Source organism: Xenorhabdus miraniensis, assembly GCF_002632615.1.
Window position 1 is genome coordinate 197,077 of record NZ_NITZ01000004.1, and the last position, 57,671, is coordinate 254,747.

Annotated in this window: 55 protein-coding genes, 2 tRNA genes, 1 other RNA gene and 1 pseudogene (1 of these 59 running past the window's edge); 32 read left to right on the forward strand and 27 right to left on the reverse strand. The window is 42.2% G+C overall.

Features of this window, described 5'->3' with window-relative positions; genetic code table 11:
* Positions 1 to 84: 84 nt before the first annotated feature.
* The gene (locus Xmir_RS05960; protein WP_099113483.1) at positions 85 to 735 is read right to left on the reverse strand and encodes a GNAT family N-acetyltransferase; all 651 of its coding nucleotides are present in this window, start codon (positions 733 to 735) and stop codon (positions 85 to 87) included.
* Positions 736 to 1,234: 499 nt separating this feature from the next.
* Here Xmir_RS05960 and acnB point away from each other — a divergent pair, with 499 nt between their 5' ends.
* From acnB to Xmir_RS05985, 5 genes are all read left to right on the forward strand, one after another.
* Complete coding sequence (gene acnB, locus Xmir_RS05965) at positions 1,235 to 3,832, forward strand: bifunctional aconitate hydratase 2/2-methylisocitrate dehydratase (RefSeq protein WP_099113484.1); 2,598 nt, start codon at positions 1,235 to 1,237, stop codon at positions 3,830 to 3,832.
* A gap of 221 nt (positions 3,833 to 4,053) precedes the next feature.
* Positions 4,054 to 4,425, forward strand: a complete 372-nt coding sequence (locus Xmir_RS05970) for a YacL family protein (RefSeq protein WP_099113485.1) — start codon at positions 4,054 to 4,056, stop codon at positions 4,423 to 4,425.
* Positions 4,426 to 4,631: 206 nt separating this feature from the next.
* Positions 4,632 to 5,504: a small-conductance mechanosensitive channel MscS gene (gene mscS, locus Xmir_RS05975; RefSeq protein WP_099113486.1), complete on the forward strand. Its 873-nt coding sequence runs from the start codon at positions 4,632 to 4,634 to the stop codon at positions 5,502 to 5,504.
* A gap of 166 nt (positions 5,505 to 5,670) precedes the next feature.
* Positions 5,671 to 6,294, forward strand: a complete 624-nt coding sequence (gene argO, locus Xmir_RS05980; protein WP_099113487.1) for an arginine exporter ArgO — start codon at positions 5,671 to 5,673, stop codon at positions 6,292 to 6,294.
* Between the two features lie 164 nt (positions 6,295 to 6,458).
* On the forward strand, positions 6,459 to 7,193 hold the full coding sequence (locus tag Xmir_RS05985; RefSeq protein WP_099113488.1) for an oxidative stress defense protein: 735 nt from the start codon (positions 6,459 to 6,461) through the stop codon (positions 7,191 to 7,193).
* On the opposite strand, the gene Xmir_RS05990 is transcribed toward Xmir_RS05985, so the two are convergent.
* Positions 7,190 to 8,095 carry a LysR family transcriptional regulator ArgP gene (locus Xmir_RS05990; protein WP_099113489.1) on the reverse strand — a complete coding sequence of 302 codons (906 nt, stop codon included), beginning with the start codon at positions 8,093 to 8,095 and terminating at the stop codon, positions 7,190 to 7,192. The two genes, Xmir_RS05985 and Xmir_RS05990, sit on opposite strands and share 4 nt — an antisense overlap.
* Before the next feature lie 283 nt (positions 8,096 to 8,378).
* Between Xmir_RS05990 and rpiA the strand changes: the two genes are divergently transcribed.
* Positions 8,379 to 9,035: a ribose-5-phosphate isomerase RpiA gene (gene rpiA / locus Xmir_RS05995; RefSeq protein WP_099113490.1), complete on the forward strand. Its 657-nt coding sequence runs from the start codon at positions 8,379 to 8,381 to the stop codon at positions 9,033 to 9,035.
* A 272-nt stretch (positions 9,036 to 9,307) separates the two neighbouring features.
* Complete coding sequence (serA, locus tag Xmir_RS06005; RefSeq protein WP_099113491.1) at positions 9,308 to 10,549, forward strand: phosphoglycerate dehydrogenase; 1,242 nt, start codon at positions 9,308 to 9,310, stop codon at positions 10,547 to 10,549.
* Positions 10,550 to 10,609: 60 nt separating this feature from the next.
* Here serA and Xmir_RS06010 read toward each other — a convergent pair whose 3' ends face one another.
* The 3 genes from Xmir_RS06010 to zapA form a co-directional block, all read right to left on the reverse strand.
* Positions 10,610 to 11,206, reverse strand: coding sequence for a 5-formyltetrahydrofolate cyclo-ligase (locus Xmir_RS06010; RefSeq protein ID WP_099113492.1), 597 nt, complete (start codon positions 11,204 to 11,206; stop codon positions 10,610 to 10,612).
* Positions 11,207 to 11,256: 50 nt separating this feature from the next.
* Positions 11,257 to 11,441: non-coding RNA, 6S RNA (ssrS, locus tag Xmir_RS06015), on the reverse strand.
* A 149-nt stretch (positions 11,442 to 11,590) separates the two neighbouring features.
* Positions 11,591 to 11,896 carry a cell division protein ZapA gene (zapA, locus tag Xmir_RS06020; protein WP_047963623.1) on the reverse strand — a complete coding sequence of 102 codons (306 nt, stop codon included), beginning with the start codon at positions 11,894 to 11,896 and terminating at the stop codon, positions 11,591 to 11,593.
* A gap of 266 nt (positions 11,897 to 12,162) precedes the next feature.
* On the opposite strand from zapA, the gene Xmir_RS06025 reads away from it, so the two are divergent.
* The 7 genes from Xmir_RS06025 (at position 12,163) to gcvP (ending at position 21,579) form a co-directional block, all read left to right on the forward strand.
* Complete coding sequence (locus Xmir_RS06025; RefSeq protein ID WP_099113493.1) at positions 12,163 to 12,738, forward strand: YecA/YgfB family protein; 576 nt, start codon at positions 12,163 to 12,165, stop codon at positions 12,736 to 12,738.
* 169 nt (positions 12,739 to 12,907) lie between these two features.
* Positions 12,908 to 14,224 (forward strand): Xaa-Pro aminopeptidase, encoded by a 1,317-nt coding sequence (pepP, locus tag Xmir_RS06030; RefSeq protein ID WP_099113494.1) that lies wholly within the window; start codon positions 12,908 to 12,910, stop codon positions 14,222 to 14,224.
* Between the two features lie 24 nt (positions 14,225 to 14,248).
* The gene (gene ubiH, locus Xmir_RS06035; protein WP_099113495.1) at positions 14,249 to 15,430 is read left to right on the forward strand and encodes a 2-octaprenyl-6-methoxyphenyl hydroxylase; all 1,182 of its coding nucleotides are present in this window, start codon (positions 14,249 to 14,251) and stop codon (positions 15,428 to 15,430) included.
* Between the two features lie 23 nt (positions 15,431 to 15,453).
* A complete protein-coding gene (ubiI, locus tag Xmir_RS06040; RefSeq protein ID WP_099113496.1) occupies positions 15,454 to 16,686 on the forward strand; it encodes an FAD-dependent 2-octaprenylphenol hydroxylase in 1,233 nt (410 codons plus the stop codon).
* Positions 16,687 to 17,058: 372 nt separating this feature from the next.
* Entirely contained in the window at positions 17,059 to 18,156 is a 1,098-nt protein-coding gene (gcvT, locus tag Xmir_RS06045; RefSeq protein ID WP_099113497.1) for a glycine cleavage system aminomethyltransferase GcvT, read from the forward strand.
* Positions 18,157 to 18,225: 69 nt separating this feature from the next.
* Positions 18,226 to 18,618 carry a glycine cleavage system protein GcvH gene (gcvH, locus tag Xmir_RS06050; RefSeq protein ID WP_099113498.1) on the forward strand — a complete coding sequence of 131 codons (393 nt, stop codon included), beginning with the start codon at positions 18,226 to 18,228 and terminating at the stop codon, positions 18,616 to 18,618.
* An 84-nt stretch (positions 18,619 to 18,702) separates the two neighbouring features.
* A complete protein-coding gene (gene gcvP, locus Xmir_RS06055) occupies positions 18,703 to 21,579 on the forward strand; it encodes an aminomethyl-transferring glycine dehydrogenase (RefSeq protein ID WP_099113499.1) in 2,877 nt (958 codons plus the stop codon).
* 179 nt (positions 21,580 to 21,758) lie between these two features.
* Here gcvP and Xmir_RS06060 read toward each other — a convergent pair whose 3' ends face one another.
* Complete coding sequence (locus Xmir_RS06060; protein ID WP_099113500.1) at positions 21,759 to 22,364, reverse strand: HD domain-containing protein; 606 nt, start codon at positions 22,362 to 22,364, stop codon at positions 21,759 to 21,761.
* A gap of 16 nt (positions 22,365 to 22,380) precedes the next feature.
* Positions 22,381 to 23,382, reverse strand: a complete 1,002-nt coding sequence (gene ygfZ, locus Xmir_RS06065) for a tRNA-modifying protein YgfZ (RefSeq protein WP_099113501.1) — start codon at positions 23,380 to 23,382, stop codon at positions 22,381 to 22,383.
* Positions 23,383 to 23,617: 235 nt separating this feature from the next.
* Here ygfZ and sdhE point away from each other — a divergent pair, with 235 nt between their 5' ends.
* Together sdhE and Xmir_RS06075 are read left to right on the forward strand one after the other, a co-directional pair.
* Positions 23,618 to 23,884 (forward strand): FAD assembly factor SdhE, encoded by a 267-nt coding sequence (gene sdhE, locus Xmir_RS06070; protein ID WP_099113502.1) that lies wholly within the window; start codon positions 23,618 to 23,620, stop codon positions 23,882 to 23,884.
* Positions 23,865 to 24,293: a protein YgfX gene (locus tag Xmir_RS06075; protein ID WP_099113503.1), complete on the forward strand. Its 429-nt coding sequence runs from the start codon at positions 23,865 to 23,867 to the stop codon at positions 24,291 to 24,293. Before sdhE ends, Xmir_RS06075 begins: the two co-directional genes overlap by 20 nt.
* A 21-nt stretch (positions 24,294 to 24,314) precedes the next feature.
* On the opposite strand, the gene fldB is transcribed toward Xmir_RS06075, so the two are convergent.
* Entirely contained in the window at positions 24,315 to 24,833 is a 519-nt protein-coding gene (gene fldB, locus Xmir_RS06080) for a flavodoxin FldB (RefSeq protein WP_099113504.1), read from the reverse strand.
* A gap of 214 nt (positions 24,834 to 25,047) precedes the next feature.
* On the opposite strand from fldB, the gene xerD reads away from it, so the two are divergent.
* From xerD to Xmir_RS06110, 6 genes are all read left to right on the forward strand, one after another.
* Complete coding sequence (gene xerD, locus Xmir_RS06085) at positions 25,048 to 25,926, forward strand: site-specific tyrosine recombinase XerD (RefSeq protein WP_244170872.1); 879 nt, start codon at positions 25,048 to 25,050, stop codon at positions 25,924 to 25,926.
* Positions 25,927 to 25,958: 32 nt separating this feature from the next.
* Positions 25,959 to 26,660, forward strand: a complete 702-nt coding sequence (dsbC, locus tag Xmir_RS06090) for a bifunctional protein-disulfide isomerase/oxidoreductase DsbC (RefSeq protein ID WP_099113506.1) — start codon at positions 25,959 to 25,961, stop codon at positions 26,658 to 26,660.
* A 6-nt stretch (positions 26,661 to 26,666) separates the two neighbouring features.
* Positions 26,667 to 28,400, forward strand: a complete 1,734-nt coding sequence (gene recJ, locus Xmir_RS06095; protein WP_099113507.1) for a single-stranded-DNA-specific exonuclease RecJ — start codon at positions 26,667 to 26,669, stop codon at positions 28,398 to 28,400.
* A 135-nt stretch (positions 28,401 to 28,535) separates the two neighbouring features.
* Positions 28,536 to 29,634, forward strand: a protein-coding gene (prfB, locus tag Xmir_RS06100) for a peptide chain release factor 2 (protein ID WP_099113508.1) whose coding sequence is annotated in 2 segments (ribosomal slippage) — positions 28,536 to 28,610 and positions 28,612 to 29,634 — 1,098 coding nt in all. Because the reading frame shifts where the segments join, the coding sequence is not laid out codon by codon here.
* A 9-nt stretch (positions 29,635 to 29,643) separates the two neighbouring features.
* Positions 29,644 to 31,158: a lysine--tRNA ligase gene (lysS, locus tag Xmir_RS06105; RefSeq protein ID WP_099113509.1), complete on the forward strand. Its 1,515-nt coding sequence runs from the start codon at positions 29,644 to 29,646 to the stop codon at positions 31,156 to 31,158.
* 170 nt (positions 31,159 to 31,328) lie between these two features.
* Positions 31,329 to 31,402, forward strand: a tRNA-Gly gene (locus Xmir_RS06110).
* 319 nt (positions 31,403 to 31,721) lie between these two features.
* Here Xmir_RS06110 and Xmir_RS06115 read toward each other — a convergent pair.
* Both Xmir_RS06115 and Xmir_RS06120 read right to left on the reverse strand, forming a co-directional pair.
* Positions 31,722 to 32,108 (reverse strand): LecA/PA-IL family lectin, encoded by a 387-nt coding sequence (locus tag Xmir_RS06115; protein WP_099113510.1) that lies wholly within the window; start codon positions 32,106 to 32,108, stop codon positions 31,722 to 31,724.
* A 976-nt stretch (positions 32,109 to 33,084) separates the two neighbouring features.
* A complete protein-coding gene (locus tag Xmir_RS06120; protein ID WP_244170868.1) occupies positions 33,085 to 33,306 on the reverse strand; it encodes a hypothetical protein in 222 nt (73 codons plus the stop codon).
* A 175-nt stretch (positions 33,307 to 33,481) separates the two neighbouring features.
* Here Xmir_RS06120 and Xmir_RS06125 point away from each other — a divergent pair, with 175 nt between their 5' ends.
* A complete protein-coding gene (locus tag Xmir_RS06125; RefSeq protein ID WP_099113511.1) occupies positions 33,482 to 34,246 on the forward strand; it encodes a hypothetical protein in 765 nt (254 codons plus the stop codon).
* Positions 34,247 to 34,444: 198 nt separating this feature from the next.
* Here the strand turns inward: Xmir_RS06125 and Xmir_RS06130 are convergent.
* From Xmir_RS06130 to Xmir_RS06140, 3 genes and pseudogenes are all read right to left on the reverse strand, one after another.
* Positions 34,445 to 34,795, reverse strand: a pseudogene (locus tag Xmir_RS06130) (transposase); the annotation flags it as partial.
* Positions 34,796 to 35,025: 230 nt separating this feature from the next.
* Entirely contained in the window at positions 35,026 to 36,216 is a 1,191-nt protein-coding gene (locus Xmir_RS06135) for a multidrug effflux MFS transporter (RefSeq protein WP_099113512.1), read from the reverse strand.
* Between the two features lie 21 nt (positions 36,217 to 36,237).
* A complete protein-coding gene (locus Xmir_RS06140; RefSeq protein ID WP_279627203.1) occupies positions 36,238 to 36,681 on the reverse strand; it encodes an integrase core domain-containing protein in 444 nt (147 codons plus the stop codon).
* Between the two features lie 376 nt (positions 36,682 to 37,057).
* Between Xmir_RS06140 and Xmir_RS06145 the strand changes: the two genes are divergently transcribed.
* Entirely contained in the window at positions 37,058 to 37,393 is a 336-nt protein-coding gene (locus Xmir_RS06145) for a hypothetical protein (RefSeq protein ID WP_099113514.1), read from the forward strand.
* Between the two features lie 51 nt (positions 37,394 to 37,444).
* Here the strand turns inward: Xmir_RS06145 and Xmir_RS06150 are convergent, their stop codons facing one another.
* A complete protein-coding gene (locus Xmir_RS06150) occupies positions 37,445 to 38,665 on the reverse strand; it encodes a benzoate/H(+) symporter BenE family transporter (RefSeq protein ID WP_099113515.1) in 1,221 nt (406 codons plus the stop codon).
* Positions 38,666 to 38,763: 98 nt separating this feature from the next.
* On the opposite strand from Xmir_RS06150, the gene Xmir_RS06155 reads away from it, so the two are divergent.
* Complete coding sequence (locus Xmir_RS06155; protein ID WP_099113516.1) at positions 38,764 to 39,327, forward strand: helix-turn-helix domain-containing protein; 564 nt, start codon at positions 38,764 to 38,766, stop codon at positions 39,325 to 39,327.
* A gap of 282 nt (positions 39,328 to 39,609) precedes the next feature.
* Here Xmir_RS06155 and Xmir_RS06160 read toward each other — a convergent pair whose 3' ends face one another.
* The 11 genes from Xmir_RS06160 to gloB all read right to left on the reverse strand — a co-directional run bounded on the left by Xmir_RS06160 (position 39,610) and on the right by gloB (position 49,871).
* Complete coding sequence (locus Xmir_RS06160; RefSeq protein WP_099113517.1) at positions 39,610 to 40,641, reverse strand: lectin MOA-related protein; 1,032 nt, start codon at positions 40,639 to 40,641, stop codon at positions 39,610 to 39,612.
* 274 nt (positions 40,642 to 40,915) lie between these two features.
* Positions 40,916 to 41,911 (reverse strand): MBL fold metallo-hydrolase, encoded by a 996-nt coding sequence (locus Xmir_RS06165; protein WP_099113518.1) that lies wholly within the window; start codon positions 41,909 to 41,911, stop codon positions 40,916 to 40,918.
* A gap of 321 nt (positions 41,912 to 42,232) precedes the next feature.
* Complete coding sequence (locus Xmir_RS06175; RefSeq protein WP_099113520.1) at positions 42,233 to 42,883, reverse strand: GIN domain-containing protein; 651 nt, start codon at positions 42,881 to 42,883, stop codon at positions 42,233 to 42,235.
* A 142-nt stretch (positions 42,884 to 43,025) separates the two neighbouring features.
* Entirely contained in the window at positions 43,026 to 43,487 is a 462-nt protein-coding gene (gene soxR / locus Xmir_RS06180) for a redox-sensitive transcriptional activator SoxR (protein WP_099113521.1), read from the reverse strand.
* 84 nt (positions 43,488 to 43,571) lie between these two features.
* Positions 43,572 to 44,111, reverse strand: a complete 540-nt coding sequence (locus tag Xmir_RS06185; RefSeq protein ID WP_208620394.1) for a MepB family protein — start codon at positions 44,109 to 44,111, stop codon at positions 43,572 to 43,574.
* A 160-nt stretch (positions 44,112 to 44,271) separates the two neighbouring features.
* Entirely contained in the window at positions 44,272 to 45,162 is an 891-nt protein-coding gene (locus Xmir_RS06190) for a DMT family transporter (RefSeq protein WP_099113522.1), read from the reverse strand.
* Positions 45,159 to 46,037 carry a DUF6024 family protein gene (locus Xmir_RS06195; protein ID WP_099113523.1) on the reverse strand — a complete coding sequence of 293 codons (879 nt, stop codon included), beginning with the start codon at positions 46,035 to 46,037 and terminating at the stop codon, positions 45,159 to 45,161. Before Xmir_RS06195 ends, Xmir_RS06190 begins: the two co-directional genes overlap by 4 nt.
* Positions 46,037 to 46,426 carry an NUDIX hydrolase gene (locus Xmir_RS06200; RefSeq protein ID WP_099113524.1) on the reverse strand — a complete coding sequence of 130 codons (390 nt, stop codon included), beginning with the start codon at positions 46,424 to 46,426 and terminating at the stop codon, positions 46,037 to 46,039. The genes Xmir_RS06195 and Xmir_RS06200 overlap by 1 nt, the downstream gene beginning before the upstream one ends.
* A gap of 27 nt (positions 46,427 to 46,453) precedes the next feature.
* Positions 46,454 to 47,137, reverse strand: coding sequence for a hypothetical protein (locus Xmir_RS06205; RefSeq protein WP_244170869.1), 684 nt, complete (start codon positions 47,135 to 47,137; stop codon positions 46,454 to 46,456).
* Between the two features lie 574 nt (positions 47,138 to 47,711).
* The gene (gene mltD / locus Xmir_RS06210; protein ID WP_099113525.1) at positions 47,712 to 49,043 is read right to left on the reverse strand and encodes a murein transglycosylase D; all 1,332 of its coding nucleotides are present in this window, start codon (positions 49,041 to 49,043) and stop codon (positions 47,712 to 47,714) included.
* A 72-nt stretch (positions 49,044 to 49,115) separates the two neighbouring features.
* Positions 49,116 to 49,871, reverse strand: coding sequence for a hydroxyacylglutathione hydrolase (gene gloB / locus Xmir_RS06215; protein ID WP_099113526.1), 756 nt, complete (start codon positions 49,869 to 49,871; stop codon positions 49,116 to 49,118).
* 51 nt (positions 49,872 to 49,922) lie between these two features.
* On the opposite strand from gloB, the gene Xmir_RS06220 reads away from it, so the two are divergent.
* Positions 49,923 to 50,642 carry a methyltransferase domain-containing protein gene (locus tag Xmir_RS06220; RefSeq protein WP_099113527.1) on the forward strand — a complete coding sequence of 240 codons (720 nt, stop codon included), beginning with the start codon at positions 49,923 to 49,925 and terminating at the stop codon, positions 50,640 to 50,642.
* A 4-nt stretch (positions 50,643 to 50,646) separates the two neighbouring features.
* Here Xmir_RS06220 and rnhA read toward each other — a convergent pair whose 3' ends face one another.
* A complete protein-coding gene (gene rnhA / locus Xmir_RS06225; protein ID WP_099113528.1) occupies positions 50,647 to 51,117 on the reverse strand; it encodes a ribonuclease HI in 471 nt (156 codons plus the stop codon).
* A gap of 63 nt (positions 51,118 to 51,180) precedes the next feature.
* On the opposite strand from rnhA, the gene dnaQ reads away from it, so the two are divergent.
* The 4 genes from dnaQ to Xmir_RS06245 all read left to right on the forward strand — a co-directional run bounded on the left by dnaQ (position 51,181) and on the right by Xmir_RS06245 (position 52,914).
* The gene (gene dnaQ, locus Xmir_RS06230; RefSeq protein WP_099113529.1) at positions 51,181 to 51,930 is read left to right on the forward strand and encodes a DNA polymerase III subunit epsilon; all 750 of its coding nucleotides are present in this window, start codon (positions 51,181 to 51,183) and stop codon (positions 51,928 to 51,930) included.
* Positions 51,931 to 52,067: 137 nt separating this feature from the next.
* A tRNA-Asp gene (locus Xmir_RS06235) sits at positions 52,068 to 52,144 on the forward strand.
* 261 nt (positions 52,145 to 52,405) lie between these two features.
* On the forward strand, positions 52,406 to 52,660 hold the full coding sequence (gene yefM, locus Xmir_RS06240; protein ID WP_047961408.1) for a YoeB-YefM toxin-antitoxin system antitoxin YefM: 255 nt from the start codon (positions 52,406 to 52,408) through the stop codon (positions 52,658 to 52,660).
* The gene (locus Xmir_RS06245) at positions 52,660 to 52,914 is read left to right on the forward strand and encodes a Txe/YoeB family addiction module toxin (protein WP_099113530.1); all 255 of its coding nucleotides are present in this window, start codon (positions 52,660 to 52,662) and stop codon (positions 52,912 to 52,914) included. Before yefM ends, Xmir_RS06245 begins: the two co-directional genes overlap by 1 nt.
* 64 nt (positions 52,915 to 52,978) lie before the next feature.
* Here Xmir_RS06245 and Xmir_RS06250 read toward each other — a convergent pair whose 3' ends face one another.
* Positions 52,979 to 53,524 (reverse strand): GNAT family N-acetyltransferase, encoded by a 546-nt coding sequence (locus Xmir_RS06250; protein WP_099113531.1) that lies wholly within the window; start codon positions 53,522 to 53,524, stop codon positions 52,979 to 52,981.
* A 1,090-nt stretch (positions 53,525 to 54,614) separates the two neighbouring features.
* Here Xmir_RS06250 and tkt point away from each other — a divergent pair.
* Together tkt and epd are read left to right on the forward strand one after the other, a co-directional pair.
* Entirely contained in the window at positions 54,615 to 56,609 is a 1,995-nt protein-coding gene (gene tkt / locus Xmir_RS06255; protein WP_099113532.1) for a transketolase, read from the forward strand.
* A gap of 311 nt (positions 56,610 to 56,920) precedes the next feature.
* On the forward strand, positions 56,921 to 57,671 hold the 5' portion of the coding sequence (gene epd / locus Xmir_RS06260) for an erythrose-4-phosphate dehydrogenase (RefSeq protein ID WP_099113533.1). 269 nt of this gene lie beyond the right edge of the window; the window shows 751 of its 1,020 coding nt (coding positions 1-751); it begins with the start codon at positions 56,921 to 56,923; the stop codon falls past the right edge of the window.

Below are 57,671 nucleotides of genomic sequence, written 5' to 3' on the forward strand. Positions count from 1 at the left end.
CAGAGCCTGTAATTGTTTTTCGTTCATAAATCAACCTTATTTTGATAATAAATTAAACATATCAAGTTAAGGCAAATACACAATTTAATTTACAGGCTCCTGATATTCTCCATTGGCGTTATGCCATTTATGGCTATTGGCAGGATTTAACTCCATATATTTTAAATTAAAAAAATTAAAATCAGGAGAATTAATAGGTACAAAGCCTAATTTTTTATAAAAAATCTCAGCATCCTGTTCTGAATAAACTCTTAATATTCCTTGATGGCCTAAGGCGAAAGATATATTAACCACATGTTGAACAAGCAAGCCACCATAACCATAACCGTTAGGGTAGGTTAATAAGAATGCCATTTGGTCAATGTTATTATCAGATATATTGGGTTTGGCAAGCATTAATATGATAATTCCAACCGTTTTATTTGTAACTGAACAGACAAAATGGCGATAATTATTTAGGCTTCCTGTAACATATGCAGGGTTGAAAGTATTTCTTATGGAACCACATGTACTGATAAATGTATTATGATGCCCACTTCCAAATATTGTTTCCCTTATAGATTCATACCAGTAACTGGATTCATTTCGCTGGATTTCATTAAGTGCAGATAGCATATCATTTTGATTAACTTCTTTAATTTTAGCTTGATATTCAGGGTAATATTTCTCCTCCATAATAATTGCAGAATGATGACCTGCACCTACTGTAGCGTCATGTTCTTCTCTATTAAGCATAATGATATCCTTTCAAACGGTATTGGCATTAGTTTTGTAATGGCGTCTGGTTTTTGGGATAAAATGTGAAGTATTACTTATTTGTTGATATTGAAAGACTTTTAAATTGTGTACTGTGATCAGAAATGCTGTTAAGAAAAAGATGAGTATGGAAAGTCAACGTGTTCGGTAAAAATTCAGAGGGAAATTAAAGTATTTTCGAGTCTCAATAGAAAAAAATAGCATATCCATCTATAAATACTCCTTTTAATGATATTTATCTAGAATTTTATCACTGTGTAATGTTGATTTTATGTGAATGAATTAACATGTCATTCAAATTTTGGTATGCTAAATGCCCGAAGCTGAGCATAATTATGATGTTATGCGAGCAAAATCCTCTGACCTGGCACCCTTGATGATTGTTTTAGAAGGTTATTTTAGATGATTGTTTTGGATGATCGTTACCGGGTGCAGACAGCCGGGTATATAAAATGACAATGAGAGCGAGGAGAAAGTCGTGCTAGAAGAATACCGCAAGCACGTAGCCGAGCGTGCAGCTCAAGGCATCGTCCCTAAGCCGTTAGACGCAGCTCAAGCAGCAGCGCTGGTCGAATTACTGAAGAACCCACCTAAAGATGAAGAAGATTTCCTGCTAGATCTACTGACCAACCGTGTTCCCCCTGGTGTAGACGAGGCCGCTTATGTTAAAGCGGGTTTCCTTGCTGCTATTGCAAAGGGTGAAACAACTTCCCCACTTGTTACAGCAGAAAAAGCCATTGAATTACTGGGAACCATGCAAGGTGGGTATAACATCCACGCTTTAATTGATGCCCTTGATGATGAAAAATTGGCACCTATTGCGGCGAAAGCGCTTTCTCATACTTTGCTGATGTTTGACAGCTTCTATGATGTGGAAGAAAAAGCAAAAGCGGGTAATGTTCATGCCAAACAGATTATTCAGTCATGGGCTGATGCTGACTGGTTCCTTGAACGCCCCGAATTGGCGGAAAAAATCACAGTGACTGTATTCAAGGTCACGGGTGAAACGAACACCGATGATCTCTCTCCTGCGCCTGATGCCTGGTCACGCCCTGATATTCCTCTGCATGCTCTGGCAATGCTTAAGAATGCCCGTGAAGGTATTGAACCCGATCAAGCCGGAGTCGTGGGCCCGATTAAGCAAATCGAAGCACTGGCTAAAAAAGGTTACCCGTTGGCTTACGTTGGTGATGTTGTCGGTACAGGCTCTTCCCGTAAATCAGCAACTAACTCCGTATTGTGGTTTATGGGAGAAGATATTCCCTTTGTACCAAATAAACGTGGTGCAGGTGTGGTATTGGGTGGAAAAATTGCCCCCATCTTCTTCAATACCATGGAAGATGCGGGGGCGTTACCAATCGAATTTGATGTTTCTAAACTCAATATGGGTGATTTGATTGATATCTATCCCTATAAAGGTGAAATCCGTCAGCACGAAACCAATGAATTATTGTCTACTTTTGAACTGAAAACGGATGTATTGATCGATGAAGTGCGTGCCGGTGGTCGTATTCCACTGATTATCGGTCGTGGTTTGACTGGAAAAGCGCGTGAATCATTAGGCTTGCCACACAGTGATGTATTCCGTCAGGCAAAAGCGGTTGCGAAAAGCGATCGCGGTTTCTCATTGGCACAGAAAATGGTTGGCCGTGCTTGCGGTACAGTGGGTATCCGTCCGGGAGAATATTGTGAGCCTAAGATGACATCTGTGGGTTCTCAGGACACCACAGGACCAATGACACGGGACGAATTGAAAGATCTGGCGTGTCTGGGCTTTTCTGCGGATTTGGTCATGCAGTCATTCTGTCATACCGCCGCTTATCCAAAACCTGTTGATGTGACCACACATCATACTCTGCCTGATTTCATCATGAACCGTGGCGGGGTATCACTGCGTCCGGGAGATGGCATTATCCACTCATGGCTGAACCGTATGTTGCTGCCGGATACCGTGGGTACAGGGGGAGATTCTCATACTCGTTTTCCAATTGGTATTTCTTTCCCGGCTGGTTCTGGTCTGGTGGCATTCGCTGCGGCAACAGGCGTTATGCCGTTGGATATGCCTGAATCAGTATTGGTTCGTTTTAAAGGAAAAATGCAACCCGGCATTACCCTGCGTGATCTGGTGCATGCAATTCCTTACTATGCGATTCAACAAGGTTTGCTGACTGTTGAGAAGAAGGGTAAGAAAAATATCTTCTCTGGTCGCATTCTTGAGATTGAAGGTCTGCCAGAACTTAAAGTTGAACAGGCATTCGAATTGGCTGACGCATCAGCAGAACGCTCTGCGGCTGGCTGTACCATTAAGCTGGATAAAGCGCCAATCATTGAATATCTGCAATCAAATATCATATTGCTGAAATGGATGATTGCGGAAGGTTATGGCGATCGCCGGACACTGGAACGCCGTATTATAGGTATGGAAAACTGGCTGAAAGATCCTCAATTACTGGAAGCAGATGCAGATGCTGAATATGCTACGGTGATTGAAATCGATCTGGCTGAGATTAAAGAACCGATTTTGTGTGCGCCGAATGATCCAGATGATGCACGATTGTTATCAGAAGTTGCTAACAGCAAAATTGACGAGGTCTTTATCGGTTCTTGCATGACCAATATCGGCCATTTCCGGGCAGCAGGCAAATTGCTGGATCAGCATAAAGGTCAATTACCGACTCGTTTGTGGGTTGCACCGCCAACCAAGATGGATGCCGCTCAATTAACGGAGGAAGGCTATTACAGCGTCTTTGGTAAGAGTGGGGCACGTATTGAGATCCCTGGCTGTTCATTGTGTATGGGTAATCAGGCGCGAGTGGCAGATGGTGCAACTGTGGTATCAACTTCTACCCGTAACTTCCCGAACCGTCTTGGTACTGGTGCAAATGTTTATCTGGCTTCTGCAGAGCTGGCGGCGGTGGCGTCATTGTTGGGTCGTTTGCCAACATCAGCAGAGTATTTGCAGTTCATGGATAAAGTCGATGAAACAGCAGCAGATACTTATCGTTACCTCAATTTTGATCAATTGAATCAGTACACAGAAAAAGCGGATGGTGTGATCTTCCAAACCGCTGTGTAAATAAAGTATATTGCAATCAATGGGAGGCAAAGGCCTCCCTTTTTTTTGTAAATTTTTGTGTCAGTTTGTGGACTACTTCAGAGGTGGGCTAATCAGAAGTGTTTAAAATCCAATCGTGTTAGTCACAGGCAAAAAGTTACTCATAGGCAAAAAGTGAGTTATAAGCAAAAGATAGTTATAAGCAAAAGATAGTTATCAGCAAAAGATAGTGGAGGTGTGTAATGGAATATGAATTTATGCAGGATATTACTGGTCAAGTGACAACATCTTTTTCAATGGATCATGAAGCTGTAGGCCATTGGTTAAATGAAGAAGTAAAAGGTGATTTGAGCATACTGGATAAAATCACGGTGGCCTTGAAGGGTATTAAAGGCAGCGAACGTCAGTGGCAGTTAGCAGGCCATGAGTATACTTTATTGATGAGCGAGGATGAAATCATGATCCGGGCTAATCAACTTCAGTTTGACACTGAGATGATAGAAGAAGGAATGAGTTACTATGATAACGAAAGTCTGGCTTTTTGTGGCACAGACGATTTTATCGTTATGTTAGCCGATTACAGAGAGTTTATTTTGCAAAGAAATCAAACATAAGTATTAGTGTTCAACCTATGATAGCTTTCTGCCATAATCGATATTCCATCACATATGTGTATTGTGTATTGTGTATCGTGTGATAGTGGCTTTTCTATTTTTTGAATAGGAGCCTATGCGTTTCGGTAGTGCTTATGGCCATTATCAGTGCCGAATATTAACAATGCCGAATGGAGATAGGTTCCAACAATAACGGTGGGCTTTGTATGGAAGAGATCAATCTGTCAAATGAGATTGATAAAGCAGCGGGCTGGTTTACTCACAATCAGGATCTATTGATTCAGTATGCGGTGAATGTTGTATCTGCCATCTTGATTCTGATCATTGGCTTATTTATCGCTAAGGTAGTCAGTAAAGCAGTCAGGCGTGTTATGTCATTGCGTGGTGTTGATGCCACTATTTCTGACTTTTTATCCGCAATTATTCGTTACGCTGTCATTGCATTTACGATTATTGCCGTTCTTGGCAAGTTAGGTATTCAGACCGCATCTGTGATTGCAGTCATCGGTGCGGCAGGTTTGGCAGTCGGTCTGGCATTACAAGGATCGTTGTCTAATTTCGCTGCCGGTGTTTTGCTGGTGCTGTTCCGTCCACTCCGTACTGGTGAATATGTCATGATCGGTGCTGTGGAAGGAACCGTTGTGCAGGTGCAGATTTTCTCTACGACATTGCGCACGGCAGATGATCGTATCATCGTGATCCCCAATGGTAAGATTATTGCGGACAATATCATCAATACCAGCCGTGAACCTAACCGCCGTACCCAGATTATGGTGGGGGTTGCGTATAATGCAGATATTGATGAAGTGAAAAAAGTGTTGGGTGATGTGATTCAAGCGGATGAACGCATTCAACATGAAAGAGGCGTTACTATACGCCTGCACGAAATGGCTTCTTCGTCATTGAATTTTGTTGTGCGAGTATGGACGACCAACGGTGACGCGTGGAACGTGTACTGGGATTTGATGGAAAACTTTAAGCGTACTTTAGATAAACACAATATCGGTATTCCATTCCCACAAATGGATGTTTACTTGCATCAGCAACAAACCGCCTTACAGAAAAAGACGGAAGAATAATTAAAAGATCTTGGTGTGAGCGTTTCCATGCCTCACACCAAATTCGAATACAATTCCCATTATTTTTTCTAATGATGGATAAGAATCATTCATTTTCCCTAATAATTATTATTGGCTAATATGCGTTGATACCATAACTAATTGATTAATTATTAGGAATTTTTGCATGTTTTCGATATTTATACAGGGCTTTTTTCTCAGTGCCGCGATGATCCTTCCCCTTGGACCACAAAATGTATTTGTGATGCAGCAAGGGAGCAAAAAACAGTTCCATTTAATGAGTGCCGCGTTATGTTCCATTAGTGATGCGATCCTCATTGCGGCGGGAATATTTGGCGGAAGTGCTTTACTTGGGCAATCGACATTTTTGCTGCAAGCCGTGACATGGGGGGGCATCGCATTTTTACTATGGTATGGTTGGGGGGCTTTTCGGACAGCACTATCGGCGGAAGTTAAACTCTCCTCTGCTGAAAATATCATCCAAAGCCGTTGGCGGGTTATAGTCGCTCTCTTTGCGGTGACCTGGTTGAATCCTCATGTTTATCTGGACACGTTCGTCGTGTTGGGAAGCATAGGCGGGCAACTATCAAGCGAGTTTAGGCCGTGGTTTACCCTCGGTGCGGTCATGGCATCAATCAGTTGGTTTTTTGCATTGTCATTTTTGGCTGCGTGGTTTTCACCTGTACTGAATCAACCGCGGTCACAACGTATCATCAATGTTTTTGTTGGTTGTGTGATGTGGTATATCGCTTGGGGCTTAATTAAGCAAGGATTACAGATTTTTTACTGATTTCAATACTTCTTCATAGATAATGTGTTTATAGATATTGTGTTCATAGATAATGTGTTTATAGATATTGTGTTCATGGATAGATAGTGTGTTCATAGATAGTGTGCTAATGTTTCTGAAGAGCACCTTACTCATGTAAATTTGTTGTATTTGAAGGAGGTTTTGTGAAACGTAAATCATTGGTACTGGCTGCGATGATAGCTCTGGGAAGCCTCTCTGGCATGGCTGCTTCTGCCTCTGAATTGCCATCTGTCCCACATATTTCTACTTCTGGTAATGCGGTAATCAAAGCGACGCCAGATATGGCCACGCTGATAATCCATGTCAGTGAAACTCAAAAAAGTGCGGCAGATGCAAAGAAAAAAGTGGACGAGCGTGTCGCGAAATATTTTGTTTTTCTGAAAAATAATAGCATTGAAAAGAAAGATATTGATGCTGCCAATTTGCGTACGCAACCAGAATATCAATATGAACAAAAGACGGGTAAATCAACAATCACAGGTTATAGAGCTTCGCGTTCGGTTGAAGTAAAAGTTCACAAGCTGGATCAACTGAATACATTACTGGATGGTGCTCTGAAAGCTGGACTGAATGAAATTAACTCGGTGCAGTTCAGTGTTGAGAATCCACAACGCTATCGTGATGAAGCCAGACAAAAAGCCATTGAGAATGCTATTGCACAAGCGACTGCATTGGCAAAAGGGTTCAACGGTAAGCTAGGCCCGGTATATAGCATCAATTACCGTGCTCCTGAAGCCGTGCCAGCACCAATGAGCCGCCTGAAATACCAGACAGCCCTGATGGCAGCACCAGCAGCAGATTCAGCCAGTGAAACTTATGAACCACAGAGCATTGAATTCTCTGATCACGTCGATGCGGTTTTTGAATTACAGCGTTAATTAATTTCATCTTCCTGACGTAACATCTGACGTCCTAGTTTGAGCAGGGCGTCAGTGACTTTTCTCATCGCCCCGCTTTCTGGGGTAAAACGATGCCAATAAAGCATGCGGCGTTGGCATAGTCCGGGCGTTAAATCAACTAACTCACCCGCTCGCAGCTCCTTGTCGATTTGCAAGTGTGGGATCATACAGCAAGTTGAACCTTGTTTTGCCAATTGCACAAATGCTTCGGAAGAATTTACGATATGGCAGGGGACACTACCCGGTGATAAGTCAAAATTCTGTTGTAAGAATGCCTGGTGCATATCATCCAGATGGTCGAATGCCACGGCAGGGGCTTTCAGTAATGCTGAACGCGTAACGCCATTAGGAAAAAAGCGCTCTGCGAACTTTGGAGAGGCAACAAACAGATAATCGAGAGCACCTAACTTATCAACCAGACAGCTTGGCAGGGGCTGAGCTTGAATACTAATCGCTCCAACAACTTCGCCACGCCGCAAACGTTCCTGAGTCCGGGTTTCATCTTCCACCTGAATATTTAGACGAATGGGTAAATCGGATAAGACAGGATGGAGAGCGGGTAAAAGCCAGGTTGCCAGACTATCCGCATTAACCGCGAGGGAGAGTAACAGCGGTATCTCATTGTCATTTTCGTCACCGAGCCATTGTGCTTCCAGTAATTCAACCTGATGTAATAGCGCGAGCAGCTTTTGCCCTTGCTCTGTAGGGCGAGGTGGAACGGTGCGCACCAATAGTGGCTGACCAAACAGATTTTCTAATTGTTTGATTCTCTGGGATACCGCGGATTGGGTGATACAAAGTTTTTGTGCCGCCCGCTCGAAACCACGTTCTCGGATCACTGCATCCAATGCTTGCAGTGACCTGTAATCAGGACGTTTCATTGAAAATAAAGTTCTCCGTTTTTACTCTTTTTGTGGGATATAGGACGATTTTTTTAGGCTAAGTAGCTCTGTGGTTTGAGTAGCATCGCATGACTTAAGCAATACTCTTGCTGTTCAAATATTCTTGCTATTCAAATATTCTTGCGATCCAAATACCATTGCGATCTAAACAGCATTATGTGGCCTAAGTAGCACTATGCCATATTTTTTCATGGAGCGAGGTAATATTGTTTATACTAGCCGTCAGATTTTTCCTTGTAACTGTTTATAGGCTGTGATTGATATGACTCAGGACGAACTGAAAAAAGCAGTAGGTTGGGCGGCATTGGAATACGTTAAACCAGGCACAATTGTTGGTGTTGGTACGGGTTCAACGGCAGCGCATTTTATTGATGCGTTAGGAACTATCAAAGACAAAATTGAAGGTGCGGTGTCTAGTTCAGAAGCATCAACTGCAAAGCTGAAAAGTCTCGGTATTCCCGTATTTGACTGTAATGATGTTGACAGTTTGGATATTTATGTTGATGGCGCTGATGAAATTAACGGTCAGATGCAAATGATCAAAGGTGGTGGTGCGGCATTAACCCGGGAAAAAATCATCGCTGCTGTTGCAAAGAAATTTATCTGTATCATTGATTCCTCTAAGCAAGTGGAGGTTCTGGGCAAATTTCCACTGCCGGTTGAAGTTATCCCAATGGCACGCGCTTATGTTACCCGTGAACTGGAGAAGTTAGGAGGAACCCCGGTTTATCGTGAAAATGTGGTGACTGATAATGGTAATGACATTCTGGATGTTCACAACCTTTCCATTGTTGAGCCGGCTGAATTGGAAGACAAAATCAATGGCATCGCTGGTGTAGTAACCGTTGGCCTTTTTGCCAACAGAGGTGCCAACGTAGTGCTGGTGGGTGCAGCTGACGGGGTCATGGCGATCAAATAATAATCGTTTATTGGGGGCGGAATATTCTGTCCCCAAAATATTTTTATATTTATTAAAAAAAGAAAATTTGGTGATATCTATCACTTTACCGCCTAAAAAAAACTCAAAACCCTGCCTTTGGCTTATAACGAATTATTTTACTTCGTATAACAACTTATTTACTGTTTCTTATCCTGTTATATAAGCAATCGATTGTATTGCCGTTGTCGTTTTTTTTGTTATTTTGGTGACATCTATAGGCGTTATGAAGTTAGTACAACTAGGGCGGGCAAATGGTTAAGGTATCTTTAGAAAAGGATAAAATTAAATTTCTGCTATTGGAAGGCGTTCATCAAAGCACAGTAGAAAAATTGAAAGCGGCTGGATACAGCAATATTGAATATCATAAAGGGGCATTGGAACCAGAAGAACTGAAAGAAGCAATTCGTGATGCTCGGTTTGTGGGGATCCGTTCCCGTACCCAGTTGACGGAAGAAATTTTTTCCGCAGCGGAAAAATTGGTTGCTGTGGGCTGTTTCTGTATTGGTACCAATCAAGTTGATTTGAAAGCCGCAGCAAAACGCGGTATTCCTGTATTTAATGCACCGTTCTCCAATACCCGATCAGTCGCTGAAATGGTATTGGGTGAGTTGCTGTTATTATTGCGCCGCATTCCTGAGGCGAATGCAAAAGCACATAACGGTGTATGGGATAAGCAGGCAAAAGGTTGTTATGAGGCTCGCGGAAAGAAACTAGGCATTATTGGTTACGGTCATATCGGTACACAGCTTGGTATTTTGGCTGAAAGTATTGGTCTGAATGTTTATTTCTATGATATTGAAAATAAATTGCCATTAGGTAATGCACAGCAAGTCCATCATCTATCTGAACTATTGAATATGAGTGATGTTGTGAGCCTGCACGTACCTGAAACAGCTTCAACCAAAAATATGATTGGTGCAACAGAGCTGGAACTGATGAAACCAGGTTCAATTTTGATAAATGCTTCACGCGGCACCGTAATAGACATTCCCGCATTAAGTGACGCGTTGGAAATCGGGCATATTTCTGGTGCGGCGATTGATGTATTCCCAGAAGAGCCGGCAACAAACAGCGATCCTTTCATCTCGTTATTAACAAAGTTTGATAACGTATTACTGACACCGCATATTGGTGGATCGACTCAGGAAGCCCAAGAAAATATTGGTGCTGAAGTCGGAGGTAAGTTGGTGAAATACTCTGACAACGGTTCTACGCTGTCTGCGGTTAATTTCCCTGAAGTTTCACTGCCTGTTCATGCCAAAGATACTAACCGTTTGCTGCATATCCATGAAAACCGTCCCGGTATCTTAACCAGCATCAACCAAGTGTTCACTGCTCAAGAAATCAATATTGAAGCACAATATCTGCGAACAGAAGGCGATATTGGTTATGTGGTTATTGATATTACAGCGCAGAGCACTGCTGAAGCCGAATTGGTATTGCAACAACTGAAAGCCTTGCCTGGCACAATTCGTTCCCGGTTGCTTTACTAATTTACCAAGAGTGAAAGAAGGGCTGTTGAATATTCAACAACCCTTATATCAGTTAAAGATTCACGCCCATTGCCATACTTTTTCTGGTGTAATAATTTCCGGTAAAGGAATATCCCAACTTGCACTGGGTAATGTTTCCACTAGCTGGAAATTGTGTGCTAATCCTATCGGGTAAAAGTTCTGTTGTTGCCATTTTGCGAGAGTCCTATCGTAGAAGCCGCCTCCCATACCCAAACGTTGCCCTGTACAATCAAAAGCAACGAGTGGTATGAACATGACATCAAGTTCAGAAACAGGCAAAACCTGCCGGATATCCAGCGCAGGTTCTTCTATATTGAATTGATTCCGAATCAGGGGAGTATCAGCACGGTAACGCAGGAAAAGTAAGTGATTCCGGCTGAAAGGATGCAATACTGGCAAATAGACTTGCTTGTTTTGTTGCCAAAGTTGTTGGATTAATGGGCGTGTATCCAATTCCCCATCGAAAGAGAGATACAGGGCAATTTTGTTAGCTTGCAGAACCTTCGGATGAGCCATGACTTGTTTGGCTGCTTGCAGGGCAAATTGCGCTTGTTGCTCGGGGGGTAAACTTTGACGTAGTTGTCGAATTTTTTTTCGAATGGATTTTCGGAGAGAAAAAAAAGAATCTGATTGCATGATACCTGCCTGTTTAATGCAGAAAAGGATACAAAACAGATAAAAAATTAGGGTTCTCCAAGATGCCGTTGCAGGTGGTAACCCTTGAACCCTTGGTTCAAGGTGAACGTAGAGTCGTTTCTATTAGGCTTCTTGGTCTGAGCCAAGCATGCTCACAAGAAACAGAGCACTACATTCTATAGGTATGAAATATCGGCTCAGGGGACTTCCCCGCTCACGCACACCTCAGAGAAATTTTTTGTTGCTTAAAACGCTAAATAGGCTCTAAACAACGCTATGAAGCCTATTGTATGGAACTAAACGAAGAAAGCAACTGCTTATATTCATCTATAGTGACTACTGCCTGATTTATCAACAAGAATGCGTTTATTGACAGGTAGAACATCAGGTAATTTTACCTTGTTCTAACAATGCGTTTTCAATAGTCTGCTGGAGCATTTTTATTTTTTGTTCCATATTGTAGGCATAATCACGGGTTTTCATTTTTTCTTGTGCTAACTCGTGACAAACATTCAGCGCCACAATAAAAACCAGCTGCTCAGTGTTAGTTACTCTGGTGCGTTCTTTGAGGTTTTGCAAACGTTGATCAAGCTCCTCAGCAGCAGCTTGCAATGCCTCTATCTGCTCTGGTGGACAATTGACACGTAATGACCGCCCAAAAATCTGAATATCTACTGGTTGTGCAGACATGACACCTTCCTGATTTATTACTGTGCCGATACCTTGATTTTGACATATAGCCCTTATCCTTCAAATTGTAGCTTTATTGGCTGAGTGACAACTTGAAATCTATTGGGCATAAAGTAAATTTTGGTATAAAAACAAGGTCGACACCAATCATTACCGTACAATACCAAAAGCTCCCCCTCCTTATATCGGTGTATGCTGTCTGGTATAGCGACTCCCCTTGATGGTAGCATAGCATGAACTTATATCGCCAACGATGATCAATATACATGTCTATACAAAACTCATTACCTAATTATCAGTCATTTGATGAAATTTTGCATCAACAGTCCGTTGCACTGACAGCAGCAGAAATGCACGGCTTAATCAGTGGATTACTATGTGGTGGAAATCATGATAGTAGTTGGCAGACATTGGTGCATGATCTCGCTAATGATGGTCTGGCATTTTCTCAGGTTTTATCCGTACCCCTCCGGGAATTGCACGAAACAACCTTTGAATTGCTTGATGACAGTAATTTTGCATTTAAGCTACTGCTTCCTGATGAAGAAGCCGGTGTTTTTGAATGTGCGGATGCGTTGGCGGGATGGGTGAACCATTTTCTATTGGGATTAGGTGTCGCAAATCCAAAATTGACAGAAAAACCAGAAATTAAAGAAATTGTCACCGATTTACGTAATATCGGCATGCTGGGGTATGACGAGGACGAAGATCAAGAAGAGCTGTCCCAGGCTCTTGAAGAAGTCCTGGAATATGTTCGTGTTGCAGTTCAGCTCTGCTATATCGCTTTAGCAACACCGAAAACTTCAGGTAATGCAAAAAATGAAAAACCAACGTTGCATTGATTGGTGATATATACCTAATAAATTTCAAGTTGTAGCACAATGGCAAATGAACGAATCCCGAAAGCATAACTGACTGTGCGATTGGGTGCAGGTAAACGCGTCTGACAAAGCAGCAGCTTGAAAGATAAAGGGTATCCTAACTAATAATAATGAAATCGCAGGAGAGGGTATGACTAAACAAGAATATTTATCCCGTCGTCAGGCACTATTGTCAAAAATGGCACCGGCCAGTGCGGCCATTATTTTTTCTGCCCCGCCTGCGACACGTAATTCAGATAGCGAGTATCCTTATCGCCAGCACAGTGATTTTCTTTATCTGACAGGTTTCAATGAACCGGAAGCGGTTTTGATACTGATCAAAAGTGATGAAACTCACAATCATAGCGTACTGTTTAACCGCGTCCGTGATTTGAATGCGGAAATTTGGTCTGGCCGTCGTCTTGGGCAAGAAGCCGCATTGGAAAAACTGGGCGTGGATCGTGCTCTGCCATACGATGATCTCAACGAACAGCTCTATTTACTACTGAATGGCTTGGAAGTGGTTTATCACGCGCAGGGAGAGTTTGAATACGCTGACAATATCGTATTTAGTGCCTTGGATAAATTGCGCAAAAATAATCGCCGTAATCTCAGTGCTCCGTCTGCTATGGTGGATTGGCGTCCGTGGCTGCATGAAATGCGCCTGTTCAAGTCGGAAGCTGAATTGGAAATCATGCGCAAGGCCGGGAAAATCAGTGCGCAGGCGCATACCAGAGCCATGCAGGTTTGTCGTCCTGACATGTTTGAATATCAGCTTGAGGCTGAGATCCATCATGAATTTACCTATCAAGGTGCACGTTATCCTGCCTATAACACCATCATTGGTGCGGGAGAAAACGCTTGCATTCTGCATTATTCAGAAAATGAACGTCGAATGAAAGACGGTGATTTAGTTTTAATCGATGCAGGATGTGAGTATGAAGGGTATGCGGGCGATATTACGCGGACATTCCCGGTCAATGGCAAATTTACTCGTCCACAACGTGAAATTTATGACATTGTGCTGGAAGCCATCAATGTTTCTCTGGAGTTATATAAACCCGGCGCCAACATCCGCGGAGTCACTGAGCAGGTTGTGCGTATTATGGTCAATGGATTGGTAAAATTGGGAATTATGCACGGTGAAGTCGAACAATTGATCGAGACCAATGCTTATCGCCAATTTTTCATGCATGGTTTAAGTCACTGGTTGGGACTGGATGTACACGATGTGGGCAATTACGGTGTTGAGCGTGATCGCATACTGGAACCTGGCATGGTGCTGACAGTGGAGCCGGGGCTTTACATTGCACCGGATGCGGATGTTCCGTTGGAATACCGCGGCATTGGTATCCGTATTGAAGATGACATCGTGATAACGGAAACCGGAAATGAAAATCTGACTGAGCATGTCGTAAAAGATCCTGATGAGATAGAAGCGCTGATGGCACAGGCGAAACAGGGTTAAGGTTAAAATAATCAGGAAGTGATAATGAACGTGATTATCGTGGGTGGAGGAATGGCGGGAGCGACACTGGCACTGGCTATTTCTTCGCTGAGCCGGGGGCGGTTGCAGGTCTCCTTAATTGAAGCCGCAGAACCCACTCAGGAACATCCGGGTTTTGATGCGAGAGCCATTGCCTTGGCTTATGGTACATGTCAGCGCTTGGATCAGATCGATATTTGGTCTGCACTGAAACATTGTGTGACACCAATCACTCACGTTCATGTTAGCGACCGTGGCCATAATGGTTTCGTCAATATACGCGCTGATGATCATGATATTCCGGCATTGGGTAATGTGATTGAGTTGCATGATGCCGGTATCCATCTGTTTGATTTACTGAAACAATCACCGAATATCAAACTTTACTGTCCGGCTACAGTGAATTCCGTCGAGCGTCTGGAAAATTCTGTCACTGTTACGCTGAATAATGGTGAAAAACTGACAGGGGAATTGCTGGTGGCTGCCGACGGTAGCCATTCTGCGATAGCTCAGGCGTGCAATATTCCATACCAGCGACAATCTTACGATCAGGTAGCGATTATCGCCAATGTCCTGACTTCTGAGCACCCCCAAGGAAGAGCGTTTGAACGCTTTACTGAACATGGCCCGTTGGCGCTCTTGCCTATGTCTGAAGGGCGCAGCTCTTTGGTGTGGTGTCACCCACTGGACAAACAGTCAGAAATCAATGGTTGGAGTCAGGCCGAGTTCATCCAACATCTGCAACAAGCATTTGGCTGGCGTTTAGGGAAAATATTGGAAACCGGTCAGCGGTACAGTTATCCATTGGCTTTATCGACAGCAAATCAGCAAATTAGCCATCGTCTGGCACTGGTAGGCAATGCCTCCCAAACTTTGCACCCGATTGCCGGGCAAGGTTTTAACTTAGGTATGCGTGATGTTATGGCATTGGCGCAGAGCATTTCAGAAGCGGCTATTGTAGGGCAAGATATTGGAGCCTATAAAATACTGGCTCAATATCAGCAACAGCGTGAGGCAGATCGTGAAACGACAATTGGTATCACGGATGGATTGGTCAGATTATTCGCCAATGACTACTTGCCGTTAAGAATCGGGCGAAATCTGGGTCTGATGACGATGGAAACATTACCACCGATACGGGATCTATTTGCCCGCCAGACATTGGGTTGGGTTACCCGGTCAGCTTAGGCAGATTAAGAGGAAAGAAAAACATGCAATCATTTGATGTGGTGATCGCAGGGGGCGGTATGGTTGGCCTTGCGCTGGCCTGTGGTTTGCAAGGTAGCGGTTTGCGCATCGCGATTGTAGAAGAACATCCACCGACAAAGCAATTTGATGCCAATGAGGAACATGCGTTGCGTGTATCGGCCATCAATGCAGCAAGTGAACGTTTACTGACTCATCTTGGTGTTTGGCAGAATATTCTTGCGATGAGAGCGAGTCCTTATCAGGGCATGGAAGTTTGGGATCAGGATAGTTTCGGCCGCATTCAGTTTAATGCGGCCGAAAATGGCCTGGCACATCTTGGGCATATCATTGAGAATCATGTAATCCGGCAAGCGCTTTGGCAACGTGCGGAAAATTTGTCAGATGTGACGATTCTTACCCCATCCACCCTCCAGAACGTTGCCTGGGGAGAAAATGAAGCCTTCATCACTTTATCTGATGGGAGCATGCTAACTTCGCGTTTAGTGGTTGGTGCAGACGGTGCACACTCTTGGTTACGTCAACATGCCGATATTCCACTGACTTTCTGGGATTATGAGCATCATGCGTTGGTAGCAACTATTCGCACTGAAGAACCTCATCAGGGCGTTGCACGTCAGGTTTTTCATGGTGATGGAATATTAGCTTTTTTGCCGTTGTCTGATCCTCATTTATGTTCAATTGTTTGGTCACTGCCGGCTGAATCGGCACAACAACGCAAAACCATGGAACCTGAATTGTTCAATCGGCAGTTGGGTGTGACATTTGACATGCGGCTGGGCCTATGTGAATTAATCAGTGATCGACGAGCTATTCCATTGATGGGGCGTTATGCCCGCAACTTTGCCGCGCACCGCTTGGCACTATTGGGGGATGCGGCACATACCATTCATCCTTTGGCTGGTCAGGGTGTCAATCTGGGTTTTATGGATGTGGCAGAGCTGATTAGTGAATTGAACCGGCTGAATTGCGAGGGAAAAGACATTGGTCAGTATCTTTATTTAGGACGTTATGAACGTCGTCGTAAACACAGTGCTGCGGTTATGTTGGCAGGCATGCAGGGATTCCGTCAGTTATTTGATGGTAATAATCCGGCTAAAAAGTTATTGCGAGGGGTTGGATTAGCATTGGCTGATCACTTACCGGGAATAAAACCGCAATTGCTTCGCCAGGCAATGGGTCTCAATGATCTCCCTGATTGGCTAACTTCCCCAACCACTTCGGTTGAAAAATTCTAATTTATCCCTCCGTTTAGGATTAGTTTTTTTTATATTAGACTAAGGTGTGTTCAGTTGATTTGCTTCACACTTTAGTCATTTTCTAATCGAAAAAGATTGATTCCTGCTATTTATTGCAAATATTGAGCGCTTTGGCGCAATAAATTAGACAAAAATTCTGCATGATAGTAAGCGTTTTTTCAGGTTATCACACCAATGCTGCTAATTTATTTTATGGTTCATTTCCAGTTTCAGTGATAACTTCTGATCCTAAGGTATCGTTTGCGTGATTAACCGCTTCTTTGCTTCATGATCCAACATCTGCCGGTTAATGCGCCGTATGTTTTTTCAGGTCACGAATGTTTTCATGTCAAGAATGGAAAGAGGGAAATAATGTCAAAACACACCCCACTATATGATCAACATCTGGCATGCGGGGCACGCATGGTAGATTTTCATGGCTGGATGATGCCTCTGCATTATGGTTCACAAATCGACGAGCATCATATCGTGCGTACTGATGCTGGTATGTTCGACGTTTCCCACATGACTATTGTGGATCTGCACGGCCTAGGTTGCCGTGACTTTCTCCGTTACCTTCTGGCAAATGACATCGCCAAACTGACCGAGCAGGGCAAAGCGCTTTATACCGGAATGCTGAATGCTTCTGGTGGCGTGATTGATGACCTGATTGTCTACTTCTTCACTGATAACTTCTACCGTATGGTTGTTAATTCAGCAACGCGTGAGAAAGATTTAGCATGGATTAACCAACATGCGGAGAAATATGACGTCGAGATTACAGTGCGTGATGATTTGGCTCTGATCGCTGTTCAGGGGCCAAATGCACAGGCTAAAGTTCAATCACTATTAAGCGATGAACAAAAGCAGGCTGTAATCGGTATGAAGCCTTTTTTTGGCGTCCAGTCCGGCGATCTTTTCATTGCGACGACGGGTTACACCGGTGAAGCGGGTTATGAAATTGCGTTACCAAAAGAACACGCAGCAGATTTCTGGCAGCAGTTATTAACCGTAGGTGTAAAACCTGCCGGCTTGGGAGCACGTGACACATTACGTCTCGAAGCGGGCATGAATCTTTATGGTCAGGAGATGGATGAAACCATTTCACCACTGGCCGCCAACATGGGCTGGACAATTGCTTGGAAACCGGAAGATCGCCAATTCATTGGCCGTGAAGCGCTGGAAAGGCAGCGTGAAGCAGGTACAGAGCAATTGGTAGGTTTAATCATGCGTGAAAAAGGAGTGCTGCGCGGTGGCTTAACCGTCAGTTTCACCGATAATTCAGACGGAATTCGTTCTGGTGTGATTACCAGCGGGACATTCTCTCCAACTCTGGGATTTAGTATCGCCCTTGCACGTGTACCACGCGGTATTGGTGAACAAGCGATTGTTCAGATCCGTAATCGTGAAATGCCTGTTCAGGTTGTGAAACCGGGTTTTGTGCGGATGGGTAAACCACTCGTAGACTGATTTTTGGTTGTAATATTTTGATTGTTTTAATGTTTTTATTAATCAATAAGAAACAAGGAGATGGCAACGATGAGTCATGTACCAGTAGAATTGAAATATACAGAATCACACGAATGGGTTCGTTCGGAAGGAAATGGTGAATACACAATAGGTATTACCGAACATGCTCAACAATTATTGGGTGATATGGTATTCGTTGACTTGCCTGACGTCGGCACAGAGGTAAACAGTGGTGATGATTGCGCAGTTGTAGAATCAGTTAAAGCTGCTTCTGATATCTACGCGCCATTGAGTGGTAAAGTCATTGCTGTTAACCCTGAGTTGGAAGGCACACCCGAATTAGTGAATAGTGAGCCGTATAACGAAGGTTGGTTGTTCCGTATCAAAATTACTGATGAGAGTGAACTGACTAACCTGCTTGATGCTGAAGGCTATCAGTCACTTTTAGAAGAAGACGAGTAATTGTATTGACCGCCCCATATCACGTTGTGAATGGGGCTTTTTTTATGTGTGCCGTTTTTAGCTAGTTTCAGGAAATTATCATCAATGACTCAGACATTAATCCAACTTGAAAATCAAGGTGAATTCATTCGTCGCCACATTGGTTCTTCTGCTGAACAGCAAACAGAAATGTTGGCGATGGTTGGTGCAAATTCTCTTGACGATCTGACAAATAAAATCGTTCCCCGCAATATCGCATTGTCAGAACCGCCAGCAATCGGTGAAAGTGCAACAGAACAACAGGCACTGGCTGAATTAAAGGCAATGGCGGGCCAGAACCAGCGCTATCAATCTTATATTGGCATGGGATACGCACCATCGATACTTCCGCCTGTTATCTTGCGTAATTTGTTGGAAAATCCAGGCTGGTATACTGCCTATACTCCTTACCAACCGGAAGTTTCTCAAGGGCGGCTGGAAGCTCTGCTCAATTTCCAGCAAGTTACGATTGACCTGACGGGTTTGGATCTTGCGTCTGCTTCTCTGCTGGATGAAGCAACCGCAGCGGCAGAAGCCATGGCAATGGCAAAACGGATCAGCAAGTTAAAGAATGCTGAGCGTTTTTTTGTGGCCGATGACATTCATCCACAGACATTAGATGTTGTGCGTACCCGTGCTGAAACATTTGGATTTGAAGTCATTGTTGATAAAGCAGAAAAAGCACTGGAGCTAGAAGGTGTCTTTGGTGTCCTGTTGCAACAAATTGGCACAACGGGCGAAGTTCACGATTACAGTGATCTCATCGTGAAACTGAAAGAACGTAAAATCATTGTCAGCGTCGCGGCAGACTTCATGGCACTAGTCATGCTGACGGCACCGGGTAAACAAGGGGCTGACATTGTATTTGGTTCTGCGCAGCGCTTTGGTGTGCCGATGGGATACGGTGGCCCTCACGCCGCCTTCTTTGCCTGCCGTGATGAATTTAAACGTTCCATGCCTGGGCGTATTATTGGTGTTTCCCGTGATGCAGCGGGTAACAGGGCATTGCGTATGGCAATGCAAACACGTGAGCAACATATTCGCCGTGAAAAAGCGAATTCTAATATCTGTACCTCCCAAGTCTTGCTGGCAAATATTGCGGGCATGTATGCGGTTTACCACGGCGAGGAAGGCTTAAAGCGCATCGCTAGCCGTATTCATCGGCTGACTGATATTTTGGCTGCCGGTTTGCAACAAGCGGGTATCTCACTGCGCCATAAAACATGGTTTGATACGTTGACGGTTGAAGTGGCGGATAAAGCTCAGGTCTTGGCAAGAGCGGAGAAATCGCAGATTAACCTGCGTACCGATATTTTTGGTGCTGTTGGTGTGTCATTGAGTGAAAAAACCAGCCGCGATGACCTGATAACCTTATTTCAGGTTCTGACGGGATCTGATGCTGTATTGGATATCGAAACGCTCGATAGCACAATAGCGAATGACAACCAATCTATCCCTGCCAGCATGTTGCGTCATGATGAGATTCTGACGCACGATAACTTCCGCCGTTATCACAGTGAAACTGACATGATGCGTTATATGCACAGTCTGGAGCGTAAAGATTTGGCGTTGAATCAGGCAATGATCCCGTTGGGATCGTGCACCATGAAACTGAATGCGGTCGCAGAAATCACACCGATAACATGGCCTGAATTTACCGACATACATCCTTTCTGCCCGACAGAGCAGGCACAAGGTTATCATCAGTTAATCGGCCAGCTTTCCCATTGGTTGGTGTTATTGACTGGATATGACGCATTTTGTATGCAGCCAAATTCGGGGGCGCAAGGGGAATATGCTGGTCTATTGGCGATTCGTCGCTATTACGCCAGCCGTGGTGAGCAGCATCGTCATATTTGCTTAATACCAAGTTCAGCGCATGGTACAAACCCTGCCTCGGCACATATGGCAGGCATGACAGTTGTGGTTGTGAACTGTGACAAAGAAGGCAACATTGATCTGACCGATTTGCGTGAAAAAGCAGAAAAGCATCGTGACGATCTGGCTTGCATCATGGTGACTTACCCATCGACTCACGGTGTGTATGAAGAAACCATCCGTGAGGTTTGCGACATTATCCATCAAAATGGTGGTCAGGTTTACCTTGATGGCGCGAACATGAATGCCCAAGTGGGGATCACGACACCGGGTTTCATCGGCGCAGATGTTTCACACCTGAATCTGCATAAAACCTTCTGCATTCCACATGGCGGTGGCGGCCCGGGTATGGGGCCGATTGGTGTGAAAAAACACCTTGCGCCATTTGTGCCCGGTCACTCAGTGGTGGAAATGGATGGCGTTACGACACTGGGGGCGGTATCCGCAGCGCCATTTGGAAGTGCTTCCATTTTGCCGATTAGCTGGATGTATATTCGCATGATGGGTGCCAAAGGACTGAAGCAAGCCAGCCAGGTTGCTATCCTGAATGCAAACTACATCGCTGCTCGCCTGAAAGGGGCTTATGAAATCCTTTATACCGGACGTGATGGTTATGTTGCCCATGAATGTATTCTGGACATTCGCCCATTGAAAGAAGAGTTTGGTATCAGCGAAATGGATATCGCTAAGCGTCTGATTGACTATGGTTTCCATGCACCAACCATGTCATTCCCTGTTGCGGGTACTTTGATGGTTGAGCCAACGGAATCAGAAAGCAAAGTTGAGATTGATCGCTTTATTGACGCAATGCTGGCAATCCGTGAAGAAATCCGCAAAGTGGCAAAAGGGGAATGGACTTTGGAAGATAACCCACTGGTTAACGCGCCACACATTCAGACTGAACTTGTTTCTGAATGGAATCACGCATACAGCCGTGAAGTTGCCGTTTTCCCAACGGCGGAAACAAAGGCTAACAAATATTGGCCAACGGTTAAACGTCTGGACGATGTTTACGGTGACCGCAATTTACATTGCTCTTGTGCACCGATTGACGATTATCGTTAATGACGGTTTAGATTGATTTATTGTCAACCCCCGTCTGGTAAGACGGGGGAAACAGAGAGCGCAATACAGTAGGTTAAGTTCTGGTAATTGTACTCTCGTTATCATCAGTCGAAAAAACAAATGATAGAGATACACCAATTAATATCGATGTTGCACTTGTATCATAGTAATTATGGAAATTATTTCAGCCAGCCTTTTTCCTTCGCTGCTTCTAATTGCGGTAGAAGGTATTGCCACAGTTCAGGATAACTTTCGGAAACAAAATGGAGCAGGTTGTAAACCTGTTCAAAACGAATGTCATTTTCGATCCAGCTCTGGCCTTGATTATGCAGGTTCATAAATACCGGCATGACTCTGTCGAGTGTTTTGGCAAAACGCGCTTCAGGGGTGAGGGCATCTTCGTACTCGTGCCACAGTTCCAGAAAATATTCTCCCTGCGCTTCCGGCAGTAAACCGAAAATACGGTTAGCTGCTTTAACTTCCTGTTCTTGAATGGCTTCACGGGCAGCCAGATCGAATGCAATCACATCACCGGCATCGATTTCAACAATGTCATGAATGAGAGCCATTTGCACGACGCGACTGATATCCACATCGCCGGCATAAGGAGCAAAGCCGAGAACGGCAATAGCGAAGTGCCAGCTATGTTCAGCGGAGTTTTCGTGTCGGGTATTGTTCAGTAATTTCGTTTTGCGATGGACATACTTCAATTTATCCAGTTCCATGATAAACGCGATAACATCAGTAAAAGGGCCGAAATTAACAGGGGGTACAGCTAATGACATATAGAAACCTCAATAATTATTTTTCTTCGTCTAATGAGTAAGGTAATGCTTGGATGGTAAGGACATGACCTTCATCTTCACGGACACGGAAAACACTCTCTGTTTCCATATCGTTGTTCATGACAACTTGCACCCAGACTAAATCGTCAGTCAATTTAACCGCAGCCAGCACTGAACCTGTCCGGCGCCATTTATCACCCAATTGCCATTCCAAATCATCGCCAGCGGCAGGCAAAGAAGAAGCACTACCCGCCAACCAGTACATAGCTCGCTTATTTGCACCGCGGTACTTGGCACGTGCCACCATCTCCTGACCGGTATAACAACCTTTTTTAAAGTTGATACTATTTTTGATTGCCTGAAGATTTGTCGCTTGTGGAATAAGCTGTGCGCTGTTGGCTGCATCAATCACAGGAAATCCCGCTTCAATTTCCAGCGCCAGCCATTGTTGGCTGTCATTCAATTGTGATTGCAACTTCTCGGCAAATGTTTCGGTTAATTGGGCAGCCGTTGTACTGTCTGTAACTAAAAGAAAACGTTCAGTAGGAAGTGATAGATGGAGAAGTGTTGTTGCTTCATGTTGGATAACAGGAGATTCAGCATCGGGCAGAACAGGGAAGAAAGTTGCCAGTGCTTCTCGGCTTCCTGTTCCCGCAACACCTAGCAGGACACTTTCGTCATCTTTGGCAAAAGTCACTTTGGAAAACACAGCATACTTTTTCAATTCAGTTAATTGCGTGTCCAATACTGAACGACGTTCAATATAGGCAAAACCTTCGCCACGTCGAAACAGACGTAGATTACTCCACATTTTTCCTTTGGCATCACAATGTGCAGTTAACACATGTTGGTTTTTATCCAAGGAAGCCATATCTGCTGTCACTTGGCCTTGCAGATATTTCTCCGCGTCAGTGCCAATGGCTGTCACCATTCCCCAATCATCAAGGGAAATTAAAGTCAGTGGGAGTGTTGCCGAAGGGAGGGGAGATTGTGCAGAAAACGGAATTTGGTAAGCCATAACAACTCCTGCCAGTAAGCTATCTGAGAAATAACACTAATGGTAAAAGAGAAGTGGCTTCATGCAAAGGGGTTATTCCCGTTATTTACCTTTCAAACATTCGTTGTTGGGTTGTTGCGATACGCTTCTCAAGTTGTCGATATATCCAGACATTCAGCCGTAGCAGATGATGAAAAACAGGTTAGAATCGTTGATAATCCCGCTTGATAAAAAATGATAAAGAGGCTTTTTAAACATGGATATTGGTAATAAAGCGCGTATTCACTGGGCATGTCGTCGTGGAATGCGTGAATTGGATATTTCTATCATGCCGTTTTTTGAGTATGAATATGATTCATTGAATGATGACGACAAACGGATTTTCGTTCGCTTGCTGGAGTGTCCGGACCCTGATCTTTTCAACTGGCTTATGAAGCATGGGCGTCCTGAAGATGACGAGCTTTTCCATATGGTGCAATTGATCCAGAGCAGAAACCAAGCCCGTGGTCCTGTGGAACAATAAAGTAAGCCTCTCCCGCCAGACTTACCTGTTTTCTATCGGTGCACATGGCGGCATCGCTGTGGCGGCCTTATTGGCGCCGTGGCCGGCAAACGGTATTTTTTTCTGGCTCCCATTGCTTGCGATTATCATGATTAGTTGGATATGGAGCCAGAAAAATATTCGCCAGTGTCAGGGGCGACTGATGCTGTTTAAGGGCAATAAAGTGCACTGGCAAAAAGCAGCGTGGAGTATCGCTCAACCACCGTGGTTTAGCCGCTATGGAATGGTCGTTATACTCCATGCTTTTGTGCAGGCAGAAAATGTACGCCATCAACCACCGGTCAGATTGTGGGTGGCATCAGATAGTCTGTCACCAGAAGCATGGCGCCATCTAAACCAGCTTATGCGCCAATATTCTGTTAAAAAATAGCTAAAAAGATCGTTGGGATCGTTAGAATAGTGCTTCCATTTCAGCCAATATCTGCATACACCATTCACTTAAACGTTCATCGGTTTGTTCGAACTGGTTTACATCATCCAGAGCTAGCCCGACAAACTGCTTACCATCGTCAGATAGCGGTTTTGGACTGGTAAACTCATAACCTTCTGTTGGCCAGAAACCAATAAACTGTACACCTGTTGGTCGCAGGTAATGATACAGCATGCCTAACGCATCCAAAAACCATTCACCGTAATCGATCTGATCTCCCATGCCATACATGGCAACGATTTTTCCTGCCAGATTCAATGACGGAAGCTGGTCCCAAATAGCCAGCCAATCTTCTTGCAGTTCTCCGAAATCCCAGGTTGGGATACCGAGGATCAAGACAGAATACTCTTCCATCAATTGCGGATCGCAATCCTTGACATTATGCAGATCAATGAGATCTTCACCGAGTATATCGCGTATTTTTTCTGCTACCATTTCTGTATAGCATGTACTGGAGCCGTAAAAGAGACCAATTTTCATCATTATTTATCAGGAAATGTCGAATATCAGGGGTGGCATTGTAACAGAATAATCGCTTTTTCAGGCATAATAGCCGATTGGAAGGCGCATATAGAAAGGAGGGCTTGTGCCAAGAAAACACAACCTATCAGAAAGCCATTTATCAGAAAAAAGTTCATCAGAAAACAATTCTCAGAAACAACATCCAACGGAACCGCATCCAGCGGCTAATCCCCTGATAGAACAATTTCTCGATACCATCTGGTTGGAAAAAGATTTGGCTGAGAATACGCTGGTTTCTTATCGGCTTGATTTACAAGCTCTGAACAATTGGCTGGTGCATTATGACCATAATTTACTTTCTGTACAGTCTATAGAGCTACAATCATTTTTGGCTGAACGGGTAGATGGCGGTTATAAAGCGAGTAGTTCAGCCCGCTTGCTAAGTGCAATGCGACGGTTGTTTCAGTATCTTTATCGTGAAAGAATGCGGGAAGATGATCCAACTGCGTTATTATCTGCGCCTAAATTGCCTAAACGTCTGCCCAAAGATTTAAGCGAAAAACAAGTTGAGAATTTGCTCAACGCGCCCGTGACTGACCAGCCGATTGAACTGCGGGATAAAGCTATGCTTGAAGTGCTTTATGCGTGTGGATTACGAGTCTCGGAATTGGTTGGTCTGACGCTATCGGATGTGAGTTTACGTCAAGGTGTGGTCAGGATAATCGGTAAGGGAAATAAGGAAAGATTAGTCCCTTTAGGGGAAGAAGCAGTTTACTGGCTGGAAAATTATCTTGAGCATGGGCGTCCTTGGTTATTGAATGGTGCGGTATCTGATGTATTTTTCCCCAGTAAGCGGGGAACGAAGATGACACGCCAAACTTTTTGGCATCGGATCAAACACTATGCCGTATTGGCCGAAATTGATGCCGAACGCTTGTCACCCCATGTTTTGCGCCATGCTTTTGCAACACACTTACTTAATCATGGCGCTGACTTACGCGTTGTGCAGATGTTACTGGGCCATAGTGATCTCTCTACAACTCAGATTTACACTCATGTAGCAACCGAACGCCTTAAGGTGCTACATCAACAACATCATCCTCGCGGATAACTGCGGAGAAAGATGCCAATAAGGAACAAACAATGAAGAAAATTGCGTTTTGCCTTTCTTTAATACTGACTGCTTTTGCCAGCAATGCGTTCGCTGATGAAAGTCCTATCAATAAGTCACTGTCTAAAATGGGAATCAAGGCAGAAAAGATTACCCCATCACAGCTTTCTGGCGTGAGTGCAGTTTTAACTGATCACGGCATTATTTATATGTCTAATGATGGTAAATATTTGTTACAGGGACCACTGTATGAAATTAGTGGCAAAACACCCAAGAATGTCAGTAATCAAGTTTTGGTTAAAAAACTGGATGCTTTGAAAAATCAAATGATTATTTACAAAGCACCGAAAGAAAAACACGTTGTTACTGTCTTTACTGACATCACTTGTGGTTATTGTCGTAAGCTGCATGAAAGCATGCAGGAGTATAACGATCTGGGGATTACTGTTCGTTATCTGGCATTTCCTCGTCATGGCCTGCAACATGAATCAGCCAAAGAGATGCAGTCTATTTGGTGCAGCGCGACACCGAACAAATCTCTCAATGCGGTTTTCAAAGGTGATAAGGTTTCTCCAATTAAAGAATGCAAAACTGATGTCGCAAAACAATATCAGCTAGGCTTGCAATTTGGCGTTCAGGGTACACCAGCGATTATCCTTGAAGATGGTAGTGTGATTGGGGGTTATTTGTCGCCGAAAGATTTATTAGCTATGTTGGATCAGCGTGGTGAATAACTGATAATGTCTCAAGAAACACAACTCCGCCGCCGACCGGAGGCGGATTTCAGCCATCTTCCCAACAATATTCATCCGTTATTGCGCCGCTTATATGCCATGCGTGGTATACGTCAGGCGGATGAACTGGAGCGCGGAGCAAAGGGATTGCTTAATTACCAATCCCTTAACGGCATTGAACAGGCAGTTGCTTTGCTTATCACCGCATTGCGTGAACATTGGCGTATTGTGATCGTCGGAGATTTCGATGCAGATGGGGCAACCAGCACCGCATTGTGCATTCGTGCGTTGCGTGCAATGGGATATCGTAGTCTTGATTATCTTGTCCCCAACCGTTTTGAAGATGGTTATGGCCTGAGCGTTCAGGTTGTTGATGAAGTCGTCAAAAAAGGCGCAGAGCTGATTATCACAGTGGATAATGGGATCTCATCCCATGATGGTGTCGCTGTGGCACATCAACACGGTATTAAAGTTATTGTCACCGATCACCATTTGCCGGGTGAAATATTGCCCGCCGCAGATGCCATTATCAATCCCAATTTGGCTGATTGTGCCTTTCCTTCCAAAGCACTGGCGGGTGTTGGCGTTGCATTTTATCTGATGTCCGCACTCAGGGCGGAATTACGCCAATTGTCATGGTTTGAGCAGCAAGGCATACCATTACCTAATCTGGCGGAATTACTGGATTTAGTGGCATTAGGCACAGTAGCAGATGTGGTTCCCCTTGATACCAATAATCGTATTTTAGTATATCAAGGACTAAATCGCATTCGGGCAGGGCGATGCTGTGCGGGAATACGGGCACTGCTTGAAGTTTCCAAACGAGAATCCACAAAACTGGCTGCCAGTGATTTGGGTTTTGCATTAGGGCCACGATTAAATGCTGCCGGACGTCTGGATGATATGTCTGTTGGGGTGGCGTTACTGCTGACAGATGACATGATGCAAGCGCGCCAGATTGCTTGTGAGTTGGATGGCTTGAACCAGACTCGTCGGGAAATTGAACAAGGCATGCAGCAAGAAGCCTTGCAGATTTGCGATAAAATCGAACGTACCCATACCCAATTACCCTATGGTCTGGCGATTTACCATCCTGAATGGCATCAGGGCGTAGTGGGTATTTTGGCCTCGCGTATTAAAGAACGTTTTCACCGTCCGGTTATCGCTTTTGCCCCTGCTGGTGATGGTACGCTAAAAGGATCAGGCCGCTCTGTACATGGCTTACATATGCGTGATGCGCTTGAACGCCTTGATACCCTGCATCCGGGATTGATGTTGAAATTTGGTGGTCATGCGATGGCAGCGGGATTGTCGATTGAACAAGACAAATTTGACCTATTTCAGCGCCATTTTTCTGCATTAGTGGCAGATTGGCTGGATATCGCCCAACTTGAAGGTGTGGTCTGGAGTGATGGGGAACTGGCATTGGATGAGTTGACGCTGGAGGTTGCAGAAATCCTGCGTGATGGTGGCCCGTGGGGACAGGCATTTGCAGAGCCAGTATTTGACGGCAAATTCAAGTTGCTACAACAGCGAATTGTTGGTGAAAACCATCTGAAAGTGATGCTTGAACCATTAAATGGTGGACCAATGCTGGATGGCATCGCATTTAATATCGATGTTAATCGCTGGCCGGATAACAGCGTCAAAACGGCAGAACTGGCTTATAAATTGGATATTAACGAATTTCGTGGTAATCGGGATGTACAGCTTTTGATCCAACATATTTGGCCTTACTGAACTGCTTGAATCTGATGATGTGGTAAATCTCTGGAAATGCTATAAACCCAGTGATAGATCCGTTAGAATACGCGGTTCGAAAATATCCATGCGACCATCATTTATTCATAATACACAACGTATAAGACACGAAATATGTTTGAAATTAATCCGGTAAAAAACCACATTCAGGACCTGTCTGAGCGGACAGCAGTTCTGAGGGGGTATCTTTGACTATGATGCCAAGAAAGAACGCTTAGAAGAAGTTAATGCTGAACTGGAACAGCCTGATGTCTGGAATGAACCGGAACGGGCACAGGCGTTGGGTAAAGAGCGTTCATCACTGGAAAGCATCGTAGAAACCATCGATCAACTTGATCAGGGATTGGAAGATGTAAACGGTCTGCTGGAATTGGCCGTTGAGGCTGATGACGAAGAGACCTTCAATGAAGCAGTCGCTGAATTGGAACAGTTAGAAGAAAAACTGGGCCAGCTTGAATTCCGTCGTATGTTCTCCGGCGAATATGACAACGCAAACTGTTATCTGGATCTTCAGGCAGGTTCTGGCGGTACAGAAGCGCAGGATTGGGCCAGCATGTTGATGCGTATGTACCTGCGTTGGGCTGAATCCAAGGGCTTTAAGACAGAAATCATTGAAGAATCTGATGGTGACGTTGCAGGTTTGAAATCCGCCACTATCAAGATCATGGGTGAATATGCTTACGGCTGGCTGCGTACAGAAACAGGCGTTCATCGCTTGGTACGTAAGAGCCCGTTTGACTCAGGTGGCCGCCGTCACACATCATTCAGTTCTGCCTTCATCTACCCAGAAGTAGATGATGATATTGATATTGAAATCAATCCGGCTGATTTACGTATTGATGTATACCGCGCCTCTGGTGCTGGTGGTCAGCACGTCAACAAAACTGAATCGGCTGTACGTATCACCCACGTACCGACTGGCACCGTCACTCAATGTCAGACAGATCGTTCTCAGCATAAAAACAAAGACCAGGCGATGAAACAGTTGAAAGCGAAACTGTACGAACTGGAAATGCTGAAGAAGAATGCTGATAAACAAGCAATGGAAGAAAACAAATCGGATATTGGTTGGGGCAGTCAGATCCGCTCTTACGTTTTGGATGATTCCCGCATTAAAGACTTGCGCACCGGTGTAGAAACCCGTAATACGCAATCTGTGCTGGATGGAGATTTGGACAAATTCATTGAAGCAAGCTTAAAAGCTGGCCTATGAGGAACTAAAATGTCACAACAACAGCAGGGAGCTGAACACGCTCCTGACTTAAATAATGAACTGAAAACACGCCGTGAGAAACTGGCTGTACTGCGCAGCAACGGCATTGCTTTCCCAAATGATTTTCGTCGCGAAAACATTTCCGAAGATCTGCACGCAAAATACGATGATAAGACGAAGGAAGAGTTGGAAGAGCTGGATATCGAAGTGACCGTTGCTGGTCGCATGATGACTCGTCGTATCATGGGTAAGGCATCTTTTGCAACCTTGCAGGACAAGGGCGGCCGCATTCAGATCTACGTTTCCCGTGATGACTTGCCGGAAGGTATTTACAATACTCAGTTCAAAAAATGGGATTTAGGTGACATTTTAGGTGCACGCGGTAAGTTGTTCAAAACTCAAACGGGTGAACTTTCCATTCACTGTACCGAACTGCGTCTGCTGACTAAAGCATTACGTCCACTGCCGGATAAATTCCACGGTTTGGCGGATCAGGAAACCCGTTATCGCCAGCGTTATTTGGATCTGATCTCGAACGATGAATCACGTAAGGCATTCCAGATTCGTTCTCGCGTGATGTCTGCATTACGTAACTTCATGACCCAGAAAGACTTCATGGAAGTTGAAACGCCAATGATGCAGGCGATTCCGGGGGGGGCAAGTGCGCGTCCATTCATTACGCACCACAATGCGCTGGATATCGACATGTACCTGCGTATTGCGCCAGAATTGTATCTGAAGCGTCTGGTTGTCGGTGGTTTTGAACGCGTTTTCGAAATCAACCGTAACTTCCGTAACGAAGGCGTTTCTCCGCGTCACAACCCTGAGTTCACCATGATGGAACTCTACATGGCTTACGCGGATTACCAAGATCTGATTGTACTGACCGAAGAACTGTTCCGTACTCTGACTCAAGAAGTGTTGGGTACAACGCTGGTGCAATATGGTGAACAAGAGTTCGATTTCGGCAAACCTTTCGTCAAAATGACCATGAAAGAAGCGATCTGCAAATATCGTCCAGAAACCAATATGGCGGACTTGGATGATATGGATAAAGCCGTTGCTATCGCGAAATCCTTGGGCATTGACATTGAAAAAGGTTGGGGCTTGGGTCGTGTTCAGTGTGAAATCTTTGAAGAAACCGCAGAAAGTCACTTGATTCAGCCGACTTTCATTACAGAATATCCGGCAGAAGTTTCTCCGTTGGCACGTCGTAACGATGAAAACCCATTCATTACTGACCGTTTTGAGTTCTTCATCGGTGGTCGTGAAATCGGTAACGGCTTCTCGGAGCTGAATGACGCGGAAGATCAGGCAGAGCGTTTCGCAGAGCAAGTTCGCCAGAAAGACGAAGGTGATGACGAAGCGATGTTCTATGATGAAGACTACATCACTGCACTGGAACATGGCTTGCCACCAACAGCGGGTTTGGGGATCGGTATCGACCGTATGGTGATGTTGTTCACTAACAGCCATACTATCCGTGATGTCATCCTGTTCCCGGCAATGCGTCCGAATAAATAATCATTTTTTGATTAAAATCCGCCAAACACCCTGCCAGATTAACTGACAGGGTGTTTTTTATACATATAAGAAAGGATGAAGCAACCGGCTGAAATATAGATAAATATTATCGATAATCACTTGCTGAGAGCAGGTAACAGGTATATATTTGTCAACGCTACTTCATTGATGCGAGTGTAGTTCAATGGTAGAACGAGAGCTTCCCAAGCTCTATACGAGGGTTCGATTCCCTTCACTCGCTCCAAATAAACATCTTCCACAGTCAATAAAAGTCTACCAATCCCTGTAAAATAAAAGAAAAACCCAAAATTACGCTCTATTATTGTCTACTGATATCTATTGCAATATACCCCAATCAGGGGGTATGTATGGGGGTGTATTTTTGCACCCCTAAAAAAGTACCCCCACAGTTGCGAGGATGCTAGACATATGAAACTAACAGCCCGGCAGATTCGGTGTGGAATGTGAGGCAGGGGGAGGTGGGTGATGGTGGGTTGGGTGAACAGACGGAATAAAGCCGAGAAATAATTAACCCGCAGGAAGTTGCGGGTTAAATAATTTCGCTATCTATTTATTTCTTCAAGGGAACTTAAAGTCGCGGAAGACTCCACTATGATATCAACTGAAAATTCACCTGAATTATCACCGTATGTGCCCGGAGAGTCATCAAATAAAAGTATCAACTCGCCATCTATAGGGACTCTTCTGCGTAGTACGCCATTTCCTATTTTGTAGGTTTTGTTGGCAATTTTAGCAATTAAAGATAGGCTGGGTTTTGCAGGTTGGTAAACTGGCATGGTACCTTCAGGTGCTGCCCAGTTAGTATCACCGTTGCCGTATTTTACCCAGCCTTTGGCGACAACAGATATCACATCTCCTGCTTTAAGCAAAAGCCCTGTAGGTTGACCTTGTTCAAGGTTAGCAGAAATAGTTCCAGACCAATCATACATAGCATTACCTCCAATCATTATATTAAAGTGACTTTAACAGAGTTTATGTGGCAGGTAGGGGCGTATCCCATTAGCAAATATTAATAAAATCAATTCATCAATATTAGGGAGGATTCTTGGATTAAGATGACACAGAATAGCGGATTGGACACTAATAAAATCTATTTCCTCTATAGTTGATGATGGTTGTTATGATAAAGCGGGGTTTCCCGTCTTATAACCCCTTGATTCCCTTAATCTCTGGCACAGTGACAGAATTGCGTAAAATCAATCAGTTAGCTAAAGAAGAAATTATCCTATTTTAACTCTTTGATTTAATTGAATTCCCGTCCTGAGCGGTAATTAAGTAAAAGCAATCGGTTATGTAAAGGTGAGATTTATCACTTTTAGCTCTCAGTCTTCTTCTTGATGCAGGACTCTTTGAAATTAAGGAGTCACCAGTTTCGGAGGCTCCTCTTTTTTACTGAACATGACAACTACGAGACTTATTTGGGAAATTCCAAAAAAGGCCGTCTGCGAGCCGAGAACTATTGTTAAATGGGATTTGAAAGCCTATTAAGGTGGTAACACATTAATAGGTGTGCACAGTTAACACCTTGAAATACAGTGAATTTATTGCGTTTATCCAGCACATAAATCAACTATTGGGATTTCCGCAATGATTATGCCAAAGTGACAGCCTCGGATAAATCAATGAGTTATAAACGACATGGAAGGCTTGAGTTGAAGCTGTCATGATGGTTGAAATTCTAACCATCTTTTGACTGCTCAGCTGAATTTCCCGATTTTAAATTGGATAAATTTTCGTCCTATAAACCCGCTAAAAGTTGCAGGTTAATATCCATCCAATATTGTAATGGCTCAAATCTGCGGCAATCAGGGTGGAAATCACCCTAGTTGGATAACTCGTTGATAACCTCGGAATCCGCCACTGGAGGGCGGGTTTTCCACCTTTAGATTAGTGATTCGCCAACCATCACATATTAGGCCACTGACTGCTGGCTTTAAACAGCATACCAATACCGGCGGTAGGGTAAGTACTGCCGGGACCCTCGGTCTCGAGAACAACTTTAATGATGGGCGTTGTATTGGCGCGGATGACTATCGGTAGTGTAAACAATGTACCAGAAATACATTGCGGGCCTCTGTCAGAGGGTTCCATTCTAAAGCCTTGTCTGGTTACCGGGACATTATCCACATAGACCAAAACCTCCGCCCGCCCGATCCCACCTTACCGAAAGTTACCTGTTGTTGATTTTGGTTATCTTTCGATATCTGTCCCAAATATGTCCCACCTTTTTAACCTGTTGAGGTTTCATATTGCCTTTTGTTATCCTTGGATTATTATAAATTGGGCTAATGTGAGGTATTAAATGAAAAAGTTGATTATTTTGTTAGCAGGGACTGCTTTACTGTCTGGGTGTTCTATTGTGGCCGATATAATGAAACTTAAAGAAGAAAAACGAAGTGCCACCACCATTTCTCAGAAGTTCAATTTTTTGATACATGTGTCAGAAGAAATAAATCATAAACCTAATGGCGTAAGAAACCCAGAGCCTTTTAAAAGCATTAGAAATCAATACATAAAAGAAGTTTCTTTAACCAAAGAATCCGATGACTTCAAAGAAGAACTCGTCAAAAACTGCTTTTGGAACGATGACACTTTTGGTGAAGCGTCTAAATGTACATATGAATTTTATAGAAATAAAATAAATATAGAACAAGCCGCTAGCAAAGCCACTAGAGAGGTAAAGAATCGAGCGACTAGACTACACCAAATCAGAATGGAAGATGCCCATAATATAGCCAAAACCGTCATCGAAGAAGGTGGTGCAGAATTCACAGAAGTAAATATAGGTAGATTCTGTCGTGCATCATCCAGAGTGGTTGCAACTGCTTATGCAAGCGTTGTAAATACTTATCATATTTATGATCTCGAAGCCGATAAAATTATGCTTCTTGGTCTTACAGATAAAGCTTTTGTACGCCTTAAGAAAAAAGTGACCTCAGATAAGCGAGGTATTGCTATGGTGCGCAACAATTATCGAGATCAAGAAATAGTTTATGAGGCATACGATGTGCTTTGTCACGCAAACCCCAAAGCATATATTCTTAACTATAAGAAGATATTTCGTTGATTATACAAGCCCTCACCTGAACTGCAACCTAATAACTGTAACATTAACTTGCTGATTTTTATAATGACGCAAATCTGCGTCATCTCAAAGTGGGATATTCCATCTTGGGTGTCACCATTTCGATGATACCTTTAGCGCTTACAAGGTTACTTAATGTAATTGAGTGACTAGGAGTTGTTGACGTTTTATGTTCATCATTTATTCCACCCACATTGGCAGCCAGACAATGATAAACGCCAGTGCTAACATACTGACGTAATTTCGTTCTAATTTATCGTATCTTGTTGCTATTGCACGAAAATGTTTAATTCTGGCAAACGCATTTTCCACTAAATGACGATAACGGTATAAACAGTTATCAATCTTCTTATCCAATTTTCGACTGTTTTTCCGGTAGGGAATGATCGGTGTCGCGCCTTATTGTTTGACGACTTCCCTGAATGTTTCGCTATCGTAACCCTTATCTGCAATCACAAAATCTGAGGCTGGAGATTGTGTGACGAGACTTTCAGCATGGACGATGTCATGCGTTTGACCGCCTGACAACTTCCCTAAAGATGTTGATAACATGGTTCTTGGCATGATGGGCTGGGGTAACAGTTTTTTCGCGAAGACAATGATACCAGCTCATCATGCTGTTCAAATTCCCCTCACAAAACGTCAACACTCCCTAGGTAATTGTCGTACCGCTACTTTCAGCTCTTTGAGCGTTAATAACAACGTTCTTGTTTCCATTACCATTAGTATAATTGACGATAATCGTTTCAATTTCGGCTGTACTATGAATGTTGGTTTTTTGTTTTGGGCGTCCTGTACTGGGTAAAGGCGATTAAAACAAGGCAAATCAGAGCAAGGACGAAAAGTCCCCACATTAAACCTGTCGCAGTTGTTGTATGCCCGCTGGTGAAAAACCATAATACGATAGCTGCTCCGGCCATTTTGAGTGTCCCTTGTAAAGCACTGCCTGTTCCGGATAGTTCTGGATGCCGATGTAAACTGATCCCCAGTAATAACGGAGAAGAAAGCCCACATCCCAGCCCCACCGTAAAACTATAAATCATGATAAATGCAATGGATAATATCTGTGTAAAATGCACTGAAATGAGGGCTGCTGCTGTAAATAACAATAATAACGGAAGCGAAACCCTAAGAATCTTTTCGGGGGCTGAGTGTGACAACCATTTTTTTGTTAGCAATGAGCCTATAACAATGCCAGCAGAATAAACCATAAATAGATATCCATTCTGTGACGAAGATAAATTAAACTGTGTCTGAAATATAAAAGGACTGGCAGTAAAATAGCCAATGGTAATGGCAAATAAAACAGCAGATACAACACTGTATATAACAAAATTAACGTCAGATAACAGAATTTGAAAACCTGTTATTTTTCCATTGCTTGTTGATTTCATCGGGGAGGTTTCCGGCAGCGTCATTTTTACAAAAAAAGCACCTACCAGCATCATTATGGCGAGGGCGATAAAATTAAATTTCCATGGCAGATATTGTGTGATATATCCACCTATAACAGGAGCAAAAGCAGGTGAAACCTGTGATGCCATCGAAAAAATAGCCAGCGACTTGGATAATTCCGTTTTATCCCGGAAAGTATCACTGAGTATAGCCCTGCTAATAACGGGACATCCACCTGCACCAATACCGGTCAGAAGCCGGAATAGCGACAATGTGTGAAATGATTCGGCCATAGAGGTCAGATAATTACCAACAGCGGAAAATAATAAGGAAAACAAAATTACAGGTATACGTCCGTGTTTATCAGAAAGTGGGCCATAAAAAAGCTGAGACACGGCAAAGCCAAATAGATAATAAACGACAAGGCTTTGTGCCTGATTATTAGTAATTGCCAGTGCAGATTTTATTGCAGGTAACGCTGGATTATAGAGGTCTATGGAAAATAATCCCAACACCAGGATAACACACGAATTAATAATGATTAATTTTGATTTCATGTCTTTATACTCTTCATAAGATCATAAAAGCGGGAAACCTTTTATGCGTTTGTTGTATTCCTTGTTTGGGGTAGCGTGCTGGTTATCACATTTAATCTCAATCAAAAACGGGCTGTCCTGATACAGGATTTCGGCAATACATTCCTGTAATTCTCTGGGAGAATATACGTACAGGACGTTAATTCCTAATCCTCTGGCCAGTTGTAGGGGGCAAGAAATATCGGACACTGTTTTAGCCTTTTCCCACCGTCGTTCATATTCAACCGGAGAGAGTCCTCCGTTAAAGCGGTGAGGACGATGATAGTTGTAATAAGTTCCCAGATATTGTGTGATGTCTCTCGTCACATCATGGGGATCCGTATACCCATCAAGAGGAACCCATTCACTTTTTAGACTGCGAAACACGCGTTCCATGGGGGAGTTATCATAGCAGTTACCCCCGGCTGGCGACTCGGTAAACCACACTCCTGCATCAAACGGCGGGCTAACCAGCGAGCCACATCAACAATCCGTTGCTGATAGAACCACTTGCTGAATAGCTTCAAGTTTAAATTCAGTGGAATATTACCGTCTGGATGATTTCAGTTTCATACTGATACCTCATTTTCACGTTAATAAAATATTAGCAGGCTTGTGAGGTGTTTGTAATGACTATACCGCTACACCGTCTAGGCGGTCACTGAATTCAATACAGGCTCTTTTATATTAGCATCAGGCCATATCCTCATTTAGCTTTTGCCTCCTCATGTATGTCAGTCATTGACGGAGCAATTTAGTCACTCTGTATTTTCCTTTCATTTACAGGTATACTGCCGCTCCGTTTTTATAGATTGATCTTTAAATGATAAGAAAACTACTATTATTGTCAGTACTTGTTATGGCAGGTTGCTCTACTGGCAGAATACCGACAGATAATCTTTCGTCACTCACCAATAATGAATTGTGTCGTACCCTTGGTGAAAATTATATTAATAGCACAGAATTATTTAAGGTTATGAATGAAGTTTTCGATCGCGTTGGTTCAATAGATATTCAGGAATGCAAAGCCATTGCTAATGAGGTTAAGCTCACTGAAATTTCTCTTAGAAATATGCAATGGCAGAATAATATAAATAGCATGAATACTAAGTTCATGGAAGATGCAATGAAAATAATGAAATCACAGAATGGGTTCTAATATTTATGCGCTCTTTATTGAGCGCGAATATAATTAACTGATTCAATCATATTATGATTTATTGCTGGCTCTTTTGTTTATTTTCCTGTTCCATCGATAGAAGAGGGTGTTTTTTAATATAGCGTGAGCCATGATTCCACCGATCAATCCCCAAAATGCGGAACTGATACCCAATAAATTTGCCCCTGATGCTGTGATCAGAAAGCAGATAATGGCAGCATCTCTTGTATATTGATCCTTGATTGCTTGATGCAAACTATTTGTGAAAGTACCAAGGAGAGCTAATCCAGCTAAAATTCTTATTAATGGAATTGGAAAAGCGTCGAACAAATAGAAAATGGCTCCGCCAAAAATGCCTGCCAGCAGATAGAAAAAACCAGCACTGACTGCGGCAACATATCGTTTACTTGGATCTGGATGGACATCTTTTCCCATACAAATGGCTGCCGTAATAGCGGCAATACAAATACTGAATCCACCAAAAGGTGCCATAATTATTGTCATCAACGATGTCCAAATAAGTAATTTGGATGCACGAGGAGGATATCCCGCCGCCTGTAAGGTGGCGATTCCCGGTGCATTTTGTGATGCCATCGTGACGATAAAAAATGGAATGCCTACGCCAATGAGTGTGGTTGCGCTAAAGTGCGGCATAATAAATTCAGGTATGGAAAATGTGATGTTTCCACTCACCAAATTTAAATCGCCGCTGAGAATACAGATAATCAAGCCAACCGCCAGCGTCGAGATGATGGCGTATAACGGAAAATAGCGGCGGAAAATTAAGTAAACAAGTAGCATGGCACTACAAAGCCAAAAGTTGACTTGTAGCATTTCAAATGCCTCCAAACCAAAGCGGAGTAATATCCCGGCAAGCATTGCCGCCGCTATGGTATGTGGAATGTAGTTCATTAATTTAGCAAATAGTCCGGTGATACCGCATATCAACATTAATGCCGAAGCAAAGATAAAAATACCGATGGCTTCATTAACGGAGGTATCTGGAAAATTTGTCGCCAATAATGCAATTCCTGGTGTTGACCAAGCCGTTAAAATGGGAGTGCGGTAATAGAGTGACAACCCAATTGTCGTGACACCCATTCCTATACCGAGCATAACTAGCCAAGCACCTATTTGTGCTGGTTCGACACCGATTGCCGTCACGGCTTGGAGAATTATCGCAACTGAACTAGCATAGCCAACTAATACCGCAACAAACCCTGTGATGAGTGTTACTGGTGAGAAATCCCTAAAAAATGATAGCTTAGGCATATGACATTACCTATCGGACGTTATAACGGACGATGGTGAGAATATCATCGTCCGTTATAACGTTCAATCATGAATTTATTTCTTTTGAGAAAGCATCAATGAGTGATATCACATCGAAAATTGCTGAAAAATTTAAAATATTAAGAGCTTCCCGAGGGTTAAGCCTCAGTCAGGCGGCGAAATTGACGGGAGTCAGTAAGGCGATGCTTGGGCAAATTGAACGTGGTCAATCAAGCCCGACGATTTCGACACTGTGGAAAATCGCGACAGGCTTTAATATTGCTTTTTCAACTTTTTTAGAAGGGGCGTCTCCCCAATCTCAGCCTGTATTACACCGATTTAATGAATTACCGATCTTTGAACAAAACAACTCAGGCATGCGTGTAACGCCACTTATACCTTTTGATGACGAACTTTTTACTGATTTGCTCAAAATAGAATTAATACCGGGTGCTTCAAGTGAATCTTCTCCGCATGAATTCGGAGTGATAGAGCATGTTATTGTACTTAGTGGGGAGTTAGATCTCCGTCTTAATGACACTTGGCATAAAATCTCAGCGGGTGAATCCATGCGTTTTCATGCTGATTGTTACCATGTTTATGCTAATTCAGGCGATGAAACCGTGGTTATCCATGACCTCATTCACTATCCTCATAATTGACCTATGGTGTTGTATATCGTGTTGGCATATGGATTTGCCACCTAATAACGGTCTACCCAAGGTTTTTACAAAATGCTTGATAGTCGTTTAATATTTTCTTCAATTTCGGTCGGTGTATGGGCTGTATACCTTAAAAGAACACTTTTGACAGCACGGTAGGAAGGGCAAACTACATCAATCTTTGCCATGGAAAATAAAGAGCATGGAAAATCAGGTATTGGCGTAGTAATACACCAATACCTAAAAACAATAAAAACCGAGGTGGAATACGGGACTAATAATTTATATTAAGATATAGTTTGGTTTGTATTTCCAATCCTTAGCATCTGTGATTTCTCCTGTTTGTGGTTCTATAATTTTAACTTTGAGTTCAGGGGTGATATATATGTTAACGGCATGTGCAGTTTTTTTAGTATTCCCCAATATTATCCCAATTGCATATCCATAAATTTCTTTATCTGAATAGGCTTCTTTGCTGGCTTGTGCTTTGTATACAAGGCTAAAATCATCACAATCAAAAACTTGTTTTCTATATGTGTAATTTTCCAGTCCTGACTTTTTGTATATATCTTCCGCTTTTTTGTCTGAAACTAACCTATAGAGTGTATCCATGGTTCGCAGGTTTGCTAAATTGAATTGAATTTTTGGCCAGGTTTTTTCTAGTAAGGTTTTTATGAGTCTTGCTTTAATAAAATGGGGGTGAAGAGTAAATAGACTGTATTTTTTATGGGATGCAGTTAGCCAAGTCCATTGCTTAGATTTATCATGAGTATGACTGAATAAAAACATTTCTGTTCCCTGATTATTCCAAATGAGTCTATATTTCTTCATTCCATCTTCCGTTTTGACATACTCTTTTTTGAGTGCGATTCGTTTATCCTCTGGGGAAGAATTAGGCGCATCCCAGCATATTTTAGTGGTTTCTTCAGATGTATCATAGGCATACATGAAGAACCTTTTTCCTTGGTATGCACCGGTCACTCTCATTGGATTTCCTGGTGTTTTCAGAGTCCTAAGTTCTAATATGATAAAGGCATAAGAATATTTTTCTGAGCCCATATACGCGCGCTTTTTATCATATTCTATATCATCGATACATAGGGTGCGTTTATGATCATCTATAATTAGATATGAAACGTGAGGGTTTATTTTATCTTCGGGAGGTACAGGGACATTCTCCATGATAAAAGAAGAGTCATTTGGGGAGAGCGAAATGGGATCCTCACTATGATTCATATTTTCTGACTCTGGAAACGTAGATTTATCTGAATCGGATATGCTGGGTGTTTTAATTGTTTTGTCTTTATTTTCCATAACATAGTTACCTTATTTTTTATATTGGTTACCTCAAACACAGCCTATCAATTAGTTAAACAAGAGCGATAAATGGAAAACATCATATTTTATGTCATAAAGGGAGTGCTGAGATGGTATTCAATTTTTAGTATAGAAGTAGTTTGAATACTTCGCCAGAGTGGGGAAGTTTTTTTAATGTCTGCTGGGATAGGCATTAAGTCACCCATAGGGTGACTTATTTCAGTAAGAAAATACGAATGAAGATTTAATATACTAACAGTGAATAACGGTGTTAATCATTTATTTTCAGTGGATTAGTATATTCAACTGGTACCCAGGTATACCCTTGTGCATCTTTACGGATATGTCCGATACCAGGAAAAGGTAAATGTGCAGCACCAATTAACCATTTTTCTTTTGCGGCTTTTTTGAAAATAGCTTTACGTGCTTCAACGGCTTTATCATTATTTATATCATATTCTATAGCAACTTCTGGGTGCATAAATTGCACTGAATAGGCGTGAACAATATCCCCCCAAATCAGCATGTTATTTTTACCAGAGTGTAATTTAAATGATGTATGGCCTGGAGTATGGCCAAAAGTTGATATTGCTTCGATACCAGAAATGATGTTATCTCCGTTTTTGAAGGTACGGAATGCGTTTTTAGCAATATAGGGCGCCAGCGCATCTTGGACCATTTTGAGAATAGCGCGCTCTCCTTCAGGGGCCGCAGCCATAGTTTCAGGATTCAACCAGTAATCTTTTTCTTCTTGAGAAACGTAGATAACGGCGTTAGGGAATACCATTTTCCCATCTGCGGAAGCGATACCACAAGAATGATCGGGGTGCAGATGTGTAAGCAATACTGTTTTTACCTCTTCCGGTGAATAGCCTGCGGCACGGATATTGTCCACGGCATTTCCCATCGTAGGGCCAAAACATTTGCTTGAACCCGTATCAATTAATACCAACCCCTCTTTGGTATTGGCGAGGTAGGCATTTACCGCTGTCTGAACGCCATTCTTTCCTTCAACAAGGAACATGCGAGCAAGCAGCGTCTGAATATCTTTTGCTCCAATGTCTTTCAGTAATGCGGAGGGAATATAGAGATATCCATCATAAATAGCGGTAACCATGAAATCCCCAACCATTTGATGATAGTAACCCGGTACCTGATTAATGATTGGGTCAGTTGATTTTGCAAAAGCAGTGGGTATTGCTGAAGTTACGACAGTAGTAAGAGCAAGTGTAATAGCAAGATAGGATGCTTTAAAAATGTTTTTCATTAAATACTCCTGATAAATGAGGATGAAATAATGCTGTCATATTTGTTGGATCTGTTAGCTTTATTTAAAGAGTTGAATAAAGTTTCCAGATACTTTCTTTTACAACGGGTAAAAAACTGCCAAGTTCATCAATGTAATAGATTAAATATCAATGAGTATATAATTATGTTTGTAATTATATTATTTTTTGTGGGTATCCAAATGAAATTATTTCTATTTTTAACTGTACTTTATTTTTCAATCAGCCTATTCTTCAATGATTGATTAGGACGCAAAAAATAGACTGAGTGATGTTGTGAAATATAATTAAAAGCTATTTATTCAGGAGCAGACATCCGTAGAAATTTCGCTGGCGAAATTATCTGTTGTTTTAACTACAGCGTCTTCATCGACAAAGATCTGAGTTCCCATTGTCAGGCTGGCAGTGATTTGGGGGATATGGCAGAGAGAAGCCGATGCTCCCATACTTAAATTCACTTTGGCGGAATTGGCCCTGAATTTCTGAGCGCTTTTATTAAATACAGCCCCCATTCCCAGAGTAAGATCAAGGTAATTGGTTTTACCTGCAACATCAATTTTGCTACCCATTTCACCTGAAACTGCCAGATTTTCACTATCGACGGCACAAGCATCTATTTGCGTTTTTACCCCGGATTTAGTGGATAAATTCTTCAGTGGTTTGTCAGTGTATAGCGTAATTTTAACGCCTGAGGTGAGAAAATTATCTTCTTTAGCCGCTTCGTTAATCAGATTAAGTGTATCGTTATCACGACTGATATTGAGTTTATTGATGGAAGATTGTGTTCCTTTGGCTTTTAATGAAGGCGTTGTCGCACATTTTATTGTTAAAGCAATACCATTTTGCGCGTTAACAGAGGTGAAACTCTGTATCTCAATGGTTTTTTCTGCTGCTATTGCGGGAGGTAATGCAGTTCCTGAAATTAATGCTGCTAAAATTGCTATCTTTTTCATAAAAATACCTCTATAAGTAGGGATAATATTTATCATTTGAACAAAATATTAGAAATAACTTTTAAATATTCCTTAAAAAGAATCCCATATCTTAAGACTAAATTTTTCAGAATTTATCTCTGATTAATAGATATGTGACTTTCTAAAGTTTTTCCAAAATAATTGCCCCAGTTCCTTTTTCTCCCAAAATATCATTCGGATTGCGTAAAGGGCAGTCTGTAAGTGAAAGGCAGCCGCAGCCAATACAGCTACTTAAGTCATTGCGTAGCCGGGTCAATATCTTGATGCGCTTATCCAACATATCCCGCCATTGTGAAGAAATTATCTGCCATTGTTCTGCGGTCAGATTACTGTTGGGAGGGAACTGACATAAAACAGCCTGAATTTCTTTAAGAGGGATCCCGGTACTTTGAGCAGCTTTAATAATCGCAAGATAACGCAGGACAACGGAAGGAAAACGACGCTGATTACCGTGGCTGCGTGAACTTTTGATTAGCCCTTTTGCTTCATAAAAGTGAATCGCTGATATCGCGATTCCACTGCGTTTTGAAACTTCGCCAATGGTCAAGGCGCGATTGAAATCAATGTGCTTATTTTTTACCATCCCTATTGACCTCAAGTTAACTTTAGGTTTTATAGCGCAAAGTTTCATTGAAAATACGCTTGAGAGCAATTTTTATCATTTCATTTAGTTATGACAAAGCGAAAAAATATTCTTAAATTGTTCGATAGCAGCTTTTTGATTATTGAAATTGATAAAGTATAAGGACTGCCATTTTTGTGTCTGGATGGCCTGCTTTGATGCAGGCGATACCCATGTTGGGTAAACACGAATGGCTCTTTTGCCTTCTTTAGAGTGAGTTGAGAAAATTCCTTTTGTGATTAGAAGATTCGAATCAAACAGAAAAATTCCTTTTTGCGTCTCAGAAAACGTGGCGATTAAACAGAAATCAATGTCATCACTTTGTTCAAAAGGCGTTATGTCTGAATTTGGTGTAGGCCGTTTCCAGAGTGTGGCAAATTGGCCTTGTTTATTGGGTGTGATTTTACCTTGGCGAAATACGATCGATTTTCCGTTCAGTTGAAAGCGTATGGCGGCATAATCACGGCTTTCTGTTTCACGATAAGGAGCGCTGCCTAGTTGAAACCCTGAGGGGAGTAAGAGATAGTCTTTAATTTCAGTAAAAACATCGGGGAGGTTATTTTTGTTTGATTTTAATGAGGTCAATTTATATTTCTCCTAACCTTATATAAACAAATCAGTAAAGTCATTGTATTTTAGTGATGTTCTGGCTTTATTCTATATAAAATTCAGTAAATTATGTCCTTGAACCGCGATTTTCTGATAGTAGTGGTAAATTTTTTTCATGAGTCGAATTCATCAATAATTATTCAGATTTGGAAACTTTTAATGCCATAATGGCATGTAAGCTATTCGTAATTAAAGCAATGAGAATAATACTTCCACCGATAAATGTATAAGCACTAGGAATGTCGCCAAAGGTAAGCCATATCCAAATTGGGCCAAGAACTGCTTCTAACAGTAAGAAAAAACCCAGATGAGGGGAGGGTATTAATTTTGAAGATTTAGCTATCAATGTAAGGGCTAAAAATACTATTACAGATCCTTCTATTAAAATTAAAAAAAACTTGAATAATGAAATAGCAAAGTTAATATCAAAATAAAAATATAACAATACAGCGGAAAATATTGCTCCAATAGAAGGGGTTAAAGATAGATCTTTTTTACTAACTCGGCCAACAACGAAAGCAGCAGCCATAGACATTGCTGTCAGTAAGGCAGTAATATCCCCAATTGATACAGAAAGGCTCGTTTGGGAGCCGAACATTACGATAGTTATCCCTACTATAGAAATAACAAATGATAATACCGTTATGCGGCTTACAATCTCTTTAGTGACAATCCATGAAAATATAGCGGCCCAAAGTGGAGCCGTGCTGATTATAAACAACATATTTGAGATGGATGTTGTCATTGCAGAGATCGGAAATAATACTGATGATAAACCGTAGAAAAAAGAAGCAAGGAGAAAATCCTTATTATATATTACCTCTTTTTTAATTTTACTTTTCCCTTTAAAAAAAGAAAATACAATAATTAATATCATTGGCAGTGACATGGAAAAAGAACGCCAAAATGCAATTTGATCTGGGCTAAAATTGATAGCTCGTATAAAAACAGTATCAAAACTTAGAGTGATTCCACCTAAAAGGGCACATAGGTAACCCACTTTGGCTGTATGGCTTACAGTATTCATAATAATCCTTGTATATATTTAATTAATTGTGAGTTGCAATTAATTGGCTCTGAGTTGATATTACCATTTTTATAGCAACTGAATCTATAACTCATTTCCCCTATTTTTTTCATAGTTATAACGGGGTTTTTATTGTAAGGTATATTGTCTAAATTAAAATTAGATTGAAAAACAACAAATGGAGTTTTTGATTTTAATGGAGTGATACATTTAAAACCTATTTCTTCTAATTGATTTATCTCGTTATCCATTAAGCTGAAGTAAGCAACATTAAAAATTTTGGGGTCGTTTTTTAATTTAATTAGTGTATCACTGTACATTCTAATATCAACTGTACCTGATTCGGATATTTTTGCTATTTTTGATATCTCTGGGTAATGATTTTTATTATGAATACAAAGAACACCTAAACCAGCCTGAATAGCCAGATGTTTATGTAATGGAAAAAATAGTATCTTAGAAGACGTGGCAATTTTATGATACCATATAGTACCTATAGATTGAGCCGCATCTAAAACAAAATCAGATTCTTTTAATGAGCAAATTGCTCCTGTTTGTGGGTCGATATGTGTTAATAATGGAATAGAGTGTGAAAAGGGAATTGTTGTAATATTATTAAATGGAGCATAGCAACCCTCTCTAATCGATATAGAGATGGAATTCATATTTAGCCCATAGATTACATTCAGTAAACAATGAGTGCTATTATTCAGTAGGAATATTTCTTCATGTTCGAGCTGTAAATGCTCCCTAAGATTTTTCTTTATTTCTTTCCGAATAATATTGACTTTTTTATAGTAATTATTATTACCCTTATCTTTAGAGGTAAATGCTAAAAGTTTTGAATTTATCGCTGAATCATCTAGGAAGTTCATTATTCTATCAAGCCGATTTTTTTGAGTTTTGGGATAATGGCCTCTTTAAAAATATTTCCTATCTGCATTTTTTCGGCGTCTTTTGATGTGATCCACCTTAAATCAGTAATTTCTGAACAGGGAGAAGGTATTCCTTTTATATCAATTAACCATGAATTAATTTCAATGGGTTCATTTTCAAAAACAGATTTTGAGTAATCGACGCTAAAATGAATAGGGTTGACAAATGTGACACCAATTTCCTCTTGTATTTCACGGGCTAAACATTCAATCTGAGACTCATTACTTTCAATTTTACCACCAGGTGATATATATATGGAGGTTTTATGTTTTCTAACTACAAGTAATTTTTTATTCCTGATAACTATGGCAGCGCATTTTCTTATCATAAAACCTCCATCATATTTAATTTGATTTTAACAACATTCTTCCACTGCCTTGACAACAATACCACCAGTAAGGAATTCAATTATGTCCCTGCATTTACTTTCTTTTCTCTTTAGATAGTCAAGGATGGTTTCGTCAGAAGCGGGTGTGAAGCTATCGGCGAAAATTGAAATTCCTTCCAAAGATTTAGTAGAGATACCTGCTTGCAATAAACGATATTTCACATCGTCTTGTGATTGGGCAAATTCGTATATGGGGCTATTGTATTCAATTCCATATCCTTTCATAAATTCGACAAAATACTCTTTTGCTATTAGCCTTTGCTCAGGAAACTCTTTCTGATAATGAGTGATTCCATCATTAATAATTTTGATTCCATGCCGCATACAGTAGTCAATAATGTGTGCATGAATTGCAATTTTTTCACCAAGAAGAACGAGGTTTTTTTTATCTTTTAGTATATCATCTTCTAAAGTTTCAATGGCTAGAGTTCGAAAAGAGCCACTTATATCTTCAATCTTATGCGAAACGACAAGATCGCCGAATCTGTCTTTTAGCTCTTGTACTCGGTGGTTAAGAATTCCTCTGTGTAGCGAACAACCACTGCTGGCTGTAAATAAATGCACTGGAACGCTTTTTAGCATTAGATGTACTGCGACTAAAGTGCTGTCCCGTCCACCTGTAAACATGACTAATTGAGCTTGCTTATTCATTTTTTATTCCTTGTTTTTTAATTGCTATAATTTCCGGTATAGGGTTTGTGGTAAATCAATTGAGATTATTTTCTAAAATAAACTTTTTGGAAAAGAACTTTTCCTTGATTAATTGTTTCTACTGTTCTGGTTAAGTATGTAAATATTTTTTTGAATTGATTTTGAAGCTTTGATTGTTTTTGATCTGCCTTGTGAGAGAACTTCTATGCAAATAATTATAATGTAATATATCAATATTATTACATTTTGAAATTTTTACTTCATTTGATATTTATTATTGAAAATCACATAGACGTAATAACCTTATTCCAATTTACTATAAGCATCAATAATATTATACAAAACAGATGGAATATAAAATATACGCTGATCTAGGTCACATATTCAAAGTGTTGTTCTTTATATGTGCTCTCTATTTTCAATGCGAAGAGAAACCTTAAATGGCAATGGTAGAAGTTCAATGTCGGGTTTGTCATCAAACTCAAGATGTATTCCTAGTTGCGCCTGCTAAGACGGAATAAAATAACTCCCCATCCAAAAGGACAGGGAGCCATGCTGGAGAGAACAAACTTACTTAATTAAGATAAAGCGTTAGCGCTATACCGGGTTTCATCTCTTTGATTTTGATGTTTTTATTCCAACTCATCAGATCATTAATATTCACGCCGTGGAGTTTGGCGATGCTAAAAAACGAATCACCTTTGCGTACATGATAGGTAACAGGGCTGCTGTTATCGACTTTCAATACCTGCCCAATCTTGAGTCGATGAGCTGTTTTCAAGTTGTTCAATCTTTGCAACTCCTGATGAGTTGTATTGAAGCGTTTTGCAATCGCTGACAGTGTATCTCCGGCACGAACCTTATATTGGCTTTGTTGCTGTAGCTGGTGAGTATTGTGAGCGACAGACAGCCGAATATTTTCCAAAACGCTTTCATCAGCCAATGAAGTCTTAAACTGGTTAACGCTCTTTTGTGGCAGCATGATGTAATGCGGCCCATGAGGAGAAGTTATCCCTTGTTTATAACCCGGGTTATATGCCCTGATTGATGACAATGATAATCCAGATAGTTCAGCCGCTTGTGACAACGTGATTTGTTGCCCTACCTCAACCTTAGCCAATGCTTTCTGGTTGTTAGGTTTTGGCAACTTGAAAGCATATTTTTTGTCATGACGGATAATGTTACTTAGCGCCAATATTTTTGGAACGTAGTGCATTGTTTCACGTGGCAGCGACAATGACCAAAAATCAGTTGGCTTTCCTTTTGCCTGATTATCTTTGATTGCACGTATCACCCGGCCTTCGCCACTATTGTAAGCGGCGATGGTGAGTAACCAGTCTCCATTGAACCGCTTGTTCAGATACTCAAGCATATCAAGTGCGACTGTTGTTGAAGCTGCAATATCGCGTCGGCCATCGTACCATTTATCCTGTGTCAGGCCGTAGTGGCGGCCGGTACTTGGGATAATCTGCCATAAACCAGCCGCCTGGGCATAAGAGGTGGCATGGGGATTAAAAGCACTCTCCACTATGGGCAGCAGAACCAGTTCCATTGGCATATTTCGTTCGTCAAGCTGCTCAACTATCCAATAGATGTACGGTTCTGCCCGTAACGTCACATTTTGGAGATAGCTCTTGTGTTTCAGGTAGTCATTTTGTTGTTCGCGCACCCTGCTGTTATCAGGAATGTCCATCTTCAACTCATCACGGATATGTCCCCACAAATCTTGTTGGGTTGTCGGACTCACCTTCCAGTTTGCAGAATCCTCTGGCTCTGCAATACCGTCTGTTTTCTGATTCGTCGAAGACATCTTCTGTATATGCTGCTGGGAAGGAGTCTTTTGTTGCAGACTCGATTGACAACCGGCAAGCAGAACAGAGGCGAATAAGATCGCTTTTGTCTTCATGTTCTCTTTTGATGTTTGCCTAAAAGGTGAGCGATGATACTGACCAATCACGCAGAAGACAACCCAACAAAATTAAAATTGATCTTTATAAGTTCTTAACTGCTGAAAAACAGAAGAAAGTGGCATTGAATTCGGTTTGATGCCGATATTTTTTTGTAAATCAATGTGGTGACAATTTAAGAAAACATTAATTTTTTTCTCTGTTTGTAAAGTTGTGGGAACTGTTGCCTGATGATTTTCACGTAACTTAAGTATCTTTTTAGCATAATCATGAACAGTTTGATTTTCAGGTAATACTGTTTTTGCAAATGCCATATTTGCTGCGGTATATTCATGAGCACAGCAGATCAATGTGTCATCGGGTAACGATGAAATTTTCTCAAGGGAAGAGAACATCTGTTCGGCTGTACCTTCAAATAACCGCCCGCAACCGCCAGAAAAGAGAGTGTCTCCACAAAATAGATAGGGGGCCTGATAGAATGCAATGTGACCAAGTGTGTGGCCTGGCAATTCCATAATACGGAAAGAAAACCGTTTAATATCAATAAGGTCATTATCGTGAACAATATGGGTTGCCCCTTTGTTTTGTGTTTCTTCAGGGCCATATACAGGTAATCCGGGATGTTTTATGAGCAAACCCGGCACACCGCCAACATGATCATGGTGATGATGTGTCAGCAGTATCGCCAAAGGAATAAGTTGATTTGCTGCTAGAATGTCAATGACAGGCTGTGATTCTGCGGGGTCGATAATGACACAATGCTTGTCTTCATCACAAAGTAACCAAATGTAGTTATCTGAAAGGGCCGGGATCCTGATAAGCTCCATTGTATGCCTCATTTTCGTAGTAGGTTTATCATAGATTGAAAGGAAGATGACATGCGTTCAGCACGTTCGATCAAACAAATCATCCCTCCTGTTTCTTGGGTTGAGTTACCGTGGGGAGAATATTACCGCGTTGCTCTGGAACGTCAATTGGAACTATGGTGGCCAAAAATATTTGGCTTTCATTTATTGAAAGTCGGCAACTTAAGTGCGGAAATTGACAGTCGTTCCTGTTTGATAAGCCATCAAGTCAACATTGGATTACAGGGGGAAAATCTGAATGTGATAACTGATCCCCATTATCTTCCTTTTGCAGCTAAATCTGTTGATGCTTGCTTGTTGGCACATATGCTGACTTATAGCATTGATCCTCATTGGTTGTTGCGAGAAGTGGATAGAGTGATGATCGATGATGGTTGGTTGATTATCAGTGGCTTTAATCCGATAAGTATATTAGGGGTAAGAAAAATAGTTGCGCCCATCTGCCGTTGGCAGCCTTGCCGTGCCCAAATGTTTTCTATGTTTCGCCAATTGGATTGGCTTCGCCTTTTAAACTATGAAATTGTTCATCATGCTAATTTTCATGTTTTGCCATGGCAAAATAGAGGACATTTTTATCACTCAATTGAATTGATGTTTGGGTGTTTGAGTGTCATTATTGCCCGCAAGCGGACAATCCCCCTGACGTTAAACCCCATGCGGGCAAGGTTGTTAAAACCGAAATTCAGTAATGCGTTAGGGGCGGTGAAAAATTTTCACCGACGCTATTATTAACGGGTTAATTTTCACTTTCGATATAGCCATTATCGGTTTGAGTAGGGCTATTAGCGGCTGTGCGGGCAAGTTCATCACATAACTCATTTTCCCGATGTCCAGCATGGCCTTTGACCCACCTCCAGTCAACATCATGGTGAGAGATGGCCTCATCGAGTCGCAGCCAGAGATCAACATTGATGACAGGAGATTTATCTGCTTTTTTCCAGCCCCGTTTTTTCCAGTTGTGGATCCACTGGGTGATTCCCTGACGTACATATTGGCTGTCAGTTGTCAGGATAACGGTGCAGGGGTGTTTGAGGGCTTCAAGCCCGGCAATGGCGGCCATTAACTCCATGCGATTGTTGGTAGTGCGGAAATAACCTTTGCTCAGCATTTTTTCAATCTGTTGGTAACGGAGCAGAACGCCATATCCTCCGGGGCCGGGATTACCGAGGCAAGAACCATCGGTGAAAATTTCTACCTGTTTGTTCATCTTTGGTAGACTCTTCCTATATCATCTTTAATCAAAACTCTAAGTCTGACACAAAAAAACACTATGAGCACTGCAATTACCCGCCAAATCGTTCTCGATACCGAAACAACAGGTATGAATAAGTTAGGTGTTCACTATGAGGGACACAACATCATTGAAATTGGTGCAGTGGAAGTGATTAACCGTCGTCTGACGGGGCGTCATTTTCATATTTACATTAAACCGGAACGTTTGGTTGATCCGGAAGCGTTTGAAGTTCACGGCATTAGTGATGAATTTTTGCAGGATAAACCGAAATTCGCCGATATTGCTGATGAATTCATTGAATTTATTCGTGGGGCTGAACTGATTATCCATAACGCAACGTTCGATATCGGTTTTATGGATTATGAGTTCGGTAAACTGAAACGTGATATTCCCCCGACTGCTGACTTCTGTACGATCACCGATAGCTTGATGTTGGCAAGGAAACTTTTCCCCGGCAAGCGTAATAATCTTGATGCGTTGTGTGATCGTTACCATATCGATAACTCAAAACGCACTCTCCACGGGGCATTGCTTGATGCCGAGATTCTGGCTGATGTTTATCTGGCGATGACCGGCGGCCAGACATCATTGGCTTTTTCGATGGAAGGGGAAGTGTCAGGTAGCTCCCAGATTGCAGAAATCCAAAAAATTACGCGTCCTCAGGCTGGTCTGAGAATTGTCTATGCTTCTGATGAGGAATTAATTCAACATGAATCCCGCCTGGATTTAGTGGAAAAGAAAGGGGGAAGCTGTCTTTGGCGTTCAAAACCTGAACAATTGCATTGACAAAACAGTAGCAAGACGGGAAAAATGCCTTATTAAGGCGAAAAACTGTGCAAGTGAACCATTTTGTTATAAAAAGTGATTGACGGATGACGCTCCGGCTCGTATTATCCACCCCGTTCTCAACCAGAACGCCATGCGGTGCGGTAGTTCAGTTGGTTAGAATACCGGCCTGTCACGCCGGGGGTCGCGGGTTCGAGTCCCGTCCGCACCGCCAGAATTTATAAGCCCTGAGTTTTTAACTCGGGGCTTTTTCTTTTTCCGCGAAAATACATTCGTGAAAAACACTCGTTAAAAATACATCCTCTAAAGTAGATAAAAAAGCTCAATCTTGGAACGTTGAGTATTCATTCTTTCATGATTTATTGTTGAATTATCACCCCACAAATGTTGACTAAAATATATCCGTACAATATATTGTACAATTGAGTTGGTTGATTAGTGTGCATTGTCAACAAATTGAAATGGGGCAGTCATAATGAAAGTCTTAACCTATAGTGAAGCCAGACAACATCTTTCCGAAACTATGATCAGCGTAGTCAATGATTGTAGCCCTGCCATTATTACCCGAAAAAATGGGGAAAGCTGTGTATTGATGTCTTTGTCTGATTATGAATCCTTGCAGGAAACGGCGTATTTAATGCGTTCGCCCAATAATGCAAATCGGTTAATGGATTCAATCGCAGAATTACGTTCAGGAAAGGGACTGGTTAAGGAATTGGATTTAGATTGATGAAAATCACCTTTTCCGGTCGTTCTTGGGAAGATTATCTTTACTGGCAACAAACAGATAAGGTAATACTGAAACGTATTAATCAGCTTATTAAAGACATACGCCGCCACCCTTTCGAAGGTATTGGTAAACCAGAGCCATTAAAATATAATTTGGCCGGATTCTGGTCGAGGCGTATCACTGAAGAACATCGTTTGGTGTATTCGGTTGAAGAAGATCAAATAATGATTGCAGCCTGTCGCTACCATTATTGATAGATGCCCTGAGTTTTTAATTCGGGGCTTTTTCTTTTTCCGCTTCTCACAGACGATCAACACTTCAAATTAACTTATAAAAATACGTCGTTCCTGATAATTCACCGTTGGAATTAAGGGCGAAATTCGGAATTTGTCCGACTTCAATGAAACCGAGTTTTCGATACAACGCTGAGGCTGGATCATTCGTGCGTGTATCCAAGACCAACAAACTACGTTGATACTGTTTTGCCAACCGTTCGAGTTCTTCCATCAACATTCTGCCAATTCCGCGTTGGCGGCAGGTGGTGTGTACCATCAATTTTTCCACATCGGCACGGTGTAACCCATTCTTTTTTTTGCAGAGGGAAAGTTGTACTGAGCCTGTGATATTTTCACCTTCCAGCGCAACCAGTAACAGACGATGGCCGGAAGTGAGTTCGGTTTCTACACTTTGCCAGTATTGTGCTGCTTCGTTTTCTGTCAGCGGTGAAATAAAGCCGATGGAAGCATCACTTTCGACGCAATTTTGCAGTAAGTGAATAAGACCATCTTTTTTGGTATTGATAGTGTCTGATTGGATTATGGTAAGTGTTGATGTTGAATCGGATGTTATGTTTGATTTGGGCATAGGTAGTTAGCTTTCGGATAGAAATAATCTAATAATATAGAGATGTATTAATATCAGGTACATAGGTTTTTATACAACTATTTTTTGTTTTTTTATCGTGACTATTAACGCTTGAAAGTTATCCGTTAATAGTCACGTAATATGGTGCGGTTTATATTTTCATTTTTGATGAAGTAAATATTGTTATTCTGGTTTATGGTCTGGGTTTTATTTTTTGATTATTTGATCCTCTGGATTATAATTGAATGTGGCATCTCCTTTGTAATCAGTAGGAAGTACTATTCTTTTTTTATTGTTGCTTCAAATTGCTTTTTTTATCACCCAATAATTAATGTTTATTGGTTTGATGTCTTTTGGTAATTATTTTGTTTATCAGTGTAGTAACTGGGTTTTTATATCGCAGTGATAATGGAGGGGTAATTATTTTTAGGATTTATAATTCCATTCTGGATGTTTTATCGAGTTTTTATCTATTCTGTCAGAATAAATTGGGTGATAATGTTTAACTAATATGTTATATGAAATAAATTTACAATAAACTTTATTAATAATCTTTTTTGGGGGATATTATAATAAGGTCTGATAATGTAATTAATAAAAAATTAATATCATTCAGGGTGATATCACTGAGATCGCTTTGGAGGTCATTCATTCGGGTTTGTTAGCCAATCAAAAATATATTGCACGTGAATCTGGTTTGTTTTGATGATGAAAATTATGAAATCTACCGTTCTTTGAATGAGTAAATATTTTTAGGCAGCGGTGATTATCACTCTTATATCATGATACTGGCTTGGCAGAAAAACTCGCTTTTTTGGTCTTGATTAACTTGTTAAGTATCGTGTCTAATAATCACTTTCTTATTGCGCAAATCACGGTGAGAAACTATCTCCTGTTTGCGCAAATTCACCCTCGGTTGTACGCATTGGCCTGAGAATGCGCCTAAACAACGGGGTAAATCAAAGAATTTTTGCCAAAAGGAAATTAAGATAGTTTCCCTTAATCTGGCATTAATGATTGCGGTTTGTATGCTGCGCTGCGAAAATTAGTTCTTAGTTCACTAACGCTTTTATCCGACTTGGAGTAAAGAATGACCACTCGTAAAACCCTTGCTAATGCTATCCGCTTCTTGAGCATGGATGCTGTGCAGAAAGCAAAATCAGGGCATCCTGGCGCACCAATGGGAATGGCTGACATTGCCGAAGTGCTGTGGCGCGATTATCTGAACCATAACCCTTCTAATCCTAATTGGGCTGATCGTGACCGCTTCGTGTTATCCAACGGCCACGGCTCCATGCTGATTTACAGCTTGCTGCACCTGACAGGTTATGATGTTTCCATCGATGATTTGAAGAATTTCCGTCAACTGCATTCCAAAACCCCTGGTCACCCAGAATATGGCTATACGGCAGGCGTAGAAACGACCACTGGCCCGCTGGGACAGGGTATCGCTAATGCCGTAGGATTTGCGATTGCAGAACGTACACTGGCAGCACAGTTTAACCGTCCTGGTCATGATATCGTCGATCATTACACTTATGTGTTCATGGGTGACGGCTGCATGATGGAAGGGATCTCTCATGAAGTGTGCTCTTTGGCAGGTACGCTGAAACTGGGCAAATTGATCGCTTTCTATGATGACAACGGTATCTCGATTGATGGTGAAGTTGAAGGCTGGTTTACTGATGACACCGCAGCACGCTTTGAAGCATACGGCTGGCATGTTATCCGTGGCGTAGACGGCCATGACTCTGATGCAATTGCAGCCGCTATCGAAGCAGCACGCAAAGAGACAGGCAAGCCATCTTTGTTGATGTGTAAAACGATTATCGGCTTTGGTTCTCCAAACAAAGCAGGCAAAGAAGAATGCCACGGTGCTCCATTAGGTGATGCTGAAATCGAAGCAACCCGCAAAGCACTGGGTTGGGAACATCCTGCGTTTGAAGTTCCTCAGGACATTTATGCTGGCTGGAATGCTCAGGAAGCCGGTAAGGCTAAAGAAGCCGCATGGGAAGAGACGTTTGCTGCCTATGCCCAGGCGTATCCTGAACTGGCGGCAGAATTTACCCGTCGCACCAGCGGTGAATTGCCAGAGAACTGGGAAGCTGAATCCAAGGCATTCATTGAAAACTTACAACAAAACCCTGCCTCCATTGCAAGCCGTAAAGCCTCACAAAATGCGTTGGAAGCGTTTGGTAAAGTTCTGCCGGAATTCATGGGTGGTTCCGCTGACTTGGCACCAAGTAACCTGACCATGTGGTCTGGTTCTAAGCCACTGAATGAAGTACAGGATGGTAACTACATTCACTACGGTGTACGTGAATTCGGTATGTCTGCCATCATGAACGGTATCGCACTGCATGGCGGTTTTGTGCCTTATGGCGCAACATTCCTGATGTTTGTGGAATATGCCCGTAATGCAGTCCGCATGGCGGCATTGATGAAAATCCGCAGCATCTTCGTTTATACCCACGATTCTATCGGTCTGGGTGAAGATGGCCCAACCCATCAGCCAGTTGAGCAAATCGCCAGCCTGCGCGTAACGCCAAACATGAGCACATGGCGTCCATGTGATCAGGTTGAATCTGCGGTTGCATGGAAATATGCGATTGAGCGCAAAGATGGCCCAACTTCTCTGATCTTCTCCCGCCAGAATCTGGCACAGCAGGCGCGTACTGCTGAGCAACTGGCGAATATTGAGAAAGGTGCTTACATCCTGAAAGATTGCGCAGGTCAGCCTGAATTGATCCTGATTGCAACAGGCTCTGAAGTTGAACTGGCTGTGAAAGCGGCTGAACAACTGAGTGCAGAAGGCCGTCAGGTTCGCGTTGTTTCCATGCCATCCACTGATGCTTTCGACAAGCAGGATGCGGCTTACCGTGAAGCAGTACTGCCTGCGGCGGTTTCTGCTCGTGTTGCCATCGAAGCGGGTATTGCTGATTACTGGTTCAAATACGTTGGTATCAACGGCGATATCGTCGGTATGAATACCTTCGGTGAATCAGCACCTGCTGATGCTCTGTTCAAAGAGTTTGGTTTCACTGTTGAAAACGTAGTTTCTAAAGCAACCGCTCTGCTGAAATAACCGGCAAATTATTTTCTTAAGCGCATTCGAATCAATTTTGGAGCGAATGCGCTCTTTTTTTATTCAATTTTTCCTCTACAGTGTGATGAATGGCACTTGCCATTATGCTTTTTTTCTCGTAATCTGCTTTTATAGTAGCTGAACCGTTTCAGTTTGGTGCGTAAAATCCATAAATTCAGTGCGTAAATCAGAGTGAAAAAATGTCTTGTCTGTCACAATCTGGTTAATTTTGTGATGAATTATCCGTACAAGCCGCAGTTGCTCAGTTATCCTAAGCGGTTGCATGACTACAGAGACATTCAGGGAGTAACATGACTATCAGGGTAGCGATTAACGGTTTTGGGAGAATAGGGCGCAGTGTCTTGCGTGCTATTTACGAATCCGGGCGTCGGGCTGAAATTTCAGTGATCGCTATCAATGAATTAGCAGATGCGGAAGGCATTGCTCATTTATTGAAATACGATTCCAGTCATGGGCGTTTTGCATGGGATATACGCCTGAATAATGATTTATTGCAAGTAGGAGATGACAGTATTCGGCTGTTTCATCAGCAGGATATTTCAGCTTTGCCGTGGAAAGATCTGGGTATTGATATCGTGCTTGACTGCACGGGTAAGTATGGCGATCGGGCAGATGGAAAAGCTCATATTGCCAGTGGTGCCAAAAAAGTCCTGTTTTCTCATCCGGGAGGAAATGACTTGGATGCAACCGTGGTATATGGTGTCAATCACCATTCATTGGTTGCGGAAGATCGCATTGTTTCCAATGCGTCCTGTACAACAAACTGCATCATTCCCATCATAAAAGTGTTGGATGATGCGTTCAATATTGAATCTGGCACGGTGACAACCATCCATGCGTCGATGAATGATCAGCCAGTGATTGATGCGTATCACCGTGATTTACGTCGAACCCGGGCGGCCAGTCAATCCATCATTCCTGTTGATACAAAACTGGCGGCGGGCATCACTCGTATTTTCCCCAAATTCAGTGATCGGTTTGAGGCGATTTCTGTACGAGTGCCCACGATTAACGTGACAGCCATTGACTTAAGCGTGACAG

Bases quoted from the DNA above. Each gene is read 5' to 3' on its own strand.
- ubiI (WP_099113496.1), top strand. From the start codon at position 15,454: ATGCAATCATTTGATGTGGTGATCGCAGGGGGCGGTATGGTTGGCCTT.
- Xmir_RS06155 (WP_099113516.1), top strand. From the start codon at position 38,764: ATGAGTGATATCACATCGAAAATTGCTGAAAAATTTAAAATATTAAGA.
- gloB (WP_099113526.1), bottom strand. From the start codon at position 49,871: ATGGAGCTTATCAGGATCCCGGCCCTTTCAGATAACTACATTTGGTTA.
- Xmir_RS06125 (WP_099113511.1), top strand. From the start codon at position 33,482: ATGAAAAAGTTGATTATTTTGTTAGCAGGGACTGCTTTACTGTCTGGG.
- Xmir_RS05990 (WP_099113489.1), bottom strand. From the start codon at position 8,095: ATGAAACGTCCTGATTACAGGTCACTGCAAGCATTGGATGCAGTGATC.
- fldB (WP_099113504.1), bottom strand. From the start codon at position 24,833: ATGAAAATTGGTCTCTTTTACGGCTCCAGTACATGCTATACAGAAATG.
- tkt (WP_099113532.1), top strand. From the start codon at position 54,615: ATGACCACTCGTAAAACCCTTGCTAATGCTATCCGCTTCTTGAGCATG.
- gcvP (WP_099113499.1), top strand. From the start codon at position 18,703: ATGACTCAGACATTAATCCAACTTGAAAATCAAGGTGAATTCATTCGT.
- gcvH (WP_099113498.1), top strand. From the start codon at position 18,226: ATGAGTCATGTACCAGTAGAATTGAAATATACAGAATCACACGAATGG.
- Xmir_RS06025 (WP_099113493.1), top strand. From the start codon at position 12,163: ATGTCTATACAAAACTCATTACCTAATTATCAGTCATTTGATGAAATT.
- ubiH (WP_099113495.1), top strand. From the start codon at position 14,249: ATGAACGTGATTATCGTGGGTGGAGGAATGGCGGGAGCGACACTGGCA.
- Xmir_RS06245 (WP_099113530.1), top strand. From the start codon at position 52,660: ATGAAAATCACCTTTTCCGGTCGTTCTTGGGAAGATTATCTTTACTGG.
- Xmir_RS06200 (WP_099113524.1), bottom strand. From the start codon at position 46,426: ATGATAAGAAAATGCGCTGCCATAGTTATCAGGAATAAAAAATTACTT.
- Xmir_RS06115 (WP_099113510.1), bottom strand. From the start codon at position 32,108: ATGTATGATTGGTCTGGAACTATTTCTGCTAACCTTGAACAAGGTCAA.
- Xmir_RS06205 (WP_244170869.1), bottom strand. From the start codon at position 47,137: ATGAATAAGCAAGCTCAATTAGTCATGTTTACAGGTGGACGGGACAGC.
- dsbC (WP_099113506.1), top strand. From the start codon at position 25,959: ATGAAGAAAATTGCGTTTTGCCTTTCTTTAATACTGACTGCTTTTGCC.
- ygfZ (WP_099113501.1), bottom strand. From the start codon at position 23,382: ATGGCTTACCAAATTCCGTTTTCTGCACAATCTCCCCTCCCTTCGGCA.
- soxR (WP_099113521.1), bottom strand. From the start codon at position 43,487: ATGGTAAAAAATAAGCACATTGATTTCAATCGCGCCTTGACCATTGGC.
- Xmir_RS06220 (WP_099113527.1), top strand. From the start codon at position 49,923: ATGCGTTCAGCACGTTCGATCAAACAAATCATCCCTCCTGTTTCTTGG.
- yefM (WP_047961408.1), top strand. From the start codon at position 52,406: ATGAAAGTCTTAACCTATAGTGAAGCCAGACAACATCTTTCCGAAACT.
- Xmir_RS05970 (WP_099113485.1), top strand. From the start codon at position 4,054: ATGGAATATGAATTTATGCAGGATATTACTGGTCAAGTGACAACATCT.
- pepP (WP_099113494.1), top strand. From the start codon at position 12,908: ATGACTAAACAAGAATATTTATCCCGTCGTCAGGCACTATTGTCAAAA.
- Xmir_RS06135 (WP_099113512.1), bottom strand. From the start codon at position 36,216: ATGAAATCAAAATTAATCATTATTAATTCGTGTGTTATCCTGGTGTTG.
- Xmir_RS06195 (WP_099113523.1), bottom strand. From the start codon at position 46,037: ATGAACTTCCTAGATGATTCAGCGATAAATTCAAAACTTTTAGCATTT.
- Xmir_RS06060 (WP_099113500.1), bottom strand. From the start codon at position 22,364: ATGTCATTAGCTGTACCCCCTGTTAATTTCGGCCCTTTTACTGATGTT.
- Xmir_RS06250 (WP_099113531.1), bottom strand. From the start codon at position 53,524: ATGCCCAAATCAAACATAACATCCGATTCAACATCAACACTTACCATA.
- mscS (WP_099113486.1), top strand. From the start codon at position 4,632: ATGGAAGAGATCAATCTGTCAAATGAGATTGATAAAGCAGCGGGCTGG.
- rpiA (WP_099113490.1), top strand. From the start codon at position 8,379: ATGACTCAGGACGAACTGAAAAAAGCAGTAGGTTGGGCGGCATTGGAA.
- recJ (WP_099113507.1), top strand. From the start codon at position 26,667: ATGTCTCAAGAAACACAACTCCGCCGCCGACCGGAGGCGGATTTCAGC.
- Xmir_RS05960 (WP_099113483.1), bottom strand. From the start codon at position 735: ATGCTTAATAGAGAAGAACATGACGCTACAGTAGGTGCAGGTCATCAT.
- gcvT (WP_099113497.1), top strand. From the start codon at position 17,059: ATGTCAAAACACACCCCACTATATGATCAACATCTGGCATGCGGGGCA.
- Xmir_RS06165 (WP_099113518.1), bottom strand. From the start codon at position 41,911: ATGAAAAACATTTTTAAAGCATCCTATCTTGCTATTACACTTGCTCTT.
- dnaQ (WP_099113529.1), top strand. From the start codon at position 51,181: ATGAGCACTGCAATTACCCGCCAAATCGTTCTCGATACCGAAACAACA.
- Xmir_RS06160 (WP_099113517.1), bottom strand. From the start codon at position 40,641: ATGGAAAATAAAGACAAAACAATTAAAACACCCAGCATATCCGATTCA.
- serA (WP_099113491.1), top strand. From the start codon at position 9,308: ATGGTTAAGGTATCTTTAGAAAAGGATAAAATTAAATTTCTGCTATTG.
- Xmir_RS06175 (WP_099113520.1), bottom strand. From the start codon at position 42,883: ATGAAAAAGATAGCAATTTTAGCAGCATTAATTTCAGGAACTGCATTA.
- Xmir_RS06010 (WP_099113492.1), bottom strand. From the start codon at position 11,206: ATGCAATCAGATTCTTTTTTTTCTCTCCGAAAATCCATTCGAAAAAAA.
- mltD (WP_099113525.1), bottom strand. From the start codon at position 49,043: ATGAAGACAAAAGCGATCTTATTCGCCTCTGTTCTGCTTGCCGGTTGT.
- Xmir_RS06190 (WP_099113522.1), bottom strand. From the start codon at position 45,162: ATGAATACTGTAAGCCATACAGCCAAAGTGGGTTACCTATGTGCCCTT.
- Xmir_RS06150 (WP_099113515.1), bottom strand. From the start codon at position 38,665: ATGCCTAAGCTATCATTTTTTAGGGATTTCTCACCAGTAACACTCATC.
- sdhE (WP_099113502.1), top strand. From the start codon at position 23,618: ATGGATATTGGTAATAAAGCGCGTATTCACTGGGCATGTCGTCGTGGA.
- Xmir_RS06145 (WP_099113514.1), top strand. From the start codon at position 37,058: ATGATAAGAAAACTACTATTATTGTCAGTACTTGTTATGGCAGGTTGC.
- argO (WP_099113487.1), top strand. From the start codon at position 5,671: ATGTTTTCGATATTTATACAGGGCTTTTTTCTCAGTGCCGCGATGATC.
- zapA (WP_047963623.1), bottom strand. From the start codon at position 11,896: ATGTCTGCACAACCAGTAGATATTCAGATTTTTGGGCGGTCATTACGT.
- rnhA (WP_099113528.1), bottom strand. From the start codon at position 51,117: ATGAACAAACAGGTAGAAATTTTCACCGATGGTTCTTGCCTCGGTAAT.
- lysS (WP_099113509.1), top strand. From the start codon at position 29,644: ATGTCACAACAACAGCAGGGAGCTGAACACGCTCCTGACTTAAATAAT.